This window comes from Janthinobacterium sp. GW822-FHT07H10, assembly GCF_058798675.1.
This window is the reverse complement of record NZ_JBXAKS010000015.1, coordinates 1-57,671: the sequence shown is the minus strand read 5'-3', so window position 1 is coordinate 57,671 and position 57,671 is coordinate 1. Positions and strand designations below refer to the sequence as shown.

Annotated in this window: 44 protein-coding genes, 1 tRNA gene and 1 pseudogene (1 of these 46 running past the window's edge); 27 read left to right on the top strand and 19 right to left on the bottom strand. The window is 62.6% G+C overall.

The genetic code is table 11. The features are described from left to right. Window positions 1-101, bottom strand: partial view of a DMT family transporter gene (locus AC1RDJ_RS24930; RefSeq protein ID WP_071326139.1) — the beginning only. It extends 814 nt beyond the left edge of the window; the window shows 101 of its 915 coding nt (coding positions 1-101); it begins with the start codon at window positions 99-101; the stop codon falls past the left edge of the window. A 103-nt stretch (window positions 102-204) separates the two neighbouring features. Here AC1RDJ_RS24930 and AC1RDJ_RS24925 point away from each other — a divergent pair, with 103 nt between their 5' ends. From AC1RDJ_RS24925 to AC1RDJ_RS24915, 3 genes are all read left to right on the top strand, one after another. Continuing rightward, window positions 205-993, top strand: coding sequence for an AraC family transcriptional regulator (locus tag AC1RDJ_RS24925; protein ID WP_493029027.1), 789 nt, complete (start codon window positions 205-207; stop codon window positions 991-993). A 118-nt stretch (window positions 994-1,111) separates the two neighbouring features. Further along, the gene (locus AC1RDJ_RS24920; RefSeq protein WP_071326137.1) at window positions 1,112-1,711 is read left to right on the top strand and encodes a MarC family protein; all 600 of its coding nucleotides are present in this window, start codon (window positions 1,112-1,114) and stop codon (window positions 1,709-1,711) included. 31 nt (window positions 1,712-1,742) lie between these two features. Then, window positions 1,743-2,282 (top strand): DinB family protein, encoded by a 540-nt coding sequence (locus AC1RDJ_RS24915; protein ID WP_071326136.1) that lies wholly within the window; start codon window positions 1,743-1,745, stop codon window positions 2,280-2,282. Here AC1RDJ_RS24915 and AC1RDJ_RS24910 read toward each other — a convergent pair. Further along, window positions 2,253-3,446: an MFS transporter gene (locus AC1RDJ_RS24910; RefSeq protein WP_493029024.1), complete on the bottom strand. Its 1,194-nt coding sequence runs from the start codon at window positions 3,444-3,446 to the stop codon at window positions 2,253-2,255. The genes AC1RDJ_RS24915 and AC1RDJ_RS24910 overlap by 30 nt on opposite strands. Further along, window positions 3,443-4,639, bottom strand: coding sequence for a serine hydrolase domain-containing protein (locus AC1RDJ_RS24905; protein WP_493029022.1), 1,197 nt, complete (start codon window positions 4,637-4,639; stop codon window positions 3,443-3,445). The genes AC1RDJ_RS24910 and AC1RDJ_RS24905 overlap by 4 nt, the downstream gene beginning before the upstream one ends. A gap of 111 nt (window positions 4,640-4,750) precedes the next feature. Between AC1RDJ_RS24905 and AC1RDJ_RS24900 the strand changes: the two are divergent. The 3 genes and pseudogenes from AC1RDJ_RS24900 to AC1RDJ_RS24890 all read left to right on the top strand — a co-directional run bounded on the left by AC1RDJ_RS24900 (window position 4,751) and on the right by AC1RDJ_RS24890 (window position 11,066). Then, window positions 4,751-5,639 (top strand): annotated as a pseudogene (locus tag AC1RDJ_RS24900) (LysR family transcriptional regulator). A 207-nt stretch (window positions 5,640-5,846) separates the two neighbouring features. Next, window positions 5,847-7,553 carry a methyl-accepting chemotaxis protein gene (locus AC1RDJ_RS24895; protein ID WP_493029021.1) on the top strand — a complete coding sequence of 569 codons (1,707 nt, stop codon included), beginning with the start codon at window positions 5,847-5,849 and terminating at the stop codon, window positions 7,551-7,553. 174 nt (window positions 7,554-7,727) lie between these two features. Further along, a complete protein-coding gene (locus AC1RDJ_RS24890; RefSeq protein WP_493029019.1) occupies window positions 7,728-11,066 on the top strand; it encodes a DEAD/DEAH box helicase in 3,339 nt (1,112 codons plus the stop codon). A gap of 129 nt (window positions 11,067-11,195) precedes the next feature. Here AC1RDJ_RS24890 and AC1RDJ_RS24885 read toward each other — a convergent pair whose 3' ends face one another. From AC1RDJ_RS24885 to AC1RDJ_RS24875, 3 genes are all read right to left on the bottom strand, one after another. After that, window positions 11,196-12,599 (bottom strand): heavy metal sensor histidine kinase, encoded by a 1,404-nt coding sequence (locus AC1RDJ_RS24885; protein ID WP_493029018.1) that lies wholly within the window; start codon window positions 12,597-12,599, stop codon window positions 11,196-11,198. Continuing rightward, the gene (locus tag AC1RDJ_RS24880) at window positions 12,596-13,306 is read right to left on the bottom strand and encodes a heavy metal response regulator transcription factor (protein ID WP_493029017.1); all 711 of its coding nucleotides are present in this window, start codon (window positions 13,304-13,306) and stop codon (window positions 12,596-12,598) included. The genes AC1RDJ_RS24885 and AC1RDJ_RS24880 overlap by 4 nt, the downstream gene beginning before the upstream one ends. Before the next feature lie 67 nt (window positions 13,307-13,373). After that, window positions 13,374-14,072 carry a glutathione binding-like protein gene (locus AC1RDJ_RS24875; RefSeq protein WP_493029016.1) on the bottom strand — a complete coding sequence of 233 codons (699 nt, stop codon included), beginning with the start codon at window positions 14,070-14,072 and terminating at the stop codon, window positions 13,374-13,376. Window positions 14,073-14,279: 207 nt separating this feature from the next. Between AC1RDJ_RS24875 and AC1RDJ_RS24870 the strand changes: the two genes are divergently transcribed. Continuing rightward, complete coding sequence (locus tag AC1RDJ_RS24870) at window positions 14,280-14,705, top strand: YdgH/BhsA/McbA family protein (protein WP_071326127.1); 426 nt, start codon at window positions 14,280-14,282, stop codon at window positions 14,703-14,705. A gap of 4 nt (window positions 14,706-14,709) precedes the next feature. Here the strand turns inward: AC1RDJ_RS24870 and AC1RDJ_RS24865 are convergent, their stop codons facing one another. Beyond that, window positions 14,710-16,353 carry a methyl-accepting chemotaxis protein gene (locus AC1RDJ_RS24865; RefSeq protein ID WP_493029015.1) on the bottom strand — a complete coding sequence of 548 codons (1,644 nt, stop codon included), beginning with the start codon at window positions 16,351-16,353 and terminating at the stop codon, window positions 14,710-14,712. A gap of 274 nt (window positions 16,354-16,627) precedes the next feature. Here AC1RDJ_RS24865 and AC1RDJ_RS24860 point away from each other — a divergent pair, with 274 nt between their 5' ends. Both AC1RDJ_RS24860 and AC1RDJ_RS24855 read left to right on the top strand, forming a co-directional pair. Continuing rightward, window positions 16,628-17,056: an EamA family transporter gene (locus AC1RDJ_RS24860; protein WP_071326125.1), complete on the top strand. Its 429-nt coding sequence runs from the start codon at window positions 16,628-16,630 to the stop codon at window positions 17,054-17,056. Window positions 17,057-17,129: 73 nt separating this feature from the next. Beyond that, window positions 17,130-17,495, top strand: coding sequence for a hypothetical protein (locus AC1RDJ_RS24855; protein WP_493029014.1), 366 nt, complete (start codon window positions 17,130-17,132; stop codon window positions 17,493-17,495). A 131-nt stretch (window positions 17,496-17,626) separates the two neighbouring features. On the opposite strand, the gene AC1RDJ_RS24850 is transcribed toward AC1RDJ_RS24855, so the two are convergent. Continuing rightward, window positions 17,627-18,031, bottom strand: coding sequence for a hypothetical protein (locus AC1RDJ_RS24850; protein WP_071326124.1), 405 nt, complete (start codon window positions 18,029-18,031; stop codon window positions 17,627-17,629). A 197-nt stretch (window positions 18,032-18,228) separates the two neighbouring features. On the opposite strand from AC1RDJ_RS24850, the gene AC1RDJ_RS24845 reads away from it, so the two are divergent. Beyond that, window positions 18,229-19,047 carry an AraC family transcriptional regulator gene (locus tag AC1RDJ_RS24845; protein ID WP_071326798.1) on the top strand — a complete coding sequence of 273 codons (819 nt, stop codon included), beginning with the start codon at window positions 18,229-18,231 and terminating at the stop codon, window positions 19,045-19,047. Between the two features lie 45 nt (window positions 19,048-19,092). On the opposite strand, the gene folE is transcribed toward AC1RDJ_RS24845, so the two are convergent. Next, window positions 19,093-19,656, bottom strand: a complete 564-nt coding sequence (folE, locus tag AC1RDJ_RS24840) for a GTP cyclohydrolase I FolE (RefSeq protein WP_071326123.1) — start codon at window positions 19,654-19,656, stop codon at window positions 19,093-19,095. Window positions 19,657-19,731: 75 nt separating this feature from the next. Beyond that, window positions 19,732-20,571 carry an NAD(+) diphosphatase gene (nudC, locus tag AC1RDJ_RS24835; RefSeq protein ID WP_493029013.1) on the bottom strand — a complete coding sequence of 280 codons (840 nt, stop codon included), beginning with the start codon at window positions 20,569-20,571 and terminating at the stop codon, window positions 19,732-19,734. Between the two features lie 293 nt (window positions 20,572-20,864). Between nudC and AC1RDJ_RS24830 the strand changes: the two genes are divergently transcribed. From AC1RDJ_RS24830 to AC1RDJ_RS24805, 6 genes are all read left to right on the top strand, one after another. After that, window positions 20,865-23,210, top strand: coding sequence for a catecholate siderophore receptor Fiu (locus AC1RDJ_RS24830; protein WP_493029012.1), 2,346 nt, complete (start codon window positions 20,865-20,867; stop codon window positions 23,208-23,210). Window positions 23,211-23,719: 509 nt separating this feature from the next. Beyond that, window positions 23,720-25,033, top strand: a complete 1,314-nt coding sequence (locus AC1RDJ_RS24825) for a dicarboxylate/amino acid:cation symporter (protein WP_071326121.1) — start codon at window positions 23,720-23,722, stop codon at window positions 25,031-25,033. 107 nt (window positions 25,034-25,140) lie between these two features. After that, window positions 25,141-26,133: a porin gene (locus AC1RDJ_RS24820; RefSeq protein WP_493029011.1), complete on the top strand. Its 993-nt coding sequence runs from the start codon at window positions 25,141-25,143 to the stop codon at window positions 26,131-26,133. Window positions 26,134-26,367: 234 nt separating this feature from the next. Continuing rightward, on the top strand, window positions 26,368-28,275 hold the full coding sequence (locus AC1RDJ_RS24815; RefSeq protein WP_071326119.1) for a sensor histidine kinase: 1,908 nt from the start codon (window positions 26,368-26,370) through the stop codon (window positions 28,273-28,275). After that, window positions 28,268-29,611, top strand: a complete 1,344-nt coding sequence (locus AC1RDJ_RS24810) for a sigma-54-dependent transcriptional regulator (RefSeq protein ID WP_071326118.1) — start codon at window positions 28,268-28,270, stop codon at window positions 29,609-29,611. The genes AC1RDJ_RS24815 and AC1RDJ_RS24810 overlap by 8 nt, the downstream gene beginning before the upstream one ends. A 90-nt stretch (window positions 29,612-29,701) precedes the next feature. Continuing rightward, entirely contained in the window at window positions 29,702-30,337 is a 636-nt protein-coding gene (locus AC1RDJ_RS24805; RefSeq protein ID WP_493029010.1) for a hypothetical protein, read from the top strand. A 6-nt stretch (window positions 30,338-30,343) separates the two neighbouring features. On the opposite strand, the gene AC1RDJ_RS24800 is transcribed toward AC1RDJ_RS24805, so the two are convergent. Continuing rightward, window positions 30,344-31,087, bottom strand: a complete 744-nt coding sequence (locus tag AC1RDJ_RS24800; RefSeq protein ID WP_071326116.1) for a metallophosphoesterase family protein — start codon at window positions 31,085-31,087, stop codon at window positions 30,344-30,346. Further along, window positions 31,084-31,656, bottom strand: a complete 573-nt coding sequence (locus tag AC1RDJ_RS24795) for a GNAT family N-acetyltransferase (protein WP_493029009.1) — start codon at window positions 31,654-31,656, stop codon at window positions 31,084-31,086. Before AC1RDJ_RS24795 ends, AC1RDJ_RS24800 begins: the two co-directional genes overlap by 4 nt. A gap of 189 nt (window positions 31,657-31,845) precedes the next feature. Between AC1RDJ_RS24795 and AC1RDJ_RS24790 the strand changes: the two genes are divergently transcribed. The 3 genes from AC1RDJ_RS24790 (at window position 31,846) to AC1RDJ_RS24780 (ending at window position 37,590) form a co-directional block, all read left to right on the top strand. Further along, window positions 31,846-32,694 carry a hypothetical protein gene (locus tag AC1RDJ_RS24790; RefSeq protein WP_289889621.1) on the top strand — a complete coding sequence of 283 codons (849 nt, stop codon included), beginning with the start codon at window positions 31,846-31,848 and terminating at the stop codon, window positions 32,692-32,694. Between the two features lie 399 nt (window positions 32,695-33,093). Further along, window positions 33,094-33,999 (top strand): ABC transporter ATP-binding protein, encoded by a 906-nt coding sequence (locus AC1RDJ_RS24785; RefSeq protein ID WP_071326114.1) that lies wholly within the window; start codon window positions 33,094-33,096, stop codon window positions 33,997-33,999. A 9-nt stretch (window positions 34,000-34,008) separates the two neighbouring features. Continuing rightward, on the top strand, window positions 34,009-37,590 hold the full coding sequence (locus tag AC1RDJ_RS24780; protein ID WP_493029008.1) for an ABC transporter permease/M1 family aminopeptidase: 3,582 nt from the start codon (window positions 34,009-34,011) through the stop codon (window positions 37,588-37,590). Window positions 37,591-37,684: 94 nt separating this feature from the next. On the opposite strand, the gene AC1RDJ_RS24775 is transcribed toward AC1RDJ_RS24780, so the two are convergent. Next, window positions 37,685-38,464: an acetoin reductase gene (locus tag AC1RDJ_RS24775; RefSeq protein WP_493029007.1), complete on the bottom strand. Its 780-nt coding sequence runs from the start codon at window positions 38,462-38,464 to the stop codon at window positions 37,685-37,687. A 309-nt stretch (window positions 38,465-38,773) separates the two neighbouring features. Here AC1RDJ_RS24775 and AC1RDJ_RS24770 point away from each other — a divergent pair, with 309 nt between their 5' ends. Next, window positions 38,774-39,190: a hypothetical protein gene (locus AC1RDJ_RS24770; protein ID WP_071326111.1), complete on the top strand. Its 417-nt coding sequence runs from the start codon at window positions 38,774-38,776 to the stop codon at window positions 39,188-39,190. Window positions 39,191-39,222: 32 nt separating this feature from the next. Here the strand turns inward: AC1RDJ_RS24770 and AC1RDJ_RS24765 are convergent, their stop codons facing one another. After that, on the bottom strand, window positions 39,223-39,696 hold the full coding sequence (locus tag AC1RDJ_RS24765) for a DUF1203 domain-containing protein (protein WP_493029006.1): 474 nt from the start codon (window positions 39,694-39,696) through the stop codon (window positions 39,223-39,225). Between the two features lie 187 nt (window positions 39,697-39,883). Further along, entirely contained in the window at window positions 39,884-40,399 is a 516-nt protein-coding gene (gene ssb, locus AC1RDJ_RS24760; protein ID WP_493029005.1) for a single-stranded DNA-binding protein, read from the bottom strand. A 380-nt stretch (window positions 40,400-40,779) separates the two neighbouring features. Between ssb and uvrA the strand changes: the two genes are divergently transcribed. Further along, complete coding sequence (uvrA, locus tag AC1RDJ_RS24755) at window positions 40,780-43,629, top strand: excinuclease ABC subunit UvrA (RefSeq protein ID WP_493029004.1); 2,850 nt, start codon at window positions 40,780-40,782, stop codon at window positions 43,627-43,629. Between the two features lie 293 nt (window positions 43,630-43,922). Here uvrA and AC1RDJ_RS24750 read toward each other — a convergent pair whose 3' ends face one another. Beyond that, entirely contained in the window at window positions 43,923-45,794 is a 1,872-nt protein-coding gene (locus AC1RDJ_RS24750; protein ID WP_071326108.1) for a phosphoenolpyruvate carboxykinase (GTP), read from the bottom strand. Between the two features lie 365 nt (window positions 45,795-46,159). On the opposite strand from AC1RDJ_RS24750, the gene AC1RDJ_RS24745 reads away from it, so the two are divergent. Then, a complete protein-coding gene (locus tag AC1RDJ_RS24745; RefSeq protein WP_493029003.1) occupies window positions 46,160-47,173 on the top strand; it encodes a D-2-hydroxyacid dehydrogenase family protein in 1,014 nt (337 codons plus the stop codon). Here the strand turns inward: AC1RDJ_RS24745 and AC1RDJ_RS24740 are convergent. Then, window positions 47,161-47,934 (bottom strand): L-asparaginase, encoded by a 774-nt coding sequence (locus AC1RDJ_RS24740; protein ID WP_493029002.1) that lies wholly within the window; start codon window positions 47,932-47,934, stop codon window positions 47,161-47,163. The two genes, AC1RDJ_RS24745 and AC1RDJ_RS24740, sit on opposite strands and share 13 nt — an antisense overlap. A 178-nt stretch (window positions 47,935-48,112) precedes the next feature. Between AC1RDJ_RS24740 and AC1RDJ_RS24735 the strand changes: the two genes are divergently transcribed. From AC1RDJ_RS24735 to AC1RDJ_RS24725, 3 genes are all read left to right on the top strand, one after another. Beyond that, window positions 48,113-48,598, top strand: coding sequence for an asparaginase domain-containing protein (locus AC1RDJ_RS24735; protein WP_034781194.1), 486 nt, complete (start codon window positions 48,113-48,115; stop codon window positions 48,596-48,598). A gap of 201 nt (window positions 48,599-48,799) precedes the next feature. Then, window positions 48,800-49,477 carry an FxDxF family PEP-CTERM protein gene (locus AC1RDJ_RS24730; protein ID WP_071326106.1) on the top strand — a complete coding sequence of 226 codons (678 nt, stop codon included), beginning with the start codon at window positions 48,800-48,802 and terminating at the stop codon, window positions 49,475-49,477. Between the two features lie 475 nt (window positions 49,478-49,952). Continuing rightward, window positions 49,953-52,688 carry a TonB-dependent receptor gene (locus AC1RDJ_RS24725; protein WP_071326105.1) on the top strand — a complete coding sequence of 912 codons (2,736 nt, stop codon included), beginning with the start codon at window positions 49,953-49,955 and terminating at the stop codon, window positions 52,686-52,688. A 148-nt stretch (window positions 52,689-52,836) separates the two neighbouring features. Here the strand turns inward: AC1RDJ_RS24725 and AC1RDJ_RS24720 are convergent, their stop codons facing one another. Then, entirely contained in the window at window positions 52,837-53,733 is an 897-nt protein-coding gene (locus AC1RDJ_RS24720; protein WP_034754435.1) for a recombination-associated protein RdgC, read from the bottom strand. 129 nt (window positions 53,734-53,862) lie between these two features. Next, entirely contained in the window at window positions 53,863-55,047 is a 1,185-nt protein-coding gene (dinB, locus tag AC1RDJ_RS24715) for a DNA polymerase IV (RefSeq protein WP_493029001.1), read from the bottom strand. Between the two features lie 164 nt (window positions 55,048-55,211). On the opposite strand from dinB, the gene AC1RDJ_RS24710 reads away from it, so the two are divergent. Next, window positions 55,212-57,395: a S9 family peptidase gene (locus tag AC1RDJ_RS24710; RefSeq protein WP_493029000.1), complete on the top strand. Its 2,184-nt coding sequence runs from the start codon at window positions 55,212-55,214 to the stop codon at window positions 57,393-57,395. Between the two features lie 110 nt (window positions 57,396-57,505). Further along, a tRNA-Val gene (locus tag AC1RDJ_RS24705) sits at window positions 57,506-57,581 on the top strand. Window positions 57,582-57,671: the final 90 nt, after the last annotated feature.

Genomic DNA, 57,671 nt, shown 5'->3' with positions numbered 1-57,671 from the left:
GCCGTGGGGGCGATGCTGGACGCGGCCAGCTTGGACACGACGACGTTGCCGGCCCACAGCAGCATGGCCAGGAAGGGATACAGATAGGCGCGCACAGGCATGCGAGGCTCCATAAATAATTGCGGGTATTCATCATGCCGCAGGCGCGCCGCGCCTTCTCGCGCTAATATGTCTGTACCTATCGTAAAACTGACGCTCATAGACATGGAATGTAGCTCGCCCGCCTTTCAGGAATTGCTGCCCGTCACCGCGCGCGCCATGGCGCTGGCCGTCGACTATGCGCATGGCCACGTCATTTCCGTGCACCGCCACACGCATGCGCAGTTGCTGTACGCCATAGAAGGCGTGATGACCATCGAGACGCAGGGCGGGCGCTGGGTGGTGCCGCCCACGCGCGGCGTCTGGCTGCAGCCGGGCGTCGCGCACCAGGTGCGCATGAGCGGCGACGTCAAGATGCGCACGGTGTTTGTCGACTGCGCCAACTCGCCGCTGCTGCCGCGCCACAGTTGCGTGCTCGATATCAGTCCCCTGCTGCGCCAGCTGGTCGTGGCGGCCGTCGATATCGCGCCCGATTTCACGGAAGGCAGCCGCGACTGGCATTTGCTGCAATTGCTGTTGCATGAACTCGACAGCCTGCCCGTGCTGCCCCTGTATCTGCCGTTACCCGTGGATGCGCGCCTGCGCGGCATCTGCGCGCGGCTGATGACGGCGCCGGGCGAGCAGGTGACGGTGGCCGCCTGGGCGCAGGAGCTGGCCATTACCGAGCGCAGCCTGCACCGCCTGTTCCAGAAACAGACGGGCATGCGCTTTGGCCAGTGGCGCCAGCAAGCCCGCTTGCTGCGCGCGCTGGAACAGCTGGCGCGCGGCGGCAAGGTGATCGACGTGGCCATGGACAACGGCTACACGAGCCAGAGCGCGTTTACGGCCATGTTCAGGAAGCATTTCGGCACGACGCCAACGGCGTTTTACCAGGCAAAGGCAAGCGCGGCGTAAATAAATGCTGCTATGCATCAATAATCATGGGCGATTGCCGACAGGCTTGTTATCATCGCAAGCCTTAATGAAACCGCGCCCATCCTGGCAGCGGTTTTGACCCTTTTCAGCCATCACCATGACACAGAATTTCTTCCAGACATTTATCCTGCTCTTGCTCGTCACCGACCCGTTCGGCAATGTTTCCCTGTTCGTCAATGCCCTGAAACGGGTGCCCGTCGAGCGGCGCTGGAAAGTTGTGGTGCGCGAGTGCATGATCGCCTTCGGCATCTTGCTGCTGTTCATGTTCTTCGGCCGCCACTTCCTGAACGCCTTGCAATTGTCGGAAGTGGCGCTGCGCATCGGCGGCGGCGTGATCCTGTTCCTGATCGCCATGCGCATGGTGTTTCCACAGCCGAGCGCCGGCAATAGCGACCACGAGATGGGCGGCGAACCGTTCATCGTGCCGCTGGCCATCCCCGCGCTGGCCGGCCCGTCCGCGCTGGCCACCGTGCTGCTGTTTTCCTCGCATGAAATGAACGAAGTCATCGCCCACGTGGCGGGTCTGACGGCCGTGGCCGTCGTCTGGCTGGCCGTCTTCCTGTGCGCCGAACGCCTGCAGCGGGCGCTGGGTCCAAGAGTCATGACGGCGTTCGAGCGCCTGATGGGCTTGATCTTGACGGCGATGGCCATTGAAATGTTGCTCGCTGGTATACGCGCGTTCCTGAAATCCGTTTAAGCTTATTTTTCATCCACTTGAAGGAGTCGTCATGTCTCGTTGTGCCCACATTTGCCTGATGGCCGATTACAACCAGTGGATGAATGCCAAGGTCTACGCGGCGGCGGCCGGCCTGCCGCCTGCAGAGCTGCAGCGCGAGCGGGGCGCTTTTTTTGGTTCCCTGCTGGCGACCCTAAACCACGTGATGGTGGGCGACACCCTGTGGCTGCAGCGCTACGCGCAGCACCCGGCCGGCTTTCCCCTGCTCGATCCCATCCGCGCCATCACGCCGCCCAGCTCGCTGACACAGCCGCTGTTCGCGGCCGACGATTTTGCCGCCATGCACGCACACCGGCGATGGCTGGACCAGCTCATCGTCGACTGGGCCGCCTCCATCGCGGAAGCCGACCTCGACCACCTGCTCGATTACCGCAACAGCAAGGGACCGAACCGGCGCGAATTTTTCAGCCTGCTCATGCATTTCTTCAACCACCAGACGCATCACCGGGGCCAGGCCAGCACCCTGCTGTCGCAAGCGGGCGTGGACATCGGCGACACGGATTTACTGTTTCGCATCCCCAACCATATCTAGCTGCCGCATGGGCAAGCGATACAGCCACGCCTTGAGCGCGATCAATGCCAGCGCCAGCGCGCCGAGCAGCACGCCGCAGCCGAGCGCCGCCTGCAAGCCGTGGCGGGCGATGGCCACGCCGCCCGCCAGCGCCCCCAGCGTCACGCCCAGGTTGATGGCGGCGATATACACGCCGATGGCGAACGCGGGCGCCTCGCGCGCTTCGCTGCTCAGCCACACTTGCGTGACGATCAGGCCGCTCGTGTGCGCCGCGCCCCAGAACAGCAGCAACACCATCCAGGCGGGCCAGCCGATGTCCGCGCCCGCATAACGGTACAGCAGGCAGTACGCCAGCCCCAGCAGCACGGGCTGCAGCAAGACCGTGCGCAGCACGTGCGTGCCCAGCTGGCGCCCCGCGCACAGATTGCCCGCCACGCCGCCGACGCCAAACACCACCAGCGCCAGCCCCGTCTGGCGCGCCGTCAACAGCGCCACCTGCTGCAGATACGCGGCCGCATACGCATACACGGCAAACATGGCGGCAAACACCAGCACGGCGGCGGCAATCGTCAGCCACAACGCGGGCTTGCGCAGCACGGCCAGCTGGCGGCCGTACGCCAGCGGCGCTTCCCGCGGCGTCTCGGGCAAGAACAGGAACACACCCAGCGCCGCCAGCGCATTGACGAGGGCGCAGGCGAGAAACGATGCCTCATAGCCATATTGCGCGGCGATCCAGGTGGTCAGCGGGATGCCCAGCACCATGCCCATGCTGGTGCCCGTGAATGCATGCGCGCCGGCCCGCGCCGATTGCTGCGGCGGATACAGGGCGGCGGCGGCTACCATGGCCAGCGAGAAATACACGGGGTGGAACAGGGCCGGCACCACGCGCAGCGCCAGCAGCAGCTCGAACCGCGGCGCATGCGCCGACGCCACGCTGGCCAGCGCGAACACCAGCAGCGACACCACCAGCACGCGCTTGCGGCGCCAGCGCGTGGCCAGCAGGACGAGGAAGGGACCGCCCACGGCGATCACCAGCGCGAACAGACTCACCAGCGCCCCCGCGCGCGCCGCCGTCACATCGAAACGCTGCATGATCATCGGCAAGATGCCGACGACGCCAAACTCGATGCAGTACACGCCAAACAGGCCCAGCGCGAGAAAGACGACGGGATGCGGGCGCGTCATCGCAACGCTCCGACGCCAGCGTCGTTGCCGCCATAAATGGCCTGGCACAGCGCATCGACAAACGGTCCCGCCATGCCTTCCAGCGCCGTGTTCGTGAACGCCACCACCGACAATTCACGGGCCGGGTCGACAAACCAGGAATGGCCATACGTGCCGCCCATGCGCCAGCTGCCCGCCGCTTCCGGCGTGGCGGCCAGTTGCGCATCGTTGAGCACCGTAAACCCCAGGCCGAAGCCGCGCCCGGGCCAGAACGGCAAGTCGAAACCGCCCGTCTGGCTTTCTCCCATCTGGCGCGCCAGCTCTGGCGGCAACAGCGGCGCGCCGCCCTGGCGCAAGGTTTCCAGCAGGCGCATGAAGTCGGGTGCCGACCCCACCATGCCGGCGCCGCCCGATGGATACGCATGCGCGTCGCGGGCGCGCGCCGGCGACAGGGTAAAACCGGCCATGCCGTCGAGAAACGGCAAATGCTCTTCCCCCGCGTCCAGCAAGCGGCGCGGCTGCGTTTCTCCCGCCGCGCGGTCCGCATACGCCACGGCCAGGCGCGCCGGCTCCGTGGCATGGAAAGCCGTGTCGCGCATGGCCAGCGGCGCCGTCACCAGCGCTGCCACCGCCTGCGCCAGCGGCATGCCGGCCGCCTGCTCGATCACGGCGCCCAGCACGTCGGTGGCGATCGAATACGCCCAGCGTTCGCCCGGCGCATATGCGAGCGGCAGCGTGGCCAGGCGGCGCAGGTTCTCCTCCAGTGAAATAGCGGACGCATCCATGCCATCCGAGACGCCCGCCCGCGCATACGCACCGCCCGGCGGCTGGAAGAAGCCATAGTCGAGCCCTGCCGTATGCGTGAGCAAGTGCCGCACGGTGATCGCCGCCACCATGCCATCCGGCTGGCGCGGCGCAAAATACGGCAGCCAGCGCACCACCCGGTCGTCCAGCCCCAGGCGATGCTGCCCCACCAGCGCCAGCGCGGCCGTCGAAACGATGGGCTTGCTGACGGACGCCAGGCGGAACAGCGCGTCCTCGCGCATGGGCGTGCCCGCCTCGCGGTCCAGCTGGCCGGCGGCGCGCCGGTAGATTTCCTGGCCACGGTGGCGCACCAGCAGCACGGCGCCCACCAGGCGCTGCTGGCGCAACACGGCATCCAGCAAGGGATCGATACGGGCGGACAGCGCCGCGCAAGAGAAGTCGGGAGTCATACGGCAGCCTTTCAAATGATCAGGCCTCCAGCGTAAGACGGCCTAGATAAAAGAAAAACAGGCTATAGTTTCTGTCTGAGCGGACTCCGACATCCGCAATCAAGGGTAAAAATGGATAACCTGGCGGGATTCACGGCCTTCGTGCAGGCGGCCGAAACGCGCAGTTTTGTGGCGGCGGGCCGCGTGCTCGGCATTTCCGCCTCGGCCATCGGCAAGAGCATCGCGCGGCTGGAAGAGCGCCTCGGCGTGCGCCTGTTTCACCGCAGCACGCGCAGCATCGCGCTGACCAGCGAAGGCACGGTATTTCTCGAACGCTGCCGGCGCATCCTGGGCGAGATCGAGGCGGCCGAGCAGGAATTGTCGAATAGCAAGAGTGCGCCCCGGGGCCGCCTGCGCGTCAGCCTGCCGCAGGTGGGGCCTGCTCAACCCCGTGCTGGCCGCGTTTGCGCGCGCCTATCCGCAGGTGGAACTCGACCTCGATTTCAGCGACCGCCGGGTCGATGTGATCGAGGAAGGCTATGACGCCGTCGTGCGCGCGGGCGAAAGCGCCGACAGCCGCCTGATGAGCCGCCAGCTGGGCCAGTTCCAGCTGCAACTGGTGGCCGCACCCGCCTACCTGGCGCAGCACGGCACGCCGGCCGTGCCCGCCGAGCTGGCCCGTCACACGTGCCTGCTGTACAAGTTTCCCAGCAGCGGCAAGGTCGAGGCCTGGCCCCTGGCCGAATGGCCGGCCCTGCACGCGGCCGGCTTGCCGGTGCTGCTGAACTGCAACAATGTCGATACCCTGCTGCACTTTGCCGAAAGCGGCCTGGGCATCGCCGCACTGCCCGACTTTGCCGTGCGCGCGGCACTCGGCGCGGGCCGCCTGCATGCCGTGCTGGGCGCACACCGCCAGCACGACGGCGCCTTCCGCATCCTGTGGCCCAGCAGCCGCCACCTGACGCCAAAGCTGCGCGCCTTCATCGATTTCCTCGCCACCCGCGTCTTTCCGGACGCCTGACTGGCCGCCAGCCGGCGCGCTCGTTGTTTCCACACGACAACTTATTTCATTTGCTGCCAATTCTTTAATTTTTCGCTAACTTGATACAATTATTTGTATTGCCGTGTGGAATTTTGAGGAACAATTACAGGCTCGCCGTCTTACGTATAAACCCGTAGCCTTGGCCTGTCCGACGTTTCCTCTTACTTCAGAAACACGAAAGCAATCATGTCACTCACACACTATAAAATCGGCACCCGGCTCGGGATCGGGTTTGCTGTCGTTCTCGGCTTGCTGGTAGCCGTCTTGCTCGTCGGCCTGTATTCGATGGCGCAACTGAGCGAGCGCACGCATGACATCGTTGCCGACAAAAACGTCAAGATGGCGGCGGCCAATACCATGAGCGACAACGTGCGCAACATTACCCTGGCCATCACCAGCGTCGTGGTGGCGCCGACGGAAGCGCTGGTGCAGGCGGAACTGGCGAAGATCGGCGAAGCGCGCAAGAAATACGGCGCCGCCAAGGAAACCCTGCAAAAGAAAATTGCGACGGACAAGGAAACGGCGCTGATGGCCGAACTGGACGCGGCCCTGAAATCGGGCGCGCCGCTGAACAACAAGGTCATCGAGCTGCGCAATGCGGGTCAGACGGAAGAAGCGATCGCCGCGCTGACGCAGCAGGCGGCGCCCAGCCTGAAACGCGTGTTGTCGGCGCTCGACAGCCTCGTCGCGTACGAGGGCGAGCAGGCGGCGCAGGCGGCGGCCGACGCGGAAGCGCTGAGCGTCAGCGCGCGCGCCTTCATGATCACCCTGGGCAGCGTGGCCGTGCTGCTGGGCGCCTTTGTCGCCTGGATCATCACGCGCTCGATCACCCGTCCCATCAATGCGGCAGTGGCCGTGGCCGAAACCGTGGCCTCGGGCGACCTGTCGTCGCACATCGTCGTCAATTCCACCGATGAAACGGGCCGCCTGCTGGGCGCCCTGAAAGCCATGAACGACAGCCTGCTGGGCGTGGTGGCGCAAGTGCGCCATGGCACGGACGCCATCGCCACGGCGTCGAGCGAAATTGCCGCCGGCAACCTCGACCTGTCTTCCCGCACGGAAGAGCAAGCCAGTTCGCTGGAAGAAACGGCGTCGTCGATGGAAGAACTGACCTCGACCGTGAAACAGAATGCGGACAATGCGCGCCAGGCGAACCAGCTGGCGAAAAGCGCGTCGGAAGTGGCCGTGCGCGGCGGCAGCATCGTCTCGCAAGTGGTCGACACCATGGGCACCATCAACGAGTCGTCGCGCAAGATCGTCGACATCATTGGCGTCATCGACGGCATCGCCTTCCAGACCAACATCCTGGCCTTGAACGCGGCCGTCGAAGCGGCGCGCGCCGGCGAGCAGGGCCGTGGCTTCGCCGTCGTCGCCACCGAGGTGCGCAACCTGGCGCACCGCTCGGCCTCGGCCGCCAAGGAAATCAAGGAACTGATCGCCGCTTCCGTCGCCAACGTGGACACGGGTTCGCGCCTCGTCAATGAAGCGGGCCAGACCATGGGCGACATCGTCGACAGCATCGTGCGCGTGACCGACATCATGGGCGAAATCACGTCCGCCACGCACGAACAGACGATAGGCATCGAACAGATCAACATGGCCATCGCCCAGATGGATGAAGTGACGCAGCAAAACGCCGCCCTCGTGGAAGAAGCGGCCGCCGCTTCGCAAAGCATGCAGGAACAGGCGGGCGAACTGGCGCACGTGGTGGGCTTCTTCAAAACAGGCAACCATGTCGCCAGCGTGAGCAAGCTCAGCCCTGTGCGCACAGCCACGGCAGCGGCAAAAATCGCGCCGCCGGCGGCCAGGCCCGCGCCCGCGCGCAAGGCGATCCCGGCCGCGCCAGCGCGCCGCAGCAATGCCGCCGCCGAGAGCGAATGGGAAGAGTTTTAACGAGTAGCAACATCCTCGCTACGGGAAAGCCAGGCAGGAAGTTGCTGCCTGGCTTTTTTTCGTCTGCTAATACCACTTTTTTTGCGGCAAAGGCCGCGCAATAGGCAAAAGTGCAAAACGTGCACCGCGCATACGCTTTACAATCCTCGCTCGCTTTACAAAATATTGGTCATCATGAATCAGGCAGAACAGCAGCGCCTCCTGGCTATCCTGGAGTATTGGCACAAGATCGAATTCTTTATCCCGTTTGACCTGAATCAAATCACGGAAGTTGAAGACCAGTCCACCGTGCGTCTCCTTCACCGCGAACAGCTGGCGCAATTGCCGCCGCAGTTCGCCACGCAATGGCAAGTGCCGTCCGACCGCGAAATCGACGGTTTCCAGCTCTTCCTCGGCGTGTTCGACAAGGCGGAAATCAACAAGGCCTGTCCGCCCTCGGGCGGCCCGGAAAATATCGCCGAAACGGAAAAAACAGAGCTGAACGGACGCTCGTGCTTTGCCCGCCTGAGCCTCAATGCGCTGGGCGAGCCGCAGTTCGACCCCGTCTCCATTTCCACGCTGCCGTGGGCGCTGGGGCGCGCCCGCACGCCGGACTGGTCCGGCCTGAGCCTGGACGCCTTCAGCGACAGCCAGCTGGCGCTGCAAGACCGCCTGCGCAACTTCGCGGCCAGCCGCGCTGCCCAGCAAATCACGGACGAGGCCGGCAATGTATCGTCGCCGCTGTCCGGCATGGACATCGCGGCGCTGGCCGACCTGCTGATGGACTGGGCCAACTTCCACCCATCCGCCGCCCAGCCCTTGGCCGTGCTGCAAGTGCGCACGCGCAAGAAACGCCCCGCCGGCGACGCGCTCGACGCCACGGAAGCGAGCGCCAACCGCACCCTGGACTTTGGCGACGCGGTGGAGCCGTCCATCGATATCCTCAACAGTTTTTACCTCGATGACCTCGAGCACATCATCCGCACCTTGCGCGGCGGCAAGCTGCCTGCCACCGTGGCCGCCTACCTGACGCCGCTGGCGCAGGACGAGCGCATCGACCTGTACAGCCCGGCCGGACGCGAAGCGCTGGCCGCCATGCTCAATCCGGCCAATATGAACCGCGGCCACTGGCTGGAAGACGCCAGCTACGCCATGAGCCTGATGCAGCAGTTCGCCATCCACGGCGCGCGCACGGGCTTGAGCGAACGCGGCATCTTTTCCGTCAACGGCCCGCCGGGTACGGGCAAGACGACCTTGCTGCGCGAATTGTTCGCCGACAACATCGTGCGCCGCGCCAGCGTGCTGTCCTGCCTGGACCGCGCCGCCGACGCCTTCATCGGCAAGGTGGCCGTGGCCTTCGAAGGCGTGCGCGACCCGATCACCATCGCCCGCTTGCGGCCGGAACTGACGGGCTTTGAAATGGTCGTCGCCTCGTCGAACAATGCGGCCGTGGAAAACATTTCCGGCGACTTGCCGAAACCGAAGCAGCTGGGCAAGGAATGGGCGCGCACGCGTTACTTTGAAAGCGTGGCGCGCCGCGTCGTGGCCGACGGCAATGGCGCCAATCGCCCCCTGACCGAGGAAGAAGCGCCGTGGGGCTTGATGTCCTGTGCGCTGGGTAATAGCGCGAATCGCCGGCGCTTCGTCAGCAATTTCTATGACGACGACTGGGACAAGAATACGCCGCGCAAGACGCCGAACGCGCAGAATATCCGCCAGTGGCTGGCCAGCTACCAGGGCGTCAGCTTCGCCCAGGCGGCGCGCGAATTTCGCGAGACGGAACACGTGGTGGAAAAGGCACTGGCCGAGCACGCCCAGTACGCGGCCCTGTGGCAAGCCGTGGGCACGTGCACGGAAGCGCAATTCATCGACAGCAGCCAGCAGGCGCTGATTGCGGCAGAGCAAGAGATGGATGGGGCGAATGGCGCCCTGGCCACCGCGCTGGCACAGCAGGACACCTTGCTCGCCAGCAAGAAGGAATTGCTGGAAGAGGAACGCCTGGTGGCGCTGACGCAGCCGGGCTTTTTCGCCCGCTTGTTCCGCACGGCACCGGCGCGCGCCTACAAGGAGGCCGTCGTCGCCAACGCCGAGGCGCAGCGCCAGGCCGCGCGCGACGTCTCCGCCATCAAGCTGCTGCTGAAAGGTGAACTGGAGCCGCGCTGCGAGCGCGCCCGCAACAGCCTGCATATCGCCCTGCGCACGGCGCAGTCGCGCCAGCGCGAATGGGACGACAGCACGGAACTGCTGCGCCGCGCGCGCATGCGTTTCCCCACCATCGTCGCGCCCGCTACCCTGGAGGAGCTCGATGGCGAGGCGCTGCAAATTGGCGGCCTGTGGCATGAACCGGCGCTGGCCCGCTTGCGCTCGCGCCTGTTCGCCAAGGCCCTGGCCCTGCATGAGGCATGGCTGGCGGAAGTGGCGAAGAAGGGCGGACCTGGCTTTGGCGGCAACTTGCTGGCCGTGTCGAAATTGCTGAAAAACAAGCGCGCCTATGAGCAGTCGCACATCGCCATGGTATGGCATAGCCTGTTCATGGTCGTGCCCGTCGTATCGACGACGTTCGCCTCGTTCGCGCGCCAGTTCCAGGGCATGGGTCCCGAATCGCTGGGCTGGCTGTTCATCGATGAAGCGGGCCAGGCGCCGCCACAGGCGGCGCTGGGCAGCCTGTGGCGCGCCAAGCGTGCCGTCGTCGTCGGCGACCCGCTGCAGATCGAACCCATCTTCACGGTGCCGGACCGCCTGGTGCAGACCTTGTCCGCCCTGTCGCCGCATACGCAGGACGGCGGCTACGCGCCGACCTGCGTTTCCGTGCAAACCCTGGCCGACCGCGCCAACCGCTATGGCGCGACGGTGGCGGCCAGCAGCGCACAACCGTTGTGGATAGGCAGCCCCCTGCGCGTGCACCGCCGCTGCGTGGAACCGATGTTCTCGCTAGCCAATAGCATCGCCTATGAAGACAAGATGGTCTATGGCTTGAGCGAACGCACGCCGCCAGCCGGCGCGCGCGGACTCACGCGTGGCCCCAGCCGCTGGATCGATGCCGCCGGTCCCGTCAGCTACAAGCAGGTGGTGCCCGTGCAGCTCGATTTCGTGCTGGAAGTGCTGCTGAAACTGTACCGCCGCGACGGCAAGCTGCCCGAGATGTATGTCATTACGCCCTTCAAGGCCGTGCGCAACGAATTGCGTTCGCGCATCATGGACCTGGACTGGGACCGCCGCCTCGGCTACGGCAAGGCGCCCACGGCGCGCGAACTGCGCCAGTGGAGCAGCCAGATGGTGGGCACCGTGCACACCTTCCAGGGCAAGGAACAAAGCGTGGTGATGCTGGTCCTCGGCGCCGACGACAGCACGGCCGGCGCCGCGCAGTGGGCGGCCGCCACGCCGAATTTGCTCAACGTGGCCCTGACGCGCGCGCAGCATCATGTGTACATCGTCGGCAACCCCTTGCTGTGGGGACAGTTGCCGCATTTCGCGCCCGCCTGCGCGCAATTGCCGCATACGGGCATGCATGAGTTCTTGGTGGAGATGGGTTGACGTCACCTGGCCATGCCTTCCTGCGTAGCTCGGATTAGCGCGGCAACGCTGCGCGTAATCCGATATCTGCGCTACCGCCAACACTGCGTCGGATGACGGCCCTTGGCCTCATCCGACCTGCGCGCTGCACTACTGGAGCGGGAAATCCAAGGTAAACGTCGTGGCCGCCGCATCCGACGCCACCGTCGCGCTGCCGCCATGCAACTGCATGATGGCCGTGACGATGGCCAGGCCCAGGCCCGTGGAAGCGGCCGAATCGCTGCGGGCCGGGTCGGCGCGGTAAAAGCGTTCGAACAGGTGCGGCAGGTGGCGCGCGGGGATGGCGGGACCGAGATTGCTCACGCTCAGCTCCACGCCCTCGCGCGTCGCGTGCGAACGCAGCAAGATCGTACTGCCCGGCGCCGCGTGGCGGATCGCGTTCGACAGCAAGTTGCCCAGCGCGCGGCGCAGCAGTTGCGGCTCCGCCGTCACCGTGCCGCTGCCGTGGCAAGCCAGCGCCAGCCCCCGCTCCTCGGCCAGGCCTTCAAAGAAATCGGCCAGGCGCAGGAACTCGTCCTGCACCGGCAAGGCTTGCTTGACCAGCACCACCTCTTCCTGCTGCGCGCGCGCCAGGAACAGCATGCTGTCGATCATGCGCGACAGCCGTTCCAGTTCTTCCACATTCGACGACACCAGCTGTTCATAGTCCTGCGCGCTGCGCGGGCGGGCCAGCATCACCTGGCTTTGTCCCAGCAGATTGGTGACGGGCGTGCGGAATTCATGCGCGAGATCGGCGGAAAACTGCGACAGCCGCGCATACCCTTCCTGCAGCCGCGCCAGCATGGCGTTGAGCCCATGGATCAACGGCAGCAGCTCCGTCGGCGCGCCGCGCGCCTCGAGCTGCTGCCCCAGCTTGCCAGGCCGCACGAGCGCCGCATGGGCGGCGATATTGCGCAGCGGCCGCAAGCCGCGCAACAGCATCACGCTCGCCAGCAAGGCCGCCACCAGCGCGCTGACGGCCACCGACACGACAATCTGCCAGCGGTAGGCGGCAAACATGACGCTGCGGTCGCCATAGACCCTGGCGATGGAAATATCGGCCATCTGCGCCGGATCGCCGATGCGCGCGCTGGCCGCCACGACCCGCGCCGGATAGCCGTCGCGGCTGGTCCAGCTGACAATCGCGCTGGCCGTCACTGGCGCATCGACGGCCACGGGAACAGCATGCGCGACGTTCTCGCCATACGGATTGACATCGATCAAACGCGTGCCATCGGCGCGCACGATGCGCACGAGCGAATTCTCTTGCCCACTCATGGTGTCGCGAAAATACTGGGGCCGCTCGCGAATGATGTCCAGGGTGCCCGCATTGCCCAGCAACTGCTGGATTTGCCGCAATTTTCCCAGCAGTAAAATATCGTCGCGGCGCTCGATTTCCACCACGAATGAACGGTACAGATGCATGCCCAGGCCGGCCGACACGAGCGCCACAATGAGCACGAACACGAGCGTGACGCGCAGGGTCATCGAGCGGCGTAGCTGCGCCAGCTTCATGGGGCGGCGCCGCTGTCAGAAACCGTGGGCACGCGCAATTCGCACACATAACCCATGCCGCGCAGGGTGTGGATCAGCTTGGGGTCGAACGGGTCGTCGAGCTTGCTGCGCAGGCGGCGGATGGCCGCATCGATGACATTCGTGTCGCTCTCGAAATGGATGTCCCATACTTGCGCGGCGATGATGGAGCGCGACAGCACTTCACCCTGGCGCCGCGCCAGCAGGTGCAGCAGGCCGAATTCCTTGGCCGTCAGGGTGATGCGCTGGCCCTGCCGGCTGACCTTGCGCTTCATCACATCGATTTCCATGTCGCCGATGCGGATCACCTCGTCCTCGCGGGGCGGGCCACGGCGCAGCAGGGTGCGGATGCGCGCCACCAGTTCGGCAAACGCGAACGGCTTCACCAGGTAATCGTCGGCACCCAGCTCCAGCCCTTTCACGCGGTCCTGCACCTCGTCGCGCGCCGTGAGGAAGATCACGGGCACGTCGGCGCCGCCTTCCTGCAGGCGCAGCGCGCGCAGCACTTGCCAGCCATCCATGATGGGCAGCATGACGTCAAGCACGATGAGGTCGGGCGCCTGCGTGCCGGCCATGTGCAAGCCGTCGCGGCCGTTGCGCGCCAGGCTCACCGTGAAGCCCGATTCAGCCAGGCCGCGCAGCAGATAGTCGCCCGTCTTCGGTTCGTCTTCGATTACCAGGATGCGCATGGCCGCTTTCGTCAGGGGGAATGCCCCATTTTACGCCCGCCAACCGGCCGCGAAGATGATAAAAATGTCAGCTGACGGTTTTTGCCGTCTGGCCGAACAGCACGCTTTTCGCGTCACCGCTGACGGTCGGCTGCACATTGATCTCGGCGGCGCGGGCATACGCGCGCACGGTGGCCGGGCGGGCGACAATCGCCGCGAACCAGCGCGCCAGATGCGGGAACTCGTCCAGGTTCTGGCGCTGGCGCGCGTGCGGCACGATCCACGGATAGATCGCCATGTCGGCGATGGAATAGCTGTCGCCGGCGACGAAGGCGCGGTCGGCCAGGCGCTTGTTCAGCACGCCATATAGACGGTTCGTTTCATTCACATAGCGCGTGATCGCGTACTCGATGGGTTCGGGCGCGTATTGCACGAAATGGTGGTTCTGCCCGGCCATGGGACCCAGTCCGCCCATCTGCCAGAACAGCCACTGCATGACCTCGGCACGGCCGCGCACGTCGTCCGGCAGGAATTGCCCGCTTTTCTCGGCCAGGTATTGCAGGATGGCGCCCGACTCGAACAGCGACAGCGGCGCGCCGCCATCGGCCGGCGCCTGGTCGACGATGGCGGGAATCCGGTTGTTCGGCGCGATGGCGAGAAACTCGGGCTGGAACTGCTCGCCCTTGCCGATATGCACGGGAATGATGTTGTAGGGAATGCCCGCTTCTTCCAGGAACATCGTCACTTTGTGCCCGTTGGGCGTGGTCCAGTAATACAGGTCGATCATCGCGGTCTTTCCAGGTCGGTGGGATGGGACAGGCGCGGTAGGACGATAGTCGCGCTATTGTCGCGCCGCAACTGGTGTGCATGGATATAATGCCACGTCAGCGAAAAACAAGATGGCGGGCGCGCCCCGGAGCGATAGAGCAAGCGCCCACTCTCGCCATTGCCATTATTTTTCGCCATTCCTGGGAACCATCAACGAAAGCCGACCATGCGCAAACTCCTGATCGTCATGCTGTCCGTCCTGCTGTCAGGCTGTGTCCAGGACTTCGCCATCTATATGTTCGATGGCCACGACCATTCCCTGACCGTGCGCCGCCAGCAAAGTTACTTTTGGCAAGATACGGTGGAAGTGCAGCTGATGGCCACCAATCTGCCGCACTGCCAGCGCCTGCACACCCTGTCGACGGACGCGCCTGCCGACATCAAGGTCGAGCTGTTTGCGGCCGGCGAAGGCGTGTGGAATATCCGCATGGGCAAGCAGCTGTGGCAGGCGGAAACGAATACCTGCAATAGCCTGACGGAAATGGAAAACGACCCGAAGGCCGACCTGGGCCAGCCGGTCGGGCAATTCGTGGTCGTCGATGACCAGCTGACATTCGAACCGGCGCCGCAAGCGGCGGCGCCCGCCCAGTAAGACCTTAGCGCGCCGCCAGGCTGCGCAGCGGCTTTTTCGCCACGGTGCGCGGCGCGGCGGCAGTAGCGGCCAGACGCGGCGCCGTCCCCTGTTCCTGCGCCGACAGTTTGAAGCGCGCCACCAGCTGCGCCAGCACGGCCGCCTGGTCCTGCATGCTGGACGCCGCCGCCGCCGCCTCTTCCACGAGGGCCGCATTTTGCTGCGTCACGCTATCCATCTCCGTGATCGCCTGGTTGACGTGGCCGATGCCCGTGCTTTGCTCATGCGAGGCGGCCGTGATGTCGGCCATGATGTCGGTCACGCGCGAGACGCTGGCCACCACCTGATCCATGGTCGTGCCCGCCTGTGCGACGAGCGTGCTGCCGGCCGCGATGCTGTCGACGGAAGCGCCGATCAGTTCCTTGATTTCCTTGGCCGCGCTCGCCGAGCGCTGGGCCAGGTTGCGCACTTCCGAGGCAACGACGGCGAAGCCGCGCCCCTGCTCGCCGGCGCGCGCCGCTTCCACGGCCGCGTTCAGGGCGAGGATATTCGTCTGGAAGGCGATGCCGTCGATGACGCCGATGATGTCGACGATCTTGCGCGACGACGCGTTGATGGTATCCATGGTGCCGATCACTTGCGCCACCACGGCGCCGCCCTGGCGCGCCACTTTCGAGGCCGACTGCGCCAGCTCATTGGCCTGCACGGCGTTGCCCGTGTTTTGCGACACGGTCGACGTCAGCTCCTCCATCGAGGCGGCCGTCTCTTCCAGCGAACTGGCCTGCATTTCCGTGCGCGCCGACAAGTCCATATTGCCGCTGGCAATCTCGCTCGACGCCGTGGCGATGGTTTCGGCGCTGTGGCGGATTTCGCTGATCGCATCGACCAGGTTGGCCTGCATGGTCTTCATCGCGTACAGCACGCTGTGGCGGTCGCTGGCATGCGTGCGCACGCTGCCGCTCAAGTCGTTGTTGGCGATCTTTTCCGCCACTTCGGCCGCATATTCCGGGTCGCCGCCCAGCGCATGGCGCAGGCTGCGGTTGATGACCACGACGACGGCCGCCAGCAGCGCGCACACCAGCAGCAGCACGCCCAGCGAAGTGAGCAGCGACTGGCGGAAGGCGGCGTCGATGTCGTCCATGTACACGCCCACGACGAGGGTCCAGGCCCACGGCTTGTAGGCCACCACGCGGCTCATCTTCGGTTCCGGGGTTTTCTGTCCGGGACGGGGGAAATAATAGTGGACGAAACCCTTGCCCGCATCGCTCTTGCCGACGGCGACGATGTCGCGGTACAGATAGGTGCCGTTGGCATCCTTGAAGTCCGACATGTTCTTGCCATTCGTTTGCGGCGCGGCGGGATTCATCACCACCACGGCATCGAGGTTGATGATGGACAAATAACCGGTGTCGCCGAAACGCATGCTCTTGATGACGGCGGTGGCCTGCTTCTGCGCCTCTTCCTTGCTCAGCGCGCCGCTGGCGGCCAGCTCGCCGAACATCTTCACGGCGCCCAGGCCCAGGTCGGCGGCATTGCTCAAGTCGGCGCTACGCTCCTCGATACGGATCTTGCGGATCTCCAGGGCGTTGTACACAAAAATAACCGTAATGCACAGCAAGCTGCAAATCAGGGGAATCCATAACTTCTGCTGGAACGTCAATTTCTTCATGCGGTGTCTCCAACTGTGTGTGCGGCGAAGGGGGCGTGCCCGCTTCCAGCTCTGCGGCCAGGAATGCGGCGGCGACGGTGCTCTGGCGGCACCGTTCAGACGACTCCAGCATACGCTTGAACTACCGATATTTACAATGCCATACAGCAATTTTTAGCGCAGTGTTGTTAATGCGATGCGACAAGACATGTTGCATCGCAATAAAACTGCGGCAAGCGCCCGCCGCTCTTTTCCGCTACAGTCACAGCACCTTCCCCACTGCACAAGGAGCAGCATGTCGACTACCTTGACCTGGCAAGGCTTTGCCATCCTGTCGGCCGTGTTCGCGGCCATGACGGCCATCCTGGGCAAGCTGGGCGTCGCTGAGATGAACAGCAACATGGCCACCCTGATACGCACGGGCGTCATCCTGCTGGTAACGGCGGCCATCATCTCGCTGCGCTCGGAATGGCAGCGCCCGGGCGGCGGCAACTGGGTGGGCTGGACGTGCCTGATCGCGTCGGGGGTCGCCACGGGCCTGTCGTGGCTCTGCTATTTCCGCGCGCTGCAACTGGGCCCCGTCTCGCTGGTGGCGCCCGTCGACAAGCTCAGCGTGGCGCTGGTGATGCTGGCCGGCTGGCTCGTGCTGGGCGAGCCGTTCACCCTGAAGGCGGCCATCGGTGGCGGCTTGATCGTGCTCGGCTCGCTGATTTTGCTGCTGTGAGGCGATACGCGGCACGCGGCGGCGCGCCTGTGTCAGAATGCACGCCGGATAGATCGAATCACGAAAGAACAGCATGACCAAGAATGAAGCCATGAAACGCATCAATGACCGCCTGGGCAAGCCCACCCTGACGGACAAGAACACGCACTTTGCCAGCGTCGCCAGCTATGGCACGGACGAGGGCTGGTGGTTGAAGATTCCCTTCCTCACCTTCAAGCAGGAATTGCACTTCATCCTCAACAACGAGAAGACGAAGAGCTTTCAGCACCTGAAAATCGGCGCCAACCAGATCCTCAGCCCCGGCATGAAATTCCGCAGCACGGGCGGCGCGGCCGACGCCTTCATGTCGGCCTCGGCACCGAAGCGCCTGGTCGACTTGCTCGATGGCGGCAGCAAGTACAACTTCACCAAGCATTTCATCACCGACTACCGCTACTAAAACACCTGACCAAACCTACTGCGCGGCGCGCTTTGCGGCCTGCGATGCTCACCGTACTAGAAGTAGGGTTGCGCTTCTGAGCCACAAATCACTGCCGCTCGCTACGGTTTTGTCAGGTGCTCTTGAGTTTGTCAGCCCTCCCTTGGCGGCAGCCACGCCTTGAGCAAATGCTGGGCGATGTCGAGCGCGTCGTCGCGGCTGGTGCCGAAATGCAGGGGATAGCCCCAGAACTTGCCGAACATCACGGCGAAGGCCTTGCCGGCCAGACGCTTGGCCGCGCTCGGTTCGACCAGCACCATGCCCTGGATGTAGGCGCGGATGGCCGCCTTGTTCTGTTTCATCCACAGTGCAGCCCGCTTGCGCTCCTCCTGCGGGTGTTCATGCCCATCCTCGTCAAAGCCTTCCTCGCTGAGGATGACAAATGCTTGCCGGCGCGCCAGCAGCGCATCGAACTGGGCGAACAGGATATCGGGTTGGGCGGGCGCTGCCGCGCGGCGCATCCAGACGAGGGGGAAAGTGGACAGATCAAGCTGCATGGTGATGACTCCTTCAATGGGGGTTGCCGTTCCTCCTTACCTTCATCAGAACACTGGCGGCGGCGGTTGCCGTTGAAGCGGGGCTGCGGATCAGCACACGATACCGGTGGCGCGGTCGGACGTCATTGCATAAAATAGCCACAATATTATTCAATCCAGCCAAAGCCCCTGCCATGCCCCATCCCCTCCTGCCCAGCATGCTCTCCGCCCAGCTGGGCCTTGACGCCACCGCCTCCCTCATGGATTTCGACGTCGATGGCGTGCTGCGTCCGCTGCTGGCCGTGGGCCTGGCCAGCGTGCGCGAGGAATGGGAGCAGGCGCCGCACCAGCACCGCAAGGGACAGCTGCTGTACGCCACGCGCGGCGTCATCCATTGCGAGGTAGACAGCGGGGTATGGATCGTGCCGCCCCAGTGCGCCGTGTGGATACCGGGCGGCCTGATGCATGCGGCACAGGGCGTGGGCGAGGCCGAGTGCTATTGCCTGTTTGTCGAGCCGGCCATGGCGCCCGCCTTGCCCGCCGTCTGCTGTACCCTGGCCGTCTCGCCGCTGCTGCGCGAACTGATCGCCAAGGCGGCCGGCTTTCCCACCCTGTATGCGCTGCATGGCGCGCAGGAACGCCTGGTGGCCACCCTGCTCGATGAATTGGCGGCCGCCCCCGTGGAAGACTTGCACCTGCCGATGCCGCGCGATGCGCGCCTGCGCCGCCTGGCCGCCCTGCTGCTGGCGCAGCCGGCCGACAAGAGCACCTTGGCCGAATGGGCCAAACGCATCGGCATGAGCGAGCGCAGCATGACCCGGCAGGCGTTGGAAGAGATCGGCATGAGCGTGGGCCGCTGGCGCCGGCAACTGCACGTCATCGTGGCCCTGCAGCGCCTGGCGGTGGGACACAGCGTGAAAGCGGTGGCGCTGGAACTCGGCTATGAAAACACCAGCGGTTTTGTCACCATGTTCCGCAAGGCCGTGGGCAAGCCGCCGGCGCGCTACCTGGCCGAAAGGGAATCAAAAGGGAAATAAAAAAGGCGGCATCGCGCCGCCTTCTTCATGCATCTTCGGCGAAAATCAGGTTTCGCGCGCCAACGCCAGGAATTCCGTGCGCAGCGCCAGATTCGGCTGCATCTCGCCCAGCATGGCCGAGGTGATGGTTTCCTCGCCCGGTGTGCGGATGCCGCGGCTTTCCATGCACAGGTGGCGGCAGCGTACGACCACACCCACCGATTTCGGTTCCAGCACGTCCATCAGCGCGTTGGCGATCTGCATCGTCATGCGTTCCTGCACTTGCAGGCGCTTGGAGAAGCAGTCGACGAGGCGCGTCAATTTCGACAGGCCGACGATCTTGCCGTTCGGCACGTAACCGATGGTGGCCTTGCCGAAGAACGGCGCCAGGTGATGTTCGCAATGGCTGTAGACGGGGATGCCGCGCACGACGATCAGCTCGTTGTACTGTTCCGCACCATCTTCAAAAGCCTTCAGCAAGTCGACCGGATCCTGGCCATAGCCGGAAGTCCAGTGCTTCCAGGCCTTGGTCACGCGCGCCGGCGTTTCCAGCAAGCCAGGACGCTGCGGGTCTTCGCCAAAGCTGCTGATCAGCCGGCGCCAGTCGTTTTCGGAGAATTCTTGAGACATGCTAAAACACCCTAAAATTTGCAATTGCCGCCAGTATATAGAAAATGTGACAGGCTGCCCCGACAGCCATTGCTTTTACTCTGGCGCCGGCGGCCGGTAGGCCCGCACCAGCAACGCGGAAATCGATACGCTGGACGTCGCTTCCGGCCACGCATCGCCGGGACCGAACCAGCGCGCCTCGGCGATCTCGTCCTCGTCCAGGCGAATGTCGCCATCGAGGTAATCGGCCGTAAACGCGATCATCAGCGAATGGGGAAATGGCCACGATTGGCTCATGAAATACTGCAAGTTATGCACGCGCAGCCCCACCTCTTCCATCACTTCGCGGTGCACGGCTTCCTCGATCGATTCGCCCGCTTCCAGGAAACCGGCCAGCGGGCTGAAACGCTGCGATGGCGAATGCCTGTGCATGGCCAGCAGCACCTGCTCGCCCTTGCGGATCAGCACCATCATGGCCGGCGAAATGCGCGGATACGCGAGCATGCCGCAGGCGGCGCATTGGAAGCAGCGCTCGCCGCGCGCGCGCTGCATGGGCGTGGCGCAGACGCCGCAATAACGGTGCGTGCGCGCCCATTCGGCCAGTTGCGCGGCGCGGCTGGCCAGGCCCAGGAAACCATCGTCGACGGCATTGAACAGCGAGCGCAAGCCATGCCAGGCCACGCCGCCATCGAGGGGCAAGGCATCGTCGTCGCGCCAGACGGTCTGGCAATAACGGCCCTGCCACACGCCCACAGGCTGGGCCTGGCTCAGGTCGATATCGAGCGCGGCCACCTCGGCCTGCGTCGGCAAGGCCAGTTCCGGCGTGCGCAGCAGCACGCGCCCGCGATGAAAGACAAACGTCAGCGTCTGGGCGGCAGCGGGCGCCGGTTCGGGCACATCGATCAGGGGGACAAAAGCGTCGGGAGTATGGAGCATGCTTGGCGGAAATTTGTAAAGGTTGCTCATCATACTCCCGCTCCCGGACGCCTGCGCGCATAGCAGCGGCTGGGCCGCAAAGCAAGCATTCATGCGGCATCACAGTGTTTTTTTCCTGGCACATTCAATTCGTTGCGTAAACGAGACTGATAACGATTCTCATTTACGAAATAGCGCCCAATTATTACAATGTCACACAACCCGTTTCCCCAGCCAGCCACTTGCCCGCGTGCAATAGCACTGTGCGCAGCGCCAGCCAGGAACCACTACCCTGACCTTATCGAGAGAGCAAGATGGCAATCAAGAGCCGCAAACACGTCCAATCCCGTTTCAACCAGCATATCGGCGCCGCCCTGGCCGTGATGCTGCTGCCCGTTGCCGCCCAGGCTGCCGACCCGGCCGGCCAGAGCGTCCCGGCATCGCAGCAAACCCTGAACGAAGTCAAGGTCGTGGGTTCCAAGGAAAATGATTTCAAGGCCGAAAAAGCCTCGTCGCCGAAATACACGGAAGAGCTGGTCAACACGCCGCAAACCATCGTCGTGATCAAGAAGGAATTGATCGAACAGCAAGGCGCGCTGACCCTGACGGAAGCGCTGCGCAACACGCCGGGCGTCGGTACTTTTTTCCTCGGTGAAAACGGCAACACGAACACGGGCGACGCCGTCTACATGCGCGGCTTCGATTCGTCGGGCAGCATCTATGTCGATGGCGTGCGCGACGTCGGCTCGATCTCGCGCGACGTCTTCAACATCGAACAGATCGACGTGCTGAAGGGCCCGGCGGGCACGGACAGCGGCCGCGGCTCGCCGACAGGCTCGATCAACCTGGTCAGCAAGACGGCCACCATGGAAAACAAATTCAATTCCCTGCTGACGGCCGGCAGCGGCAAGCAGAAACGCGCCACGGCCGACTGGAACCGCGTCCTCGACAGCGATTCGGGCACGGCATTGCGCCTGAACCTGATGACGCAGGACAGCGGCAACCCGGCGCGCGATGAAGTCACGAACAAGCGCTGGGCCTTCGCCCCCACCGTCACCTTCGGCATCGGCAAGCCGACGCGCATCACGGCCAGCTACCTGCACGTCGACCAGGACAACGTGCCCGACGGCGGCGTGCCGACCATCGGCTTGCCCGGCTATTCGACGCCGGACGTCGCCACGAAGGAGAAGCCGGTCATCCGTACCTACCTGAACAGCGCCGCCAGGGTCGATCCAAAGAATTTCTACGGCTCCACCTCGGACTACGACAAGGTCAAGGCCGACATGGGCACCTTGCGCATCGACCATGATTTCTCGCCGACCGTGCAGCTCCAGAACACCACGCGCTACGGCAAGACCAAGCAGGACTACCTGCTGACGGCCTTCATGGCCAATACCGCCAACCTGAATACGGAAACGAACGGGGCGGTAAAAGACAACCCTGCGACCTGGACCCTGGCGCGCTCGCTGCGCACCGTGAAGGACCAGGAAAACACGATCTTGACCAACCAGACCGTGGTCAGCGCGCAATTCGACACGGGCGTGCTCAAGCACTCCCTGGTGGCCGGCGCCGAGTTCACCAGCGAAAAGCAGACCAACTACAGCTATGTGCCAGCCACCCTGGGTACCTTGCCGGCAGCGAACCTGTACCATCCGAACCCGCGCGACCCCGTCACCGGCTACAACCCCGTGCGCAGCGGCGCCTTCACGGAAGGCGAAGTCAACACGCAAAGCCTGTATGTGTTCGACACCATCAAGTTCGGCGACAAGTGGCTGTTCAACGGCGGCGTGCGTTTCGACCATTTCAACACCACGTATGACGCCGTCACGCTGCAAACGGCCGTGGCCCAGGGCCAGGTGCAAAAGCTGCCAGTGGGCACGCCCATCCCCACCCACCTGACCCTGAGCGATACCTTGGTCAACGGCAAGATCTCGGCCATGTACAAACCGACGCCGGACAGCAGCGTGTATGCCTTGCTGGCCACGTCGAAAGCGCCACCGGGCGTCAACTTCGCCCTGAGCACGGGCGCCAGCAGCGCGCAAAACCCGAGCTACGATCCGCAGGAAACGCTCACCAAGGAAATCGGCACCAAGTGGGACTTCCTGAAGCAAAAACTGTCGTTCTCGGCCGCCGTCTACCAGACCACCGTCAAGAATGAAGTGGAACAGGATCCCGTCATCCCCACCATTTATTACCAGACCGGTAAAAAACGCGTGGAAGGGCTGGAACTGGGCGTGGTGGGCGAAATCATGCATAACTGGCTGGTCAGCGCAGGCTATACGCGCATGAATACCAAGGTCGAGTCGGGCAAGGTCGTCACGGCCAGCGGCGTCAACAACCTCAGCTACACGCCGAAGCAGGCGTTCACCAGCTGGACTTCGTACACCCTGCCGTTCGGCCTGAAGATCGGCGGCGGTGCCCGTTACGTCGGTGAAATGCTGCGCGGCACCGATGGCGCCGTCGGCACGCCGGCACGCGTCGACTCCTACTGGGTCTTCGACGCCATGGCGACGTATCCGGTCAACAAGAACCTCGACCTGCAGCTGAACGCCTACAACCTGGCCGACAAGACCTATGTGGCGGCCATCAACAAGTCCGGCTTCCGCTACACGCCAAGCCAGCCGCGTTCGTTCAGCCTGACGGCGAATATCAAGTTCTGAGTAATGTTCGTGAAATCATGACAAGCGGAGGCTCTGCAAGGGGCCCGCTGCCAGCAGCGGGCAACACCGCAGAGCGCCGCGTATAGAAGTCGGAAATCGCAGCAAGATATTGCAGCTTACCGGAGTCGGCAGAACAGGTATTGCGCGCGACAGCAGCCCCTCTTCGGAGGGGCTTTTTTATTGTCCTGATAATCTTGTCTTTTTCGCGCAACGGCGCCCTGCCACGACTAGCGTATGAAAAGTCATACAGCGATCGCCTCCCCCGTCCAATATTTCGCGCAGTGCGGCAATATAGCAACATTCTTGAATTTAAATAAGTTCTATAAATCAATAACTTATGAAAGGTTCTGTCGAAAAAGCATTTCAGGCATATCCTTTGCTATGTACAGGTTTTGCTGCAAATAATCGCCAGCATGCAAGGGCTTGTTTTTGAGAAATATTGACTCCAAGCTTGAGTTGCTCGCTATCAATAATCCGCTCACAGCGGCGCTTCATTTGGAGGAGTCAAAATGAAAAAGAAACGGCCATTAACCCTGTACATCCTGATTGCCATGATCCTCGGCATCGCCGTCGGCTATGGATGCAACACCGCCTTCCCTGATGCCAAAGTCAGCGCCCAGATCGCTGGCAATATCTCCATCGTCACCGACGTCTTCCTGCGCCTGATCAAGATGATCATCGCGCTGCTGGTGTTCTCCACGCTGACGGTCGGCATCGCCCACATGGGCGACGGCAAGACGGCGGGCCGCATCGGCCTGAAAGCCATGTGCTGGTTCGTCGTCGCCTCGCTCGTGTCGCTGGCGCTGGGCATGGTGCTGTCGAACCTGATGCAGCTCGGCACCAACCTGGGCTTGCCATTGCCGGATATCCACGCCTCGACTAACTTGAAGACGGCCGCCTTTACCTTGAAGGATTTCTTCACGCATCTGGTGCCGAAATCGCCGATCGAGGCCATGGCCAACAATGAAATCCTGCAAGTGCTGGTGTTTTCCATCTTCTTTGGCGGCGCACTGGCCGGCCTGGGCGAGTCGGGCAAGACCCTGACGGCCGTCGTCGATCAGCTGGCGCAAGTCATGCTGCGCATCACCGGCACCATCATGAACCTGGCCCCGCTGGCCGTGTTTGCCGCCATGGCGTCCGTCATCACCACCCACGGCCTGGGCGTGCTGGTCACGTTCGCCAAATTCATGGGCGGTTTCTACCTGGGCCTGATGTGCCTGTGGGCACTGCTGATCGCCGCCGGCTTCCTCGTCATCGGTCCGCGCGTCTTCAAGCTGGTCGGCCTGATCCGCGAACCGTTCCTGCTGGCATTCTCGACGGCCAGCTCGGAAGCGGCCTATCCAAAACTGCTGACAGCGCTCGACCAGTTCGGCGTGGACCGCAAGATTTCCAGCTTCGTGCTGCCGATGGGCTACTCCTTCAACCTCGATGGCTCGATGATGTACTGCACCTTCGCCGTGCTGTTCATCGCCCAGGCCTACGGCATCGACCTGTCGATCGGCACGCAGATCACCATGCTGCTGCTGCTGATGCTGACCTCGAAGGGCATGGCCGGCGTGCCGCGCGCCTCGCTGGTGGTGATTGCCGCTACCCTGAACCAGTTCAATATTCCGGAAGCGGGCCTGCTGCTGCTGATGGGCGTCGACCAGTTCCTCGACATGGGCCGTTCGGCCACCAACGCGGTCGGCAATGCCGTCGCCACGGCCGTCGTAGCCAAGTGGGAAGGTGGCCTGGCCACGGAAGAAGAAGCGGCGGCCGCCAACGCGGCCAACCAGAATACGGAAAGCCATTGGGGCGAAGCGGACCACGCTAGCAAGGCCTGATAGCGCCATGGCCCGCCACAAGCGGGCCATTTATTTGTTTTCAATGTTGAGTAACAAGCAGTCAGGTAGTGCGATCAGTAGTTATCCCCCTTACTAGAGAGATTCTCATGAAAAAAGTCCTGTTTACCCTGCTGGCCCTTGGCGCAGCTTCCGGCGGCGCGCTGGCCCAATCGAGCGTGACCATCTATGGCGTGGCCGATGCCGGCCTGGTGTTCGACAAGGACGCGGCCGGCGACCGCCTGAACCGCGTCGCTTCCGGCGTCGCCTCCGGCTCGCGCATCGGCTTCAAGGGCAAGGAAGACCTGGGCGGCGGCATGTACGCCAATTTCGTGCTGGAAAGCGGTTTCAATATCGATACCGGCACCTCGGGCCAGGGCGGCTTGCTGTTCGGCCGCCAGGCGTATGTCGGCCTGTCCGGCAGCGCCGGCGCCGTCACCCTGGGCCGCCAGTACTCGCCGTACTACCTGGCCCTGCGCGACGTGGCCGACCCCTTCGTCATCGGCCTGGCCGGCACGGCATCGAACCTGATGGCAACGAATATCCGCGTCGACAACATGGTGCAATACACCACGCCAAGCTGGAGCCACCTGTCGGCCGACCTGGCCTACGGTTTCGGCGAAGTGGCGGGCGACAATGCGAAAAACCGCAGCATGGGCGGCGCCGTGCACTACATCGACGGCCCGCTGAACGTGACGCTCACGCATCACCGCAAGGAAAATGCGCTGGCGACACAGCAAACGCGCAACACCCTGCTGGCCGCGCGCTATGACTTCGGCGTCCTGCAAGGCAACTTCGGCTACGCGGACAACCGCGCCCTCGACGACAGCAAGAGCAACGACATCCTGGTCGGCTTCAGCGCCCCGTTCGGCGCCACCAAGCTGGTCGCGTCGTATATCCGTCACAACGACAAGAGCAACCTGAACCGTGACGCCCAGCAGTGGGCCATCGGCGCCTACTACGCCCTGTCCAAGCGCAGCGACCTGTACACCGGTTATGGCCACATCAGCAACAAGAACGGCGCCACCTTCGTCGTCGGCAACGCCACCGACAATGGCACCGGCAACAGCGGCTTCAACTTGGGCATGCGCCACACGTTCTAAGGACGTCGGCCAAATCTGCCGCGCGGCGCGCTTTGCGCGCCGGCGATGCTCACCGTACTCGAGTACGGTTGCGCTTCTCAGCCACAACTCACTGCCGCCCGCGACGATTTTGTCGGACGTCGAGAGGTCCGTGAAATAACAGCGTGAGCCGCCGGATGCACATCCGGCGGCTTTTTTTATGTTGAGACACATCAAGATGCGATACTGTCGGTTCTTGCAAGTTGGCACCAGACTATGAATAGCAGCAGCAAACCACCTCTTTCCTGGCGCCAGCGCCTGTCGCAACGGTCGGGCCGCGAAACGCTGGCCTGGGGCGTGGTGCTGGCCGCCTGCCTGGCCACCGTCTGGCTCGTGTATTTCTGGACCGAACGCATCGCCATCGGCAAGCTGCAGGCGAGCGGCGCGCAGCGCCTCGAGGTGTATGTCAGCAGCCTGGAAAATGCGCTGGAGAAATACGACTTCCTGCCCAAGACGCTGGAGCTGAACCGCGACGTCATCCGCCTGCTGCAGCACCCGGAAGACCCCGTGCTCGTCGACACGGTCAACCATTACCTGGAGCAAATGAATGCCCAGGCAAAATCGTCGACCATCTTCATCAGCAACCTCGACGGCAACACGCGGGCCGCCAGCAACTGGCAGCAGCCGGACAGTTTCATCGGTGACAATATCGCCTTCCGCCCGTATGCCCAGGACGCCCTGCGCGGCACGCCGGGGCGCTTCTATGGCGTCGGCACGACGCGGCTGGAACCCGGCTATTTCTTCGCCCATGGCATTTACCAGAATGGCCGCATGCTGGGCCTGGCGACGGTCAAGGTGAACCTGGAAAACCTGGAAAAACGCTGGGTGCAGGGCGCGGACAAGGTCATGCTGGCCGACGAGCATGGCGTGATCTTCCTCAGTTCCATGCCGGACTGGAAATACAAGACGCTGGCCCCGCTCTCGCCTGCCATCGTCGATGAACTGAACCGCACACGCCAGTATTACTCGAAGCAGCTGGCGGCGATTCCCTTCGTCTCCGACCGCCAGCTGGGCAACGGCGCGCGCGTCATCAGCGTGCGCGAGCAGGAGCGGGCCGACGCGCCGCCGAAGACCAGTTCCAGCGTCATGACACAGATCAAACTCAAGTCGCCGCGCGACTGGACCTTCATTTACCTGTCCGACCTGGCGCAGGCGAAGGCCAGCGCGCGCGCGGCGGCCGCCTTCTCCTGCGTGCTGCTGGGCTTTTTCATGCTGCTGTTCTTTTACCTGCGCCAGCGGCGCGCGGCCGTGGCGCAGAAATTGCGCGCCCGCGAAGACTTGCAGCACGCCTACGACAACCTGGAAACCATGGTCGAGGAACGCACGTCGGAACTCAATGCCATGACGCAAAGCCTGAGCCAGGAAATCGAGGTGCGCAGCAAGGCCGAGCAAAAACTGCACATCACGCAAAACGAACTTTTCCAGGCCGGCAAGATGGCCGTGCTGGGGCAGATGTCGGCCAGCATCACGCACGAGCTGAACCAGCCGCTGACGGCACTGCGCACCATGTCCGACAATGCCGTCATCCTGCTCGAGCGCGGACGGCTCGACGACGCGCGGCGCAACCTGGCGAAGATCTCGCAAATTGCGGCCAGGATGGGGACCATTACGGGACAATTGAAGATTTTTGCGCGCAAGTCGACGACCAGCCTGACCTCCGTCTCGATCCCCACGGCGATCAGCAACGCGCTGTTCCTCGTCGAACGCCGCCTGCAGGTTGAAAATGTGCGTTTCAGCCTGCATCTGCCGCCCGAGGACATCTTCGCCATGTGCGAAAGCAACCGCCTCGAGCAAGTGCTGGTGAATCTGTATGCGAATGCGCTCGACGCCATGAATGGCAGCGACGTGCGCAGCCTGCGCGTGTCCGTCGAATGCACGCGGGAACAGGTGCTGATCCACGTGGCCGACACGGGACCTGGCCTGTCGACGGAAGTGTGCGAACACCTGTTCGAACCGTTTTTCACCACCAAGCCGCAGGGGCTGGGACTGGGCCTGGGCCTGGCCATTTCCGAACAGATCACGCGCCAGTTCGGCGGCGTGCTGCGCGCCGAAAACGCCGCCGGCGGCGGCGCCATCTTCACCATCGAACTACAGATTGCAACGCAGGAGGAAAAACATGTTTGACGGCTTGAAGGTCTTGCTGGTCGAGGACGACCCCACCGTACGCGAAGGCAGCGAGCAGGCACTGCAGCTGGCCGGCCTGGACGTGCTGGCCTTCCACTCGGCCGAACTGGCCTATAAACTGCTGACGCCGGATTTCCCCGGCATCGTCGTCAGCGACGTGCGCCTGCCCGGCATGAGCGGCCTCGAGCTGCTGCAAGCCGTGAAAACGCTCGACCCGCACCTGCCGGTGATCCTCGTCACGGGCCACGGCGACATCACGATGGCCGTGCACGCCATGCGCACGGGCGCCTACGATTTCATCGAAAAGCCGTATTCCTCGGACCAGCTGGTCGACGTCATCCTGCGCGCGCTGGAAACGCGGCGCCTGATGCTGGAAGTGCACAGCCTGCGCCGCCAGCTCGAGGACGGCGGCGGCATCGAAGCGCGCCTGCTGGGCAATTCCGTGGCGATGCGCGACATACGGCGCCTGATCCTCGACGTTGCCAACGAACCGGCGGACGTGCTGATCTATGGCGACACGGGCACGGGCAAGGAAATGGTGGCCCGCTGCCTGCATGACTTCAGCCATCGCCGCAAGCACAACTTCGTCGCCGTCAACTGCGGCGCGATACCGGAAAGCATCTTCGAGAGCGAAGTGTTCGGCCACGAGCCGGGCGCGTTTACGGGCGCGGCCAAGCGCCAGGTGGGCAAGATCGAGCATGCGGACCACGGCACCTTCTTCCTCGATGAAATCGAAAGCCTGCCCCTGTCGCTGCAGGTAAAACTGCTGCGCGTGCTGCAGGAGCGCTATATCGAACGCCTGGGCTCGAACATTCCCACGCCCGTCGACGTGCGCGTCATCGCGGCGGCCAAGCTGGACCTGGAAGACTTGTCGCAGCAGCAGAAATTCCGCAGCGACCTGTACTACCGCCTGAACCTGATCGTGCTGCATTTGCCGCCGCTGCGCGAACGGCGCGAAGACATTCCCATCCTGTTCGAGCATTTCGTGCTGGCCGCGGCGGCCCGCTACAACCGCGCCGCGCCCATCGTCTCGAGCGCCCAGATGCGCAACCTGATGGCGCATTCCTGGCCCGGCAACGTGCGCGAACTGCGCAATATCGCCGACCGCTTCGTGCTCGGCATCGCCGGTGGCGCGTCGAGCCTGCTGGCAGGCGGCCAGGCCAGTCCCCTGTCGCTGGCCGAGCAAGTCAATGGCTTCGAACGCGCGTTGATCGAACAGGAACTGCGCGCATATTCCGGCAACGTCAGCGAAGTGAGCAGCGTGCTGGGCTTGCCGAAACAGACGCTGTATCACAAGATGCAGAAGTACAACCTGGTGGCGGAAGAGTTCCGCTAGGCGAACGCGGGGCGGCAGGCCTATGCAAAAGAACAACATAATATTGCTATATGGTATATATTGTTTCTTTTTGATAATTTTCTGAAGCCAATGAAAAAACCTGCTTTCCTGCTGTCCCTGTTATGTTGCGCCGCCAGTTTTGCCCAGGACGCCGTCAACACCGCAGCGCCCGCCGTCTCCACCGAAGCGGCCAGCGCACCAGCGGCCCCGGCAACCTCCGCCATCAGCCGCCTGCGCCTGTTCGGCCAGAATGGCGCCACCGCCTTCCTCTACCGCGACAGCAGCTGCATCCGCGGCATGTTCAGCGATGGCGTGGAAAAGGCCAGCGGCGGCATGGGTTCCGCCTTCGGCTCCCTGATCGGTACTGTCAGCAATGTCAGCCTGGGCATGGCGGAGACGGAAACGTCGCAAAACCTGGCACGCAAGGATGGCTTCTTCTCGAAAGCGTATTTCCGCGAATATGAGGTTCCCGCCGATAAGCCGAGCAGCCTGCGCCTGGGCTTCCAGGATGTCTCGCCGTTCTACGTGGCCAACGGCGTGCGCTATGACACGGTATCGCCCAGCTGCCATGGCGACATCACCTTCACGCCGCGCGCCGGCGAGGATTACGAAGCCGCGTTCTCGTGGGAAGGCAAGCGCTGCAGCATCAGCATCAACCAGGTGATCGCCAGGGAAGGCAAGACGGAGCTGGTCCCCGTGCCCGTCACGCGCGCGCCGAGCTGCTAAGCAATCTCAGGCGGCGCCGACGAAGCCCGTGCGCAAGGGCCTGACCCAGTCGGGCCGCCCGTTGGCCAGCGCCAGCCGCGCCGCCTTTTCCCAGTCATATTGCACCGCGTGCCACTGCGCCGTCCAGCCGCCATGCGCGTCCTGTTCGGCGATCGCATAGCGCGCGTGCGGCGTGCCGTTCTGCATCAGGTGCGGATAGCCATGGTCGTCGTCGTAGGCCTGCAAGCCCACGCTGCCCGGATTGACGATCAGCCGGCCATCGGCCAGGCGCACCTGGCGCGGCATGTGCGTGTGGCCGCACAGGATCAGCGCCGCGTCAGTGTCGCCGGCACGCGTGGCTACCTCGTCCGGCGTGGCGGCGCGGCTGCCCTGCGGCGTGACGGTGTCGAGAAAGTACACGAGGTCGCTGCCTGGCGTGCCATGCACGAGCAGCACGTCTGTGCGCAGGCGCAAGGTGGCGGGCAGCGCGTCTATCCACGCGAGTTGCTCCGGCAGCAGTTGTGCCCGCGCATAGGCGTCCGACACGCCCATGCGGGCCGGATCGCCCAGCAGCTGGCGCTCGTGGTTGCCGCGGATGGTCGGCAGGCCGAGCGCCATCAGGCGCGCCGCCGTGGCGCGCGGCTGCAGATGGCCCGAGACGATATCGCCGAGGTTGACGGTCACGTCCACGCCACGCCGGGCGATGTCGGCCAGCACGGCGTCAAGCGCGTCCAGGTTGCCGTGGATATCGGATATGGCGGCGATTCTCATGTCGTAACTCCCTCCCTTGCGCACCATTCTGCGCGCGTCAGGCGATACAGGCAATGCGTACGCAATGCGTGCCCTGGCGGCAGGGCCGGATGCTCGAACGTGGCGGCTTCGCGGCGCATGCCCAGGCGCGCCATCAGCGCGCTCGAGCGCCGATTCGGCAAGGCCGTGAACGAGACGATTTCCGGCAGCTGCAAGCGTTCGTAAGCTGCCCGCAGGGCGGCCTGCGCCGCTTCCTGCGCGTAACCTTGTCCCCAGTAATCGAAGGCCAGGCGCCAGCCGATTTCCACGCACGGCGAACAGGGCAATTGCGCGTCGGGAATATGCAGCCCCGTCATGCCGATGAAGCGATCGGTTTCACGCAAGGCCACGGCCCATAAGCCCCAGCCCCGCCCCGCGATCAGGTCGCCGCAGCGCCGCGCCATGGCATCGCTGGCCTCGCGCGACAGCGTGGAAGGAAAAAATTCCATCACGCGGGGATCGGCATTCAGGGCCGCGAACGGCGCCAGGTCGCTGTCGCGCCATTGCCGCAGCAGCAACCGCGGCGTGACCAGTTCCATGATTTCCTGCATCGCTTACTTCCTCTCATAACCAGTCTTTACAGGCGACTTACCTGCGGTAGGACAAGTCCGACGGCCACTTGGGCCGTGCGGCTACGTAATTTAAAAGTAACAATTGCTACCATTTCCTCATTGCATTGCTGTCCAATGCAGGCCGCCCCAGCGTCGCGGCAGTGTTCACTTTATCTTGAGGAGTTATCCATGTTTTCCACGTCCGTGTCCGCCCGCCTGTCTCCCCCACGTCCGCACCACCTTGCCTTGCGCGGCGCCATGATGCTGGGCGTATTGGGCGTCGCCACGGCCGCCGCCACGGCGCGGGCGGAACCGTCGCCCACCCTGGACCGCGTCAGCATTTCCGTGGGCGCCTTCGCGGCCGATCCGCGCATCAATGTCGGTGCCGACACGGAGTTTGGCCGCATCGACGCGCCCGAATCGAAGCCCAGCCGCACGACGATACCCCGCATCAAGGCCGAATTGCTGATCGGCGACCGCCATGGCCTGGCATTCGACTACTACCGCTACGACAAATCCTACACCCCCACCCTGACGGGCCAGACCACCATCAATGGCCAGCCCGTCACGGGCACGGCCACCGCGGACGCCGACCTGAAGCTGGACCTGGCCAAGATGTCCTACCGCTGGTGGCTCGGCAGCGGCAACGACACCTTCGGCATCGGCCTGGGCGCCGCCTACTATAATGCCAACCTGAACGGCACGGCCACCGGCGTCGTCAATGGCGAGACGGCCACGGCGCGCGATTCCATCGGCGAACACGCATTCGCGCCGCTGCTGGAAGTGGGCTGGCGCCACGCCTTCACGCCGGACTTGCGCATGTATGCGGAAGCGTCGGGCATCAAGAAAAATGGCGGGCGCATCAACGGCCATATTTATGGCGGCAATATCGGCGTCGAGTGGTTTCCATTCAAAAACATCGGCTTCGTCGCCGACTATGGCATCTCGAAAATCAAGCTGCACCGCGACAGCGAACGCGACGCGGACTTGAACGTGCGCCTGACGGGACCGTCGGCCTATGTGAAAGTACGCTTCTAACCCCTTCAGCCGCCGCTTTCCGCACGACAGCGCGGCACGCCTGATCCGGCCACGGCGCCAGTCCCCCGGCGCCGGCATTTCAACAGAATCACACCATCGCCGCAGCCCCGCTTGCTCGCTGTAAGCGCCGGCCGGCGCGCCACCGGCCTCGCTCCAGGCCAGGAGCACACGCATGCGCTGCGTGATCCTGGCTCCGCGTCATTCATGCCGGCTCTCCCGCATTTCATCCCCGCATTGTCGCCTCTTGTCGCAAACATCTTATTTTTTATCCAATTGACGATACATTATTGTTTTTAAGTAACATCCGCCATCGCGGTTGACGAGAAGGGCGATCCCCTTGCACAGACCGGCAGACATGCATCTGCCGGCTTTCACCCCAAGCTCAGGAGAGTGCTGCACATGCTATCGATCAAACAGCTGAACAAAACGTATGCCAATGGCGTCAAGGCCATCAACAATGTCAGCCTGGACATTCCGAATGGAATGTTCGGCTTGCTGGGACCGAATGGCGCGGGCAAGTCCTCGCTGATGCGTACCATCGCCACGCTGCAAGATCCCGATAGCGGCAGCATCCATTTCGATGGCCTCGACGTGCTCAAGGACAAGACAGAACTGCGCCGCCAGCTCGGCTACCTGCCGCAGGATTTCGGCGTGTATCCGAAGGTCAGCGCGGAAACCCTGCTCAACCACTTTGCCGTCCTGAAAGGCTTGACGGAAAAGGGCGCGCGCAAGGACGCCGTGCACGCCCTGTTGCAGCAGACCAATCTGTGGGAAGCGCGCAAGCGCAACCTGAGCACGTATTCGGGCGGCATGCGCCAGCGCTTCGGCATCGCCCAGGCGCTGCTGGGCGCGCCGCGCCTGGTGATCGTCGATGAACCGACGGCCGGCCTGGACCCGGAAGAACGCAACCGCTTCCTGAACCTGCTGGCGAAGATCGGCGAGCAGGTGGTGGTGATCCTGTCGACGCACATCGTGGCCGACGTGACGGACCTGTGCCCGCGCATGGCCATGATCGTCAAGGGCGAAGTGCTGGTGCAGGGCGAGCCGCAGGCGGCCATCGACACCTTGCGCAACAAGGTCTGGCGCCGCAGCGTCACCACGGATGAACTGGCGCAATACCAGCAGTCGCACAATGTGCTGTCGACGCGCCTGGTGGGCGGCAAGCCGCAGATCAATGTGTTTGCCGAGAGCCAGCCCGACAGCGGCTTCACGCCATTTGCCGCGACGCTGGAAGACGTGTACTTCTTGCACGTGAACAACGCTGCCCGCCATGGCGCCGCTGCGCCGGCCGCAGTTGCCGCGTAAGGGGCCGCCATGTGGAAGGAATTTTTCAAGTTTGACCTGGCCTACCAGCTGAAACAGCCGCTGCTGTGGGTATTTGCCGTCATCCTGGCCCTGATGGCCTTTGGCGCCACCAGCAGCGATTCGATCCAGATCGGCGGCGCCATCGGCAACATCAACCGCAATGCGCCCACCGTGGTGGCGCAACTGCTGGCGATCTTCAGCCTGCTGGCGATGTTGCTCGTCACCGTCTTCATCGCCGGCGCCGTGCTGCGCGACAGCGACTTCGGCATGGCCGACATGCTGTTCGCCACGCCCATGCGCAAGTGGGACTACCTGTTCGGCCGCTTCGGCGCCGGCTTTGTCGCCTGCCTGGCGATCTTTGTCTGCATCGCCTTCGGCACCATGCTCGGTCCCCTGATGCCCTGGGTCGACCCGCAGCGCGTGGGCGCGTTTGCGCTGCACACGTATGCGTGGAGCTTCGCCGTCCTGGTGATCCCGAACCTGCTCTTCATCGGCGCCCTGCTGATGCTGCTGGCGGCCACCACGCGCTCGATGCTGCTCGTGTATGTGGGCGTGCTGGGCTTTTTCGTGCTGTGGGGCACGGCGGGCGCCTTCACGCGCGACATCAACAATGAGTGGATCGCCGTGCTGCTCGACCCGTTCGGCATCCGCGCCTTTGGCCGCATGACGCGCTACTTCACGGCGGCCGAAGCGAATGCGGGCCTGCCGCCGCTGTCCGGCTTCCTGCTGGCCAACCGCCTGTTGTGGCTGGGTATTGCCGCCGTGCTGTTTACCGCCACCGTGCTGCTCTTCAAGCCGCAGCGCGCGGGCACGGGCAAGCGCCTGTTCGGCCAGCACAAGGCATCAGCGGACGCAGCCTTCGCCGCGGCGCCGTCGCAGCTGCCGCGCAGCGTCCCCGCGTTTACCGCCGCAACGGCCTGGCGCCAATGGTGGCAAATCCTGCGCTTTGACGCGGCCGGCGTCCTCAAGAGCTTGCCCTTCCTCGTCATGCTGCTGTTCGGCGTGGCAAACCTGATTGCCGGCGCAAATGTCGGCAAGAATATGTACGGCACGGCCGTGTATCCGATGACGCATTTGATGTTGCAACAGATCAGTAACAGCTTCAGCTTCCTGTTGATCATCATCGTCACCTTTTACGCGGGCGAACTGATCTTCAAGGAGCGGCAGGCAAGGATCGCCGACGTCAGCGACGCCATGCCCGTGCCCAACTGGGTGCCGCTGCTGGCCAAATGCACGGCCTTGCTCGGCGTCATCGGCGGCTATCTGCTGGTGGGCGTCATCGCGGTCATCGGCTTCCAGCTCGTCAAGGGCGGCGCCCCCGTGGAACTGGGGCTGTACCTGAAAGGCACCCTGCTGGGCGCCCTCGCCTTCGTGCTGATGGGCTTGTGCGCGCTCACCCTGCAAGTGCTGGCCAACAACAAGTTCATCGGCTACCTGCTGGTGATCCTGCTGATGGTGGCGCAAGCCGTGCTGGGCATGCTGCACTTTGAACACAAGCTGTACAACTTCGCCAGCTTGCCTGCGATCCAGTACTCGGACATGAACGGCTATGGCCACTTCCTGACCGGCTGGGCCTGGTTCGCGCTGTACTGGAGCCTGTTTACCGTGGCCCTCGTCATGCTGGCGCAGGCATTCTGGGTGCGCGGCCTGTCCGCCGGCTGGCGCGCGCGCCTGCGCCTGGCCGGCCAGCGCCTGCGGGGCCGTACGGGCGCCGCGCTGGGCCTGGTGCTGCTGTGCTGGGCCGGCACCGGTGGCTGGATCTTCTACAACACCAATGTGCTGAACCAATACGAAACGTCGGACCGCACCATGGACAAGCAGGCGCGCTACGAAAAATTGTACAAGCAGTACAAGGACTTGCCGCAGCCGAAGATCACGGATGTGCAGGCCGACGTGGATATCTATCCCGAGCAACGCAAGGTGTTGATCAAGGGTCACTACGTGCTGCAAAACAAGACGGGCCAAGCGCTCGATACCTTGCGCATCCAGCGCGATCCGGAACTGCAGACGGCGTGGCTGAACCTGCCCGCGCACAGGGTCGAACTGGACGACAGGGAACTCGGTTTCAGCATCCTCAAGCTAGCCCAGCCCCTGGCGCCGGGCGCCAGCTTGCCGCTGGATTTCACGGTGGCCGTCACGCACCGGGGCTTTACCAACAGCGGCGCGCCCAACCAGGTCAACCTGAATGGCAGCTTCTTCAACAACCAGGCTTATTTCCCCCACTTCGGCTACGTGCAGGACATGGAGTTGATAGACCGCAACGAGCGCCGCAAGCGGGGCCTGGGCGAGCCGCAGCGCATGGCCAAGCGGGAAGACGCATCCGCCTATGGCAACACGGTCTTCGGCGGCGAAGCGGACTGGATCCATTTCGACACCACGGTCTCCACCAGCGGCGATCAGATCGCCCTGGCACCCGGCTACCTGCAAAAAAGCTGGGAACAGGATGGGCGCCGCTATTACCGCTACAAGATGGACCAGCCGATGATGCCATTCTTTGCATATCTGTCGGCCCGCTGGGAAGTCAAAAAAGGCGACTGGCGCGGCGTGCCGATCGAAATTTATTTCGATAGGAAACATGGCTACAACACGGAGCGCATGATCACGTCCGTGCATAAGTCGCTCGACTACTACACCACCGAGTTCACGCCCTACCAGCACAAGCAGGTGCGCATCCTCGAGTTCCCCGGCTACCAGACGTTTGCGCAATCGTTCGCCAACACGATTCCGTATTCGGAAGGCATCGGCTTCATCGCCGACTTGCGCGACAAGGACGACATCGACTACGTGTTTTACGTCACCGCGCATGAAATGGCGCACCAGTGGTGGGGCCACCAGGTCATCGGCGCCAATGTGCAGGGTGCCAGCATGCTGATGGAATCGCTGGCGCAATACTCGGCCCTGATGGTGATGGAAAAGGAATACGGACGCGACAAGATGCGCCGCTTCCTGCGCTATGAACTGGACCGCTATCTGAGCGGACGCGGCGGCGAAGCCATCGAGGAACAGCCGCTGGCGCGCGTGGAAGGCCAGCAATACATCCACTACAACAAGGGCAGCCTGGTGTTCTACCGCCTGCGCGACGAGATCGGCGAAGCCGCCTTGAACCGTGCCCTGAAACGCTATCTGCAAGACAAGGGCTACCAGCAGGCGCCGTTCACCACCGCGTCGGAACTGCTCGCGTACATCCGCGCCGAAGCGCCGCAGGACAAGCAGGCGCTGATCACGGACCTGTTCGAGAAGATCGTCTTCTACGACAACCGCGTGACGCAGGCGACGGCCGTGCAGCGCAAGGATGGACAATGGGATGTCACCGTGCAATTGCACCTGGCCAAACTGGAATCGGATGGCAAGGGCAAGGAAAGCCTGCGCGCCTACGACGAGCCGGTGGAAATCGCCATCTTCGCGCGCGCGCCCGGCGCCAAGGAAAAGGATGAAAAAGTCTTGTTCACGGACAAGCGCGTCTTGCAGGGCAGCGACCCGGTGCTGACCATCACGGTGAAGGACAAACCGTTCGACGTGGGCGTCGATCCGTACAACAAGATGATTGACCGGGTCGCGCGCGACAACCGCAAGGAAGTCAGTGTGAATTAACACTGCAATGTAACCTTGATCCAACGCAAACAGGCCGCGCCATCGACCATGACGCGGCCTGTTTTTCATGCGTTGCCTGTGCGCGATCAAGCCATCAACGGTACACGAGGCCACCATCGATCAATGGCGCCTGGCCCGTCATGTAATCGGCATCGGGCCCGGCCAGGAAGGACACAAGGCCGGCCACATCGTCGGGCGTCTCGGCGCGTCCCAGCGCGATGCCGTCCACGTATTTCCTGTACGTGGCGCCCAGCTCGGCGCCCGTCAGCTCGGCCATGCGCTTGTCGATCTCGACCCACATGTCCGTGCCGACGACGCCGGGGCAATACGCATTGACGGTGATGCCGTCGGCCGCCAGTTCCTTGGCCGCCGCCTGCGTCAGTGCGCGCACGGCAAACTTGGTGGCCGAATACACGCCCAGCAAGGCGAAACCGTCATGCCCGGCGATCGAGCACGCATTGATGATCTTGCCTTTCTGCTGGCGCGCCTTGAAGCTCTTGGCTGCCGCCTGGATGCCCCACAGGGTGCCCTGCACATTGATGCGCATGATGCAGTCGACTTCTTCCGGCGTCACGTCGAGCAGCGGCTGCACTTGCGCGATGCCGGCGTTGTTGACGATGATGTCGAAGCCGCCCAGTTCCTTCTCGGCAAACGCCACCGCCTCGGTCACCTGGTGCAGCTGCGACACGTCGGCGATGCAGGTGACGGCGCGGCGTCCCAGCGCGCGCACTTCGGCGGCGGCGCGGTCCAGTTTCTCCTGGTTCAGGTCGACGAGCGCGATATCGGCGCCATCCTTGGCCAGGCGCAAGGCGATAGCCTTGCCGATGCCTTGCGCGGCCCCCGTGACCAGCGCGACTTTTCCGGAAATACCCATATTGCGTTCCTTTCAGTACAGGGAAGAAGAGCTGCAAAACCGGTCCGGCACAGCGGCGCCTGCGGCCGGTTTCGCATCGAAGAGACGCTTCAGCCTACCTGAAATTTTCAATCCGCCGCCTCTTGAAACGTGCGCGGCCGGAAAAAGCGCGCAGGTCAAGAAAGGTGGAAAAAAACGCGCCGCAGCATGCCATTACGCGCGCCATACACGCACCCCATGCGCGCACTGCCGTACTGGCAAAGGGCGGCAGCTGGCGTAAGATGGACGGTATCGCCAGCGCACGCTGGCACCACGTTCAAGGAGAAACGCATGCTGCACCGCCACCTGCCCATCCGCGCCAGCCTGCTGCTGGCAGCGCTCGCCTTTGGCACACCGGCCTGGAGCGCCGATCCCGTCCACAAGGAAAGCGTGGCATTGACGGCGAACAAGGCCGCGCATCGCGTCACGGGCAAGATCAAGGGCTACGCCACGGCCGAATACACGCTGACGGGCAAGGCCGGCCAGACCCTCAGCGTCAAGCTCAAGACCAATCAATCATCGAATTACTTCAACATCCGCCAGGCCGGCCAGGACGACGCCCTGTTCGTCGGTTCGAGCAACGGCAACACTTTCCAGGCAAAGCTGCCAGCCGATGGCGAGTACACGGTGCAGGTGTATTTGATGCGCAACGCGGCGCGCAGGAATGCGGTGGCCAGCTACACCCTGGAGATGGGCTTGCGCGATTAAGCAGGGAACGGCCGGCGCGCTCAACGCTCATCTCACGGCGCGACGCGGTCGATGCGGCCTGCATAACAGCCCCGCTTGGCGTTATGGACGTGAATATAACTGACGTCCGGATGGCCGAATAACTGCGCGATGACGGTTTCCACGGCCGCGCCGTCCACCACCTCGGCATCGAGCATCATGCCATCGGCAGCATAGGCGCGCAGCGACAACAGCCGCAGCCGCATCGATTCGGGCACCTGATTGACGGCATCGTACGCTTGCGTAGCCCCCTCGCGCACATAGATGGCGTGGGAAGCCCGGTATGGCGTCATGGCGGGCTGGCACACATGATTGAGCAACAGCACGGTTTCGCCCAGTTCGGCTTCCACCATTTCTATGCGGTCAGGAAAGCCAGGTTTTTGGTCGACCACATGGCGCCGCATGCCGAGCGCCATCAATTCGGCATCGGATAAGGCAAAAAAGGGTAGAAAAGGCTCGGGCGACAAACCCGTGATGCGAAAATCCATGCTGTTCTCCGGCGGTGTCAACACCCCCATCAGACCAGCATCCGGCCAGCGCCGCCACCCGCTTCTTGCTGTGGAATTCGACAGTCCGCCCCGGATTGCTGTCTACCGCCGTTGCATAAAAAAAAGCCGGCTTCACTGAGGAAGCCGGCTTTTTTATTGTCTGACACAGGGCGTCAGAACGGCGGATTTAGAATGGAATATCGTCATCCATGTCCGAGAAGTTCGGTGCTGGCTTCGGTGCCGGGCGTGGTGCCGGTGCCGGAGCTGGAGCTGGACGTGGGGCTGGCGCCTGGCGCGGGGCCGGGGCTTCGTAGCCGCCGCCACCGCCGTAGCTGTCATCGCCACCGCCGGCGTCGCCGCCCATGCCGGAACGACCGCCCAGCATTTGCATCTGTTCCGCGATGATGTCGGTTGCGTACTTCTCGACGCCGTCCTTGTCCGTGTATTTACGGGTTTGCAAGCGGCCTTCGACGTAGACGGACGAACCTTTTTTCAGGTATTGGCCGACGATTTCCGCCAGGCGGCCGAAGAACGAAATACGGTGCCACTCTGTCAATTCTTTTTGTTCGCCCGTGTTGCGGTCCTTCGATTTGTACGAAGTGGCCACGGCGATGTTGGCGATCGCGTCGCCGCTAGGCATGTAGCGGATTTCCGGGTCACGGCCCAGATTGCCGACGATGATGACTTTGTTGACTGATGCCATGAATAACTCCTGATGAACTGCGGCGGGAGCCGGAACTCGCGCGCGTTAGATTTTTTGCTAAACGAGGATTATAAGCGACTAGCCCGCGCAAAGCACACGCTTTATAAGCGCCGCCACGAGCTTGCGGCGGCACGTTTTTTTCACGGCAGGTGAAAACAAGAAACATGAATACTGGTATTATATACAGTGTTTAAACGTCTGCACGCATCTGTATCAATCTTTCCCGGGGCACGCTGGCCTGGCGGCGCAATCCGCCCGCAGCCGCCACAGGCATGCAGATCAAAACCCGGCTATAGTAACAGGTTGACCCGTTGTGGCTCCTCATCTGGCAGCTCCCGCAATGCGCCGGCCGCACCACTCACTGAAAGCAAGGCAATCACATGGAACAGATCCGCATTCGCGGTGCTCGCACGCATAACCTCAAGAATATCAATCTCGATTTGCCGCGCAACAAGCTGATCGTGATTACCGGCTTGTCCGGCTCCGGCAAATCGTCGCTGGCCTTCGATACGCTGTACGCGGAAGGCCAGCGCCGCTATGTCGAATCGCTGTCGGCCTACGCGCGCCAATTCCTGCAACTGATGGAAAAGCCCGATGTCGACCTGATCGAAGGACTATCTCCCGCCATCTCCATCGAACAGAAGGCAACTTCGCACAACCCGCGCTCGACCGTCGGCACCGTGACGGAAATCCACGACTACCTGCGCCTGTTGTATGCGCGCGTGGGCACGCCATACTGCCCCGACCATCCGGAAAACGCGCTGGCCGCGCAATCCGTGTCGCAAATGGTCGACGCCGTGCTGGCCATGCCGGAAGACACCAAGCTGATGATCCTGGCGCCCGTCGTCGCCAACCGCAAGGGCGAACACGTGGACCTGTTCGAGCAGATGCAGGCACAGGGCTTCGTGCGCTTTCGCGTGCAAAGCGGCACGCATGCGGCAAAAATCTATGAAGTCGATGACCTCCCGAAATTAAAGAAAACGGAAAAACACACGATCGACGTCGTCATCGACCGCGTCAAGGTGAACCAGGACATCAAGCAGCGCCTGGCGGAAAGTTTCGAGACGGCACTGCGCCTGGCCGACGGCCGCGCCGTCGCCTACGAAATGGATACGGCCAAGGAACATGTGTACTCCAACAAGTTCGCCTGCAATGTGTGTGGCTATTCCCTGCAGGAACTGGAACCGCGTCTATTCTCATTCAACAACCCCATGGGCGCCTGCCCCGAATGCGACGGCCTCGGACACATTGAATTCTTTGACCCGAAACGCATCGTCGCGTTCCCGAACCTGTCGCTGGCCTCGGGCGCCGTCAAGGGCTGGGACCGCCGCAACCAGTTTTACTTCCAGATGCTGTCGAACCTGGCCGCCTATTACGAGTTCGACCTCGACATGCCGTTCGAACAGCTGGACTTGAATTCACAGCAGGCCGTGCTGTACGGTTCCGGCAAGCAAGTGATCCCGTTCAGCTATGTGAATGAACGGGGCCGCACCGTCATCAAGGAACACACGTTCGAAGGCGTGGTCAACAATCTGCAGCGCCGCTACCGCGAAACGGATTCGATGGCCGTCAAGGAAGAACTGGCCAAGTTCATCAATGAAAAATGCTGCCCGTCATGCGATGGCGCGCGCCTGCGCGTGGAAGCGCGCTTCGTCAAGGTGGGCACCGGCAAGCAGCAGCGCGCCATTTATGAATTGGCGGCCAAACCGCTGCGCGAGACGCTGGAATTCTTTGAAAAGCTGAAATTGACGGGCGCGAAGAAGGAGATCGCCGACCGCGTGGTGAAAGAAATCATTTCGCGCCTGAAATTCCTCAACAATGTGGGCCTCGACTACCTGTCGCTGGACCGCAGCGCCGACACGCTGTCCGGCGGCGAAGCACAACGCATCCGCCTGGCCTCGCAAATCGGCTCCGGTTTGACCGGCGTCATGTATGTGCTCGATGAACCGTCGATCGGCTTGCATCAGCGCGATAATGACCGCCTGATCGAAACCCTGAAACACTTGCGCGACATCGGCAACAGCGTGCTGGTGGTCGAGCATGACGAAGACGCCATCCGCACGGCCGACTACATCGTCGACATGGGCATCGGCGCCGGTGTGCACGGTGGCGAAATCATCGCCGAAGGCACCTTGCAAGATATTTTGAAGAACAAGAAGTCGCTGACGGCGCAGTACCTGAACGGCAAGCTGAAAATCGCCGTGCCGGCCAAGCGCCACGCCAGCAATCCGGAAAAGCAGTTGGTCATTACTGGCGCGACGGGCAACAACCTCAAGAAAGTGTCGCTGAGCTTGCCGGTAGGCTTGATGACGTGCGTCACGGGCGTGTCCGGCTCGGGCAAATCGTCGCTCGTCAACGATACCCTGTACCCGGCCCTGTCGCGCCATCTGTATGGTTCGCAGACGGAACCGGCGCCGCACGAATCGATCAGCGGCCTGGAACACTTCGACAAGGTCATCTCCGTCGACCAGGCGCCGATCGGCCGCACGCCGCGCTCGAATCCGGCCACGTACACGGGCTTGTTTACACCGATCCGCGACCTGTTCTCCACCGTGCCGACGGCCAAGGAACGGGGCTACAGCGCGGGCCGCTTCTCGTTCAACGTGAAGGGCGGACGCTGCGAAGCGTGCCAGGGCGATGGCGTGATCAAGGTCGAGATGCACTTCTTACCCGACGTCTACGTGCCGTGCGACGTCTGCCACGGCAAGCGCTACAACCGCGAAACCCTGGAAGTCCAATACAAGGGCAAGAACATCACGGAAGTGCTGGGCATGACGGTGGAAGAGGCGCATGAATTCTTCAAGCCCGTACCGTTGATCGCGCGCAAGCTGCAAACCCTGCTCGACGTGGGCCTCGGCTACATCAAGCTGGGCCAGAGCGCCACCACGCTGTCGGGCGGCGAGGCGCAGCGCGTGAAACTGTCGCTGGAACTGTCGAAGCGCGACACGGGCCGCACCCTGTACATCCTCGATGAACCGACGACGGGCTTGCACTTCCACGATATCGACTTGCTGCTGAAAGTCATCCACCGCCTGCGCGACCAGGGCAACACCCTCGTCATCATCGAACACAACCTGGACGTCATCAAGACTGCCGACTGGATCGTCGACCTGGGTCCGGAAGGCGGCGCCGGCGGCGGGCAAATCATCGCCACGGGGACGCCGGAAGACGTGTCGCTGAACCCGGCCAGCGTGACGGGTAAATACCTGGGGCCGCTGCTGCAGCAGTAAGTGCCGGTTTGCCGGCGTGCTGGAAATGGAGGGCCGTCTGCACGAAACGACGCTGCTGCCGCCATCCTTTCCGGCAGCAAAACCTGGCCGGTGCCCGAAAATGAACGATGACGCCAAGCTGCGTTATTTCGTGCCGGCCATGTCTCGCTGAACCGACAAGCCACAAAAAAAACGGCGCGGATTGCTCATGCAATCCGCGCCGTTTCTCTTTTTGCTAGCACGCCAGTCATTGCCAGCGTGTCATTTATAGCACGCCAGTCTATGCCGGCGTGTTTCTCCCCCACTATTAAACCTTATGCACTCAGCCGCTTTTCCAGCGCAGCCTTGTGATCTGCCAATTCTTGCGGCAGATGATACGCGAGTTTTTCAAACAACTCCGTATGCAATTTCAATTCTTCCACCCACGCGGCCTTGTCGATCGAAGTGATGGTGTCGAACTGTTCTTGCGTGAATGGCAAGCCATCCCAGTTCAGGTCGCCATACTGCGGCGTCGTGCCGAACAGGTTTTCCACGCCGCCGGCCTTGCCTTCGATGCGCTCCAGCATCCACTTCAGCACGCGCATATTGTCGCCGAAGCCAGGCCAGACGAACTTGCCCGCCTCGTCCGTACGGAACCAGTTGACGCAATAGACCTTCGGCAGGGCGGCCGGGTTGACCTTGCCCACCTTGACGCCCATGTCCAGCCAGTGCTGGAAGTAATCGCTCATGTTATAGCCGATAAACGGCAACATGGCAAATGGATCGCGGCGCACGACACCCATCTGGCCGACGGCAGCGGCCGTCGTTTCCGAGCCCATGGTGGCGGCCATGTAGACGCCTTCGACCCAGTTGCGCGCTTCCGTCACCAGCGGCACGGTGGTCGAACGGCGGCCACCGAAGATGAAGGCCGAGATCGGCACGCCGGCCGGGTCGTCCCAGGCCGCGTCGATGACCGGGTTTTGCGTAGCAGCAACAGTGAAGCGCGCATTCGGATGCGCGGCCTTGGTGCCGGAGGCCGGCGTCCAGTCCTTGCCCTGCCAGTCGATCAGGTGGCTTGGTGCTTCCTTGGTCAAGCCTTCCCACCACACGTCGCCATCGTCCGTCAGCGCCACGTTGGTGAAGATCGTGTTGTCGCGCATGGACGCCATGCAGTTGTAATTGGTTTTTTCGTTGGTGCCCGGCGCCACGCCGAAGTAGCCGGCTTCCGGATTGATCGCGTACAGGCGGCCATCGGCGCCCGGCTTGATCCAGGCGATATCGTCGCCGATGGTGGTTACTTTCCAGCCGTTAAAACTTGCCGGCGGAATCAGCATGGCGAAGTTGGTCTTGCCGCAGGCCGACGGGAAGGCTGCCGCCACGTAATGCTTCTTGCCTTCCGGCGACTCCACGCCGAGGATCAGCATGTGTTCTGCCAGCCAGCCCGGATTGCTGTCGGACGCTTGCGCTTCCTGGTAGCCCATGTTCGAGGCGATGCGCAGGGCAAAGCACTTCTTGCCCAGCAAGGCGTTGCCGCCGTAGCCGGAACCGAAGGACCAGATTTCGCGCGTTTCCGGGAAATGCACGATGTACTTGGTGCTGTTGCACGGCCATTTCACGTCTGCCTGGCCGGCGGCCAGCGGCGCGCCCACGCTGTGCACGCAGGGCACGAACTCGCCATCGGTACCCAGCACGTCATACACGGCACGGCCCATGCGGGTCATGATCTTCATGTTGACGGCCACGTAAGGCGAGTCGGACAATTCCACGCCGATGTGCGCGATCGGCGAGCCCAGCGGGCCCATCGAGAAAGGCACGACGTACATGGTGCGGCCGCGCATGCAGCCGTCGAACAGGCCGTTCAGAGTGTGGCGCATCTCGCCAGGCTCGGTCCAGTTGTTCGTCGGGCCGGCCGCTTCTTTCGTTGCCGAGCAGATATAGGTACGGTCTTCGACGCGGGCCACGTCGCTCGGGTCGGAGCAGGCCAGGTAGGAATTCGGGCGTTTTTCCGCGTTGAGTTTTTTCATGGTGCCGCTGGCAACCATCTCGGCGCACAGGCGCTCATACTCTTCCTGCGAGCCATCGCACCAGTAGATGCGCTCGGGCTTGGTCAGCGCGGCAATGTCGGCTACCCAGTTGATCAGTTTCTGTTGTTTAATATAAGCTGGGACGTTGAGTGCGGCGACGCCACCCATGACGGGCTGATTCATATTACCTCCAATACCAATAAAAGAAATTCTGGTCGTTCCGGCAAGACAGGCAGCATCGTTGAGAGGTGGCTGCGGCTCACTGCGGGCGGCAAGGTCACGCCGGCAGGGCTCTGGTGTCGTGTCAGCCGCGGCGTTCGCGCCGGCGGCATTTATCTGGAGCATGCTCCAGACTTGCTGGAACATTGTGCGCTCCATTTGCACTTCGTTCATCAGGAAGCGTCAAAAGTGCCGGCGATTGTACACCCGCAAAACAGCTATTCTCGCAAAAATGTAGGAGAATAGCTTGACTAATGTAGTAGGCTATTCAGCATTTCCCGTATCCTGTTATTTCCCTACCAAATCCTCACTAAAATCGGCCATCCACCATGAAAATTGCCATACTCGATGATTATCAGGATGCCGTGCGCAGCCTCGATTGTTTCAAATTGCTTGATGGACACGAGATCAAAGTGTTCAGCAATACGGCGCGGGGCCTGGGCCAGCTGGCCATCCGCCTCGCGCCGTTCGATGCGCTGGTGCTGATCCGCGAACGCAGCAGTTTCAACCGGGCATTGCTGTCGAAACTGCCGAACCTGAAACTGATTTCACAGACGGGCAAGGTCAGCGGGCACATCGACGTGCCGGCCGCCACGGAACTGGGCATCGCCATCGCGGAAGGCATCGGCTCGCCCACGGCGCCGGCCGAGCTGACGTGGGCCCTGATCATGGCGGCGCAGCGCAAGATCGTGCCCTACGCACAGCATTTGCAGGAAGGACTGTGGCAGACGGCGTCGCTGGAACCGGCGCGCAACACCTTGGGCACGGTACTGAAGGGGCGCACCCTGGCGATCTGGGGCTACGGCAAGATCGGCCAGCTGATCGCCGGCTATGGCCGCGCCTTCGGCATGACCATCCTCGTCTGGGGCAGCGAAGCGAGCCGCGCGGCAGCCGTGGCGGCAGGCGACACGGCCGCCCCATCGCGCGAGGCCTTCTTCGAACAGGCCGACGTGCTGACCCTGCATTTGCGCCTGTCCGACGCCACGCGGGGCCTGGTGACGGCAGAGGACCTGGCGCGCATGAAGCCGAGCAGCCTGTTCGTCAACACGAGCCGCGCCGAACTGGTGGCGGAAGGGGCGCTGGAAGCGGCGCTGCCGCGGGGATGCCCGGGCGCGGCTGCGCTGGACGTGTTCACGGACGAACCCTTGCCGCCCGGCTCGCCGCTGTTGCTGCTGCCAAATGTGCTGGCCACGCCACACCTCGGCTATGTCGAGCGCGACAGCTATGAGCTGTATTTCCGCTACGCCTTGCAAAACATCGTCGATTTTGCGCAGGGTCAATGTACGCGCCTGCTCAATCCCGCGGCGCTGACGCATGCGCGGCAAGCCCCTCAGGAGCGCTGAAAGCCCTTCAGCAGGTCCGGCGTGCCCGTCAGGCTGATGGCGGGCGCGGGCAGCACATGGCGGCCGCGCCACAAGCCGGCCCAGCCGGGTGGCCAGGCGATCGCCGGCCCCGCATACGGCGCCACGCCGGCGCGCACGGCAACCACCGGCACGGGCGGCATGTCCTGCAGCGGTGCGCCATCGGCCCGCTGCATGTCCAGGCTATACATATAGTCCGGCAGCAAGGCGTCGCAGACGCGGGCAAACCACTCGCTGTGGTCGTCGTCGCGGCCCAGCGCCTGCGCCAGCCCCTGCGGGTCGAAGCGCGCCAGCGCGTCGATCAGTTCGCCCGTGGAGGCGCCGGGCGAATCGCCCCAGCCCATCACGGGATTGACGTTGTAGTCGGCGCCCGAGCCATACCAGCCTTCGCGCCATGGCCGCTGCATCCAGTCGCGCGGCCCCGTAAACAAATGCCAGCGCCAGTGCAGGCCCGACGGTTTCGGCCAGGAATACAGGTACAGTTTTTGATAGCCGGCCTGGTGCAGTTCGCGCACCATGGCCATCAGGCGCGCGTGCGGCATGCGGTCGGGCGGCGCGCGGCGAAACAGGATCGGTTCGCCATCGGCGAACTGCACGTCGTCGGTCGACAGGTTCAGGTCCAGGGTGCGCGCTTCGCTGCCGAACCGCGCGGCGATCCAGCCCGTCAGCAGATTGACGGACGTGATCACGCCATAACCGCGGTGGCGGTGAAAAATGACGATGCCGGGTGCGAGCGCTTTCATACGGGAGTCGGGCCCTTGGGCGAACAAAGAAACAAGTGTACTCACAGATGGCCGAATTTTCCAGACGCGGCGCAAGGCTATCGCCATCAGCGCTACCCGCATCGAACCGGTCATTGACGCAATCGTGGCAATCCACGATATCATGCGCGTCATTCTCCACTGACATCGTGACCACATCATGACTTTGCGCATACTCGCCACCGGCGGCACTTTCGACAAACACTACAACGAATTGAACGGCACCCTGGGCTTTTCCGACAGTCATTTGCCGGCAGCGATCGCCCGCGCGCGCATGACGGCGCCCGTGGCGCTGGAACAATTGCCGCTGCTCGACTCGCTCGACATGCAGGATGCGGATCGCCAGCGCGTGCTGGCCTCATGCCGCGCGGCACAGGAAAAAGCCATCGTCATCATCCACGGCACCGATACCATGCGCGAAACGGCGCAGGTACTGGGCGCGGCGAATCTGCAGCAGACGGTGATCCTGACGGGCGCCATGATTCCGTACGAGATCGACAATTCCGACGCCTTGTTCAACCTGGGCTTTGCCTGCGGCGTGGCGCAAACCTTGCCAGCCGGCGTGTACGTGGCCATGAATGGCCAGATCTTCGCCTGGGACAATGTGCAGAAGAACCGCGCCGCCGGCGTGTTCCAGCCGCTGTAATGCCATTGCGCTGCGACAACGTCGCAGCGCAACAACAAAAATCTGCTGCAACATTTCCAGAAAAATAAAGAATTTGCCCATTAATTCCCATGCGGAAATAAAGAAAGTAAAAAAACAATATATTTGTTCATAATTGCAATTTTTTCCTGGGGTTCAATGCTATATTCAGGTCATCGACTAACCCTTTCTGGGAAACCCATCATGACCAAGCGCAAATCGGCTGCACAACTGTTCCAACTGGGCGCCATGGCCGCCGCGTTTGCGCTGAGCGGCGCCGCCCACGCAACGACGAACCTGACGAATGAATACACCGTGACGGCATCGGCCACGGCCGCAGGCGCGAACACGTGGACCTTCGATTACAGCGTCTTGAACAATAACCAGGGCATCGGCGGCCAGACGGGCCTGGACGGCTTCACGATTTTCGTGCCCGTTTCCGCCACGCTGGTCAGCTCCACCGCCCCCGCGCCCTTGAATGGCGCGCCCGGCTTCTGGTCGCAAGGCACCAGCGCCCAGCTCGACCTGGGCGGCGACGGCTCGCAAAACCTCGTGGCGCCCTCGGGCTATGCCGCCTATACCTGGTGGGGCCAATACACGCAATCCGTGTACACGCCAGGCTCGACCGCCAACTTCAGCATTACCTTGAGCAATGTTGCCGTCGGCGCCAACACCGTCGGCATCAGCACCTATTTCGGCTATGGCGCCGCGACCGCACAATCTGCCAGCAACCAGTATGGCAATTACTCTACCTTTACCGGTACTTTCGCTTCACCGGTGGCCGCAGTGCCTGAACCGGAAACATACGCCATGCTGCTGGCCGGCCTCGGCCTGGTCGGCTTCATGGCGCGCCGCAGAAAGACAGGCAAGCAAGCCGCCTGACTTCCACTCTGCAGCACCTCGACAAGCCCGCTTTCAGCGGGCTTTTTTTACATTTTTTTACTTTGCATAAATTCCGTAATGCAACAGTTTTCATCGAATTATTGTTGGCGAAACATCGAATTGCCAATACATTAATTTAATGTTGTAAAAAAACGCCATTATTCATTTTTTAAAACAGTGATATTTTGAAATATAGAACTGCGATTTAACAAATAAATTGAATATTCTTCAGTATCGGCGATTTCTTGCCAAATCCGACACGGTTGATATGCATTTTTCCTTGCTGAGAAGACATAATGTTTGTCTCGACAAGTCAAAAGTGCATTTATAACAATATTGCGCTAAGTAGTCTTCCACCTCCTTCCGATGTGGTTCCGCCTACCGTACACGCCGCCGCAGGCCATCTACCCGATGGCTTTATCGGTGCTCGTGTGCCGCTTGTCGTTATTAAAACTACTACGGAGTAATTGTTACAATGGCATTTAAAGAAAAAATTGGCGTGCGCAGCGTACGCCTGGCCCTGACCGTACTGGCAGGCAGCATGTTGTTCTCCGGCCAATCCATGGCGGACGAAGCAATTCAAAAAGTCGAAATTACCGGCTCGAGCATCAAGCGTATCGCCGTCGAAGGCGCATTGCCTGTGCAACGCCTGTCGCAAGAAGCCATCGCCAAATCGGGCGCTACATCGGTAGCCGACCTGATCCAGGCTCTGCCAGCCATGCAAGGTTTCACCATCGGCGCAGTCGCCGCTGGTTCCGACTCGGGCGGTAACACCAGTGCATCGCTGCACGGTATCGGCGAGTCCTATACCCTGGTACTGCTGAACGGCCGCCGCATCGCGCCACAAGGTTCGGGCACCACGGTCAACTTGAATGCCATTCCGATGAGCGCCGTTGAGCGCGTCGAGATCCTGACCGACGGCGCTTCGGCACTGTACGGCTCGGACGCCATCGCCGGCGTACTGAACTTCATCCTGAAGAAAAACCAGCAAGGCGCCACCCTGGAAGCCACCTACGGCGGTCCGGAAGACAAGGGCGGCAACGCCTGGAATACCAGCGTCACCTACGGTTTCGGCGACCTGGACGAAGACCGCTTCAACGTGCTGCTGTCGTACCGCCATGACGAGCAATCGAAACTGCGCGCCACCGACCGCAAGTTCGCCGCCAGCTCCTTCGTGCCATTCAGCCGCAACGGCAAGAACTACATCTGGGATCGCACCAGCACCTCGGCTTCGCCGGCCGGCGCCACCGTTGCCTACAACAGCGGCGCTCCGTCGACCGCATTTTCGCCGTACCTGGCGCAACATAACGGTACCGCCTGCCCTGACGGCTTCGAAATCACCACCGCCAATCCACGCGCTTGTGGCTTCGACACCGGTTCCACCGTGGAAATCGTGCCGCAATCGAAACGCGACAGCCTGTTCTCCAAAGCAACGTACAAGCTGAACGACAACCTGAACGCGTTCGCCGAACTGGCCTACTCGCGCTACGACCTGACGGCGCGTATCGCCGCCAATCCTATCCCGATTTCGATCGCCAAGGACAGCGCGCTGTACAACACCTATGTGTCGCCATACCTGACGCCAGCGCAACGCGCCGACGTCAAATCCGTGACGGCCAACTACCGCAGCACCGACTTCGGCCTGCGCGCCAGCAACACCATCACCGAAACCAAGCACGTCGTGCTGGGCGTTGAAGGCGAACTGGGCGCGTGGAACTTCGAAAGCGGCCTGACCTGGTCGCAAAACTCGATCGACGAGCGCTACACGGGCGGTTACCAGAAAAACCAGGCGTTCAAGGATATCCTGGCCAATCCGGAATTCAACCCGTTTGCAGCGACGCAAAAGCCATCCGTGCAAGCGCAAGTCGCAGGCGCGCAATTCGTCGGTTCGGTGCGCACCGCATCGACCACGATGCGCGGCCTCGACACGCACGGTTCGCGTGAACTGTTCGACCTGCCAGGCGGCAAAGCCAGCCTGGGTATCGGTGGCGACTACCGCACCTATACCTATGAGCAATCGCCAGGCAGCAATGCCACCGGCGACGACATCTACAGCTTCAACACGAAGGCTGCCTACGACATGAGCCGCGACACCTACGGCGCGTTCGTCGAGTTGCTGGCTCCGCTGACCAAGTCGTTCGAAATGACCGTTGGCGGCCGTCACGATGCTGTCAAGGCGATCGATGACAAGCTGAACCACAAAACTGTCGGCAAGAAAGACAGCGCCAATACCTACAAGGTATCGGCACGCTGGCAGCCGGTACAGACCGTGCTGATCCGCGGTTCCTACGGCACGGGCTTCAAGGCGCCAAGCATGCTGGAAATCGCCCAGCCGCTGGTCAACGCCGGCTTTACCGCCAAGAAATTTGACTGCCCATACCCAGGTTCGCCACTGTGCCGCGCGGAAGCAACGCAATACAACGCGGTATCGCAAGGCAATCCAGACCTGCAATCGGAAAAATCGAAGCAGTTCACCCTGGGCTTCCGTGTCGAGCCTAGCGCGGCCTTCTCGTTCGGCGCCGACCTGTGGGATGTGAAACTGCGCAATGCCGTCTCGGAAGTCTCCGAAGAGCAGGCATTTGCCGATCCGATCAAGTACGCGTCGAGCTTTGGCGAATACATCGAACCATCGACCGGCATCAAGTACTACGCATTCAAGAAACTGTCGGTCAACATCGGCAAGAAGGAATACCGTGGTATCGACTGGGATCTGTCGGCCAACCACAAGTTCTCCTTCGGTAAGCTGACGGCTCAGCTGAGCGGTACGCACATGTTGCACGCCAACTACACCAAGGCCGGTAGCGACAATATCTACACCAGCAACATGAACTTCTTCGGCGACACCAACGAAGTCACGTTCCGCAACCTGATGAAGCTGACGACGACCCTGGACACTGGCCGTCTGAGCAACACGGTCACCGTCAACTACCGTAACGGCTACACCGATGCTCCTGCGACCGTGTACAACCAGGAAACCAAGAAGGAAGAGAAAAACTTCCGCCTGCAAGTACCGTCGTACACGACGTTCGACTGGCAAGCGCGTTTCGCCTTTGACAAGCAAACCACGATCCGCGCAGGCATCAAAAACCTGTTCGACCGTGCACCACCGCTGTCGCTGCGCGCTTCGTCGGGCCACCAGATCGGTTTCGACCCACGCTACGCCGATCCAATGATGCGTTCGTTCTACATCACCGGCAACTACAAGTTCTAATTTGACGTTGTAAATTAGCTTGTCTGAAAAGCGCCTTGCACTTCACCGTGCAAGGCGCTTTTTTTATGCCGCAACATCGTCACAGGTGAAACTGCGCAGGCGAAAAAAAAGGAGCGTGAGCTCCTTTTCCGTACCGGCATGACGGCGTTTACGCGGTCGCTTCGCCGCCCAATGCCTCGACCACGTCGGCCATCAGCTTGCTCAGCTCGCCCGTCATCAGCATCACGTCGCCGTCGAAACGCTCTTCGTCGTTCTTCGTGCTCGATTCCGTTTCCTTGATCACGTCCAGCGGCTTGACGCTCTTGATGGCCAGCGACTCCGTCAGCACGAACGAGATCTTGTCGTTCCACGTCATGGCCAGGCGCGTGCACTGCTTGCCGGCCGCGATGTGGCGGCGCACGTCGTCCGCTTCCAGCGTGTGGCGCACATAGCGCACGGTGGCCTTGCTCTCGCCCGTGGCGCGCAATTCCGTATCCATGTCGACCGTGAAGCCGGCAGGTGCATCGTCGGCCTGCAGCCATTCCGTCATCACCGCCACCGGCGAGCGCTGCACGCGCAGGCTTTCCAGCGGCAGCTTGTCGACGGCTTTCAGCAGCAGCTTGATGACTTCATCGGCTTTTGCCGGGCTGGCGGCATCGACCACCAGCCAGCCATTGACGGGATCGATCCACGTCCAGACATTGCTGCGGATGCTGAAGGCGCGCGGCAGCAGTTCGTCGGCGACGCGCTCTTTCAATTCCTTCATGGCTTTCTTGCCCGGCGCAAAGCCTTGCGCTTCTTCCATTTCAGCGGCGCGGGCCTTGGCGACCTGGTTGATGACGGTGGCTGGCAGCAATTTCTTTTCCGTGCCCAGCAGGATCAGCATCTGCTTGTTGACCACGTGCACCAAACCGCCATTCGGGCGTGGCGTATCCCAGCCCTGGCGCATCAGATCCATGCTGGTCGCCGGCGTAAATTTGTTCGAGGACAGCGCCTCTTCCAGTTGTTCTGGCGTATAAGCCCATGGTGCGGGCAGGCGGTAAATCTGAAGATTCTTGAACCACATAGTTTTTGTCTTCCGTTTGTTTCAGTAGTGCCAGGGGAACGCCATTCTACACTTTCGACACGCTCATGCCGTCAAAGGCGCGGACTGGCGCGATGCTTGTACAACAGGATTGGTGGCCGCGCGATGCCGCTACAGGGCGGGAAACAGCTCGGCCTGGGCCGGCGCCTGCCGCGTGACCAGGGCAGGATCGGACAGGGTCGAGATGCGCACGCCCAGCAGGCGGATTTTTTTCTCGAACGGCACGCGCCGCAAACAATCGCGGCTGGCGCGCAGGATGGCGGCGGCATCCGCCGTGGCGCAGGGCAAGGTGACATCGCGCGTCACCGTGCTGAAATCCTCGAAGCGCAGCTTGATGCCCACCGTGCGTCCCGCCAGCGACTGCTTGTCGAGGTCGCCCGCCACGCGCGTGCACAGGCTTTCCAGCTTTTCCGACAGGGTGGCGCGGTCGCGCACCACCTGCAAGTCGCGCTCGAACGTCGTTTCGCGGCTGACGGACTTGGTTTCCCGGCTCGTCTGCACGGGCCGCTCGTCGATGCCCAGCGCCGCCTGCCGCAGCCAGCTGGTGTACACGTCGCCAAACTGCGTGCGCAGCATGGCCAGGTCGGCTTGCGCCAGCTGGCCGATGCTGACGATGCCCAGCGCTTCCAGCTTGGCCGTGGCCTTCGGCCCGATGCCGTTGATTTTTTTCGCCGGCAGCGGCCACACGCGCGTTGCCACATCCTCGGGCGACAGTATGGTCAGGCCATCGGGTTTTTCCAGGTCGGAACAGATTTTCGCCAGCAATTTGTTCGGCGCCAGGCCGATCGAGCACGACAGGCCCGTCGCCTCGGACACGGCCGCCTTCAGGCGCGCGGCCATGGCCGGCGCCTGCCCGCCATATTCCGTCAGGTCGACATAGATTTCATCGATGCCCACGTTCTGGATGATGGGGCACAGGTGGGCCACGGCCTGCTTGAAGCGGGCCGAGTACTCGCGGTACGCCTCGAAGTCGGCCGGCAGCAGGATGCTGTCCGGCGCCAGCTTGGCCGCCTTCATGATGCCCATGGCGGAAAACACGCCGAACGCGCGCGCCGCATACGTCGATGTGGTGACGACGCCGCGCCCCACGTAATCGCGCATGCGCGCAAACTGCCGCGTGCCATCTTCCTGCAGCACGGGCTGCTGCAAGCGGCCACCGCCGATGACGACGGCTTCGCCGCGCAATTCCGGATATTTCAGCAATTCAACGGACGCAAAGAAGGCATCCATGTCCAGGTGGGCAATCCAGCGGCGCGGCGCGGGTGACTCAGGAAATGTAGGGGCAGATAGGGTCAAGGGCACCTCGCGGCGGGATGCTGTTAAATACTGTTGTTATATACAGTATCGCTGGAAATGCCCGTGGATGCAAGCGCCGGCGCAGCATTGACTGAAATCATGATTGGCTTTTCTATTTAGCAAGAATAGAATCGCTGCACAACAACGAAACCTAGGGAGTTGCCTTGTCCACAGTACCTTACGCCTTACGCCGCCTGGCCGCCTGCTCATCCATCATGCCGGCCCTGCTGCTGTCCACGCTTTCGCCATCCGCGACAGCCGCCGACGCCGCCACCACCGTCGCCACGGCCACCGCACCCGTCGCAGCCCCCGTTGCCGCCAAGACAGCATGGCAGGAAACACGCCACGGCACGGTCGTCACGGACGACTACCGCTGGCTGCAAAAGAAGAGCGATCCAGCCGTGATCGACTACCTGAATGCGGAAAACGCCTATACGGCGGCCGTCACGGCACCGATACAGCCGCTGGCCGACAAGGTGTATGCCGAAATCAAGGGCCGCATGCAGGAAGTGGACCTGTCCGTGCCTGCACGCCAGGGTAATTTCTACTATTACACGCGCGTGGAAGCGGGCAAGCAGTACCCGATCCATTGCCGCCGCCCTGTCGGCAAGGGCGGCGCCTATGATGCGCAGGCGCCTGAGGAAGTCCTGCTGGACCAGAATCAATTGGCCGAAGGCCAAAAATTCTTTGCCGTGCGCGCGTTTTCCATCAGCCCGAATGAACAGCTGCTGGCCTACACCACCGACACGACGGGTTTCCGCCAGTACGAATTGCACGTCAAGGATTTGAAGACGGGCAAGTTACTTACCGACAGCATGCCACGCGTAACGTCGCTGGCCTGGGCGTCGGACAACGCCACCCTGATGCTGGCCCAGGAAGACGCCACCACCAAGCGTTCGGACCGCGTATTCCGCCTGGCCCTGGGCGGCACGCCGCAGCAGGTCTACCACGAGCCGGTGGAACAGTTCGCCATCAACGTAGGCCGCACGCACGACAAGCAATTCTTTGTGCTCACCTCGGGCAGCACGGATACGACGGAAGTGCTGCTGTTGCCAACCAACAAGCCGGAAGGCAGCTTCCAGCCCGTGCTGAAGCGCGAGAAGGGCCACCGCTACGTCGTCGAGCACCGCGACGGCCAGCTGTATATTCTGACCAACAAGGAGGCGAAGAATTTCCGCATCGTCAGCGCGCCGCTGTCGGATCCGCAGGCCCGGCACTGGAAGACGCTGGTGCCGCACAACAAGGATGCCGTGATCCAGTCCATCGACGTCTTCCAGGGCTACCTGGTGGTGATGGAAAAAGCGCGCGCCCTGAACCGCGCGCGCATCTATGATTTTGCGCAGAAGAACTGGAAAACCGTGCAGTTCGACGATGCCGTCTACCTGGCCAGCGCGGCCGGCACGCCGGAATTTTCCGCCACGCAATTTCGCATGTCCTACCAGTCGCCCGTCACGCCGCCCACCGTCATCGACGTAAACATGCAAGATGGCAAGCGCACGGTGCTGAAGCAGCAGGAAATCGTCGGCGGCTTTGACGGCAGCCGCTACACCACGCAGCGCCTGTGGGTGAAGGCGCGCGATGGCGTGCAAGTGCCGCTGTGGATCGTCTACAAGAAGGGCGTCAAGCTCGACGGTTCCGCACCGCTGCTGCTGTACTCGTATGGTTCCTACGGCATCTCGACGGAAGCCAGCTTTGCCATCAGCCGCATCAGCCTGCTGGAACGGGGCGTCATCTATGCGCAAGCGCATATCCGTGGCGGCACCGACATGGGCGAAGCCTGGCATGAGGACGGCATGCTGATGAAGAAGAAAAACACCTTCAATGACTTCATCGACAGCGCCGACTACCTGGTGCGCGAAAAATGGACGAGCCCGAACCGCCTGATCATCCAGGGCGGCAGTGCCGGTGGCTTGCTGATGGGCGCCGTCGTCAACATGCGTCCCGAACTGTTCCACGCCGTGCACGCGGCCGTGCCCTTCGTCGACGTGATGAACACCATGATGGACGCCAGCCTGCCGCTGACCACGGGCGAATACCTGGAGTGGGGCGACCCGAACCAGAAGGCGGCCTATGACTACATGCTCAGCTACTCGCCTTACGACAACATTGCACGTAAGAATTATCCCGCCATGCTGGTGACGACGGGCCTCAACGACAGCCAGGTCATGTACTGGGAACCGGCCAAATACGTGGCCAAGCTGCGCGCGTATAAAACGGACGGCAATCCCCTGCTGCTGAAAACGAATATGGGCGCCGGCCACGGCGGTGCCTCGGGCCGCTATAACGCCATCGCCGAAAACGCTTTTAATATGGCGTGGATGCTGTCGCAATGGGGCATCGACAGCTAAAACGGTAAAAAGTTGGAAAAAGCGCTTGCAGAAGGATTTTGCCCGTCCTATAATAGCGCCTCTTCCAGACGTGGTGACAAACGTCGGGATGGTTTTCTGAGACAAGCAACGGGTGCTTAGCTCAGTTGGTAGAGCGGCGCCCTTACAAGGCGTAGGTCGGGAGTTCGAGCCTCTCAGCACCCACCAAATCAGAAAACTGTCCAGTGCTTCATGGATCAGCAACACAGATCATACGAGCTTGGAGTGGTAGTTCAGTTGGTTAGAATACCGGCCTGT

What these genes read in the sequence shown, in the direction of transcription:
- AC1RDJ_RS24925 (WP_493029027.1), top strand. Translation starts at nt 205, where the DNA reads ATGGAATGTAGCTCGCCCGCCTTTCAGGAATTGCTGCCCGTCACCGCG.
- AC1RDJ_RS24920 (WP_071326137.1), top strand. Translation starts at nt 1,112, where the DNA reads ATGACACAGAATTTCTTCCAGACATTTATCCTGCTCTTGCTCGTCACC.
- AC1RDJ_RS24915 (WP_071326136.1), top strand. Translation starts at nt 1,743, where the DNA reads ATGTCTCGTTGTGCCCACATTTGCCTGATGGCCGATTACAACCAGTGG.
- AC1RDJ_RS24910 (WP_493029024.1), bottom strand. Translation starts at nt 3,446, where the DNA reads ATGACGCGCCCGCATCCCGTCGTCTTTCTCGCGCTGGGCCTGTTTGGC.
- AC1RDJ_RS24905 (WP_493029022.1), bottom strand. Translation starts at nt 4,639, where the DNA reads ATGACTCCCGACTTCTCTTGCGCGGCGCTGTCCGCCCGTATCGATCCC.
- AC1RDJ_RS24895 (WP_493029021.1), top strand. Translation starts at nt 5,847, where the DNA reads ATGTCACTCACACACTATAAAATCGGCACCCGGCTCGGGATCGGGTTT.
- AC1RDJ_RS24890 (WP_493029019.1), top strand. Translation starts at nt 7,728, where the DNA reads ATGAATCAGGCAGAACAGCAGCGCCTCCTGGCTATCCTGGAGTATTGG.
- AC1RDJ_RS24885 (WP_493029018.1), bottom strand. Translation starts at nt 12,599, where the DNA reads ATGAAGCTGGCGCAGCTACGCCGCTCGATGACCCTGCGCGTCACGCTC.
- AC1RDJ_RS24880 (WP_493029017.1), bottom strand. Translation starts at nt 13,306, where the DNA reads ATGCGCATCCTGGTAATCGAAGACGAACCGAAGACGGGCGACTATCTG.
- AC1RDJ_RS24875 (WP_493029016.1), bottom strand. Translation starts at nt 14,072, where the DNA reads ATGATCGACCTGTATTACTGGACCACGCCCAACGGGCACAAAGTGACG.
- AC1RDJ_RS24870 (WP_071326127.1), top strand. Translation starts at nt 14,280, where the DNA reads ATGCGCAAACTCCTGATCGTCATGCTGTCCGTCCTGCTGTCAGGCTGT.
- AC1RDJ_RS24865 (WP_493029015.1), bottom strand. Translation starts at nt 16,353, where the DNA reads ATGAAGAAATTGACGTTCCAGCAGAAGTTATGGATTCCCCTGATTTGC.
- AC1RDJ_RS24860 (WP_071326125.1), top strand. Translation starts at nt 16,628, where the DNA reads ATGTCGACTACCTTGACCTGGCAAGGCTTTGCCATCCTGTCGGCCGTG.
- AC1RDJ_RS24855 (WP_493029014.1), top strand. Translation starts at nt 17,130, where the DNA reads ATGACCAAGAATGAAGCCATGAAACGCATCAATGACCGCCTGGGCAAG.
- AC1RDJ_RS24850 (WP_071326124.1), bottom strand. Translation starts at nt 18,031, where the DNA reads ATGCAGCTTGATCTGTCCACTTTCCCCCTCGTCTGGATGCGCCGCGCG.
- AC1RDJ_RS24845 (WP_071326798.1), top strand. Translation starts at nt 18,229, where the DNA reads ATGCTCTCCGCCCAGCTGGGCCTTGACGCCACCGCCTCCCTCATGGAT.
- folE (WP_071326123.1), bottom strand. Translation starts at nt 19,656, where the DNA reads ATGTCTCAAGAATTCTCCGAAAACGACTGGCGCCGGCTGATCAGCAGC.
- nudC (WP_493029013.1), bottom strand. Translation starts at nt 20,571, where the DNA reads ATGCTCCATACTCCCGACGCTTTTGTCCCCCTGATCGATGTGCCCGAA.
- AC1RDJ_RS24830 (WP_493029012.1), top strand. Translation starts at nt 20,865, where the DNA reads ATGGCAATCAAGAGCCGCAAACACGTCCAATCCCGTTTCAACCAGCAT.
- AC1RDJ_RS24825 (WP_071326121.1), top strand. Translation starts at nt 23,720, where the DNA reads ATGAAAAAGAAACGGCCATTAACCCTGTACATCCTGATTGCCATGATC.
- AC1RDJ_RS24820 (WP_493029011.1), top strand. Translation starts at nt 25,141, where the DNA reads ATGAAAAAAGTCCTGTTTACCCTGCTGGCCCTTGGCGCAGCTTCCGGC.
- AC1RDJ_RS24815 (WP_071326119.1), top strand. Translation starts at nt 26,368, where the DNA reads ATGAATAGCAGCAGCAAACCACCTCTTTCCTGGCGCCAGCGCCTGTCG.
- AC1RDJ_RS24810 (WP_071326118.1), top strand. Translation starts at nt 28,268, where the DNA reads ATGTTTGACGGCTTGAAGGTCTTGCTGGTCGAGGACGACCCCACCGTA.
- AC1RDJ_RS24805 (WP_493029010.1), top strand. Translation starts at nt 29,702, where the DNA reads ATGAAAAAACCTGCTTTCCTGCTGTCCCTGTTATGTTGCGCCGCCAGT.
- AC1RDJ_RS24800 (WP_071326116.1), bottom strand. Translation starts at nt 31,087, where the DNA reads ATGAGAATCGCCGCCATATCCGATATCCACGGCAACCTGGACGCGCTT.
- AC1RDJ_RS24795 (WP_493029009.1), bottom strand. Translation starts at nt 31,656, where the DNA reads ATGCAGGAAATCATGGAACTGGTCACGCCGCGGTTGCTGCTGCGGCAA.
- AC1RDJ_RS24790 (WP_289889621.1), top strand. Translation starts at nt 31,846, where the DNA reads ATGTTTTCCACGTCCGTGTCCGCCCGCCTGTCTCCCCCACGTCCGCAC.
- AC1RDJ_RS24785 (WP_071326114.1), top strand. Translation starts at nt 33,094, where the DNA reads ATGCTATCGATCAAACAGCTGAACAAAACGTATGCCAATGGCGTCAAG.
- AC1RDJ_RS24780 (WP_493029008.1), top strand. Translation starts at nt 34,009, where the DNA reads ATGTGGAAGGAATTTTTCAAGTTTGACCTGGCCTACCAGCTGAAACAG.
- AC1RDJ_RS24775 (WP_493029007.1), bottom strand. Translation starts at nt 38,464, where the DNA reads ATGGGTATTTCCGGAAAAGTCGCGCTGGTCACGGGGGCCGCGCAAGGC.
- AC1RDJ_RS24770 (WP_071326111.1), top strand. Translation starts at nt 38,774, where the DNA reads ATGCTGCACCGCCACCTGCCCATCCGCGCCAGCCTGCTGCTGGCAGCG.
- AC1RDJ_RS24765 (WP_493029006.1), bottom strand. Translation starts at nt 39,696, where the DNA reads ATGGATTTTCGCATCACGGGTTTGTCGCCCGAGCCTTTTCTACCCTTT.
- ssb (WP_493029005.1), bottom strand. Translation starts at nt 40,399, where the DNA reads ATGGCATCAGTCAACAAAGTCATCATCGTCGGCAATCTGGGCCGTGAC.
- uvrA (WP_493029004.1), top strand. Translation starts at nt 40,780, where the DNA reads ATGGAACAGATCCGCATTCGCGGTGCTCGCACGCATAACCTCAAGAAT.
- AC1RDJ_RS24750 (WP_071326108.1), bottom strand. Translation starts at nt 45,794, where the DNA reads ATGAATCAGCCCGTCATGGGTGGCGTCGCCGCACTCAACGTCCCAGCT.
- AC1RDJ_RS24745 (WP_493029003.1), top strand. Translation starts at nt 46,160, where the DNA reads ATGAAAATTGCCATACTCGATGATTATCAGGATGCCGTGCGCAGCCTC.
- AC1RDJ_RS24740 (WP_493029002.1), bottom strand. Translation starts at nt 47,934, where the DNA reads ATGAAAGCGCTCGCACCCGGCATCGTCATTTTTCACCGCCACCGCGGT.
- AC1RDJ_RS24735 (WP_034781194.1), top strand. Translation starts at nt 48,113, where the DNA reads ATGACTTTGCGCATACTCGCCACCGGCGGCACTTTCGACAAACACTAC.
- AC1RDJ_RS24730 (WP_071326106.1), top strand. Translation starts at nt 48,800, where the DNA reads ATGACCAAGCGCAAATCGGCTGCACAACTGTTCCAACTGGGCGCCATG.
- AC1RDJ_RS24725 (WP_071326105.1), top strand. Translation starts at nt 49,953, where the DNA reads ATGGCATTTAAAGAAAAAATTGGCGTGCGCAGCGTACGCCTGGCCCTG.
- AC1RDJ_RS24720 (WP_034754435.1), bottom strand. Translation starts at nt 53,733, where the DNA reads ATGTGGTTCAAGAATCTTCAGATTTACCGCCTGCCCGCACCATGGGCT.